The 57,671-nt window shown below is 37.4% G+C and carries 48 protein-coding genes (2 of these 48 only partly in view); 12 read left to right on the top strand and 36 right to left on the bottom strand.

Going from position 1 to position 57,671, the window contains the following annotated elements:
• On the top strand, nucleotides 1-398 hold the 3' end of the coding sequence (locus REI64_RS01030; RefSeq protein ID WP_308848219.1) for a transglutaminase domain-containing protein. 3,334 nt of this gene lie to the left of the window's left edge; 398 of the gene's 3,732 nt are visible here — the last part of the coding sequence; its start codon lies beyond the left edge, outside the window; its stop codon occupies nucleotides 396-398.
• A 631-nt stretch (nucleotides 399-1,029) separates the two neighbouring features.
• Here REI64_RS01030 and rpmA read toward each other — a convergent pair.
• Both rpmA and rplU read right to left on the bottom strand, forming a co-directional pair.
• Nucleotides 1,030-1,461 (bottom strand): 50S ribosomal protein L27, encoded by a 432-nt coding sequence (gene rpmA, locus REI64_RS01025; RefSeq protein ID WP_308848218.1) that lies wholly within the window; start codon nucleotides 1,459-1,461, stop codon nucleotides 1,030-1,032.
• Between the two features lie 59 nt (nucleotides 1,462-1,520).
• A complete protein-coding gene (gene rplU / locus REI64_RS01020; protein ID WP_308848217.1) occupies nucleotides 1,521-1,832 on the bottom strand; it encodes a 50S ribosomal protein L21 in 312 nt (103 codons plus the stop codon).
• Between the two features lie 603 nt (nucleotides 1,833-2,435).
• Between rplU and REI64_RS01015 the strand changes: the two genes are divergently transcribed.
• The 5 genes from REI64_RS01015 to nudK all read left to right on the top strand — a co-directional run bounded on the left by REI64_RS01015 (nucleotide 2,436) and on the right by nudK (nucleotide 8,653).
• Nucleotides 2,436-3,338, top strand: a complete 903-nt coding sequence (locus REI64_RS01015) for a GLPGLI family protein (protein WP_308848216.1) — start codon at nucleotides 2,436-2,438, stop codon at nucleotides 3,336-3,338.
• A gap of 16 nt (nucleotides 3,339-3,354) precedes the next feature.
• The gene (locus REI64_RS01010) at nucleotides 3,355-4,206 is read left to right on the top strand and encodes a GLPGLI family protein (RefSeq protein WP_308848215.1); all 852 of its coding nucleotides are present in this window, start codon (nucleotides 3,355-3,357) and stop codon (nucleotides 4,204-4,206) included.
• A gap of 76 nt (nucleotides 4,207-4,282) precedes the next feature.
• Nucleotides 4,283-5,230: a GLPGLI family protein gene (locus tag REI64_RS01005; protein ID WP_308848214.1), complete on the top strand. Its 948-nt coding sequence runs from the start codon at nucleotides 4,283-4,285 to the stop codon at nucleotides 5,228-5,230.
• 69 nt (nucleotides 5,231-5,299) lie between these two features.
• The gene (locus REI64_RS01000; protein WP_308848213.1) at nucleotides 5,300-7,945 is read left to right on the top strand and encodes a hypothetical protein; all 2,646 of its coding nucleotides are present in this window, start codon (nucleotides 5,300-5,302) and stop codon (nucleotides 7,943-7,945) included.
• A 129-nt stretch (nucleotides 7,946-8,074) separates the two neighbouring features.
• Complete coding sequence (gene nudK, locus REI64_RS00995; RefSeq protein ID WP_308848212.1) at nucleotides 8,075-8,653, top strand: GDP-mannose pyrophosphatase NudK; 579 nt, start codon at nucleotides 8,075-8,077, stop codon at nucleotides 8,651-8,653.
• Between the two features lie 16 nt (nucleotides 8,654-8,669).
• On the opposite strand, the gene REI64_RS00990 is transcribed toward nudK, so the two are convergent.
• From REI64_RS00990 to REI64_RS00895, 20 genes are all read right to left on the bottom strand, one after another.
• A complete protein-coding gene (locus tag REI64_RS00990) occupies nucleotides 8,670-10,055 on the bottom strand; it encodes a M56 family metallopeptidase (protein WP_308848211.1) in 1,386 nt (461 codons plus the stop codon).
• A 119-nt stretch (nucleotides 10,056-10,174) separates the two neighbouring features.
• Nucleotides 10,175-10,540 carry a BlaI/MecI/CopY family transcriptional regulator gene (locus REI64_RS00985; RefSeq protein WP_097131181.1) on the bottom strand — a complete coding sequence of 122 codons (366 nt, stop codon included), beginning with the start codon at nucleotides 10,538-10,540 and terminating at the stop codon, nucleotides 10,175-10,177.
• Nucleotides 10,541-10,784: 244 nt separating this feature from the next.
• Entirely contained in the window at nucleotides 10,785-12,155 is a 1,371-nt protein-coding gene (locus tag REI64_RS00980) for a polysaccharide lyase 6 family protein (RefSeq protein WP_308848210.1), read from the bottom strand.
• A gap of 12 nt (nucleotides 12,156-12,167) precedes the next feature.
• Nucleotides 12,168-14,492, bottom strand: a complete 2,325-nt coding sequence (locus REI64_RS00975; protein WP_308848209.1) for a chondroitinase-B domain-containing protein — start codon at nucleotides 14,490-14,492, stop codon at nucleotides 12,168-12,170.
• Nucleotides 14,493-14,712: 220 nt separating this feature from the next.
• Nucleotides 14,713-15,987: a hypothetical protein gene (locus REI64_RS00970; protein WP_308848208.1), complete on the bottom strand. Its 1,275-nt coding sequence runs from the start codon at nucleotides 15,985-15,987 to the stop codon at nucleotides 14,713-14,715.
• Between the two features lie 27 nt (nucleotides 15,988-16,014).
• A complete protein-coding gene (locus REI64_RS00965; protein WP_308848207.1) occupies nucleotides 16,015-17,601 on the bottom strand; it encodes a RagB/SusD family nutrient uptake outer membrane protein in 1,587 nt (528 codons plus the stop codon).
• Between the two features lie 14 nt (nucleotides 17,602-17,615).
• A complete protein-coding gene (locus REI64_RS00960; RefSeq protein WP_308848206.1) occupies nucleotides 17,616-20,825 on the bottom strand; it encodes a TonB-dependent receptor in 3,210 nt (1,069 codons plus the stop codon).
• A 199-nt stretch (nucleotides 20,826-21,024) separates the two neighbouring features.
• A complete protein-coding gene (locus tag REI64_RS00955; protein ID WP_308848205.1) occupies nucleotides 21,025-21,777 on the bottom strand; it encodes an SDR family oxidoreductase in 753 nt (250 codons plus the stop codon).
• 206 nt (nucleotides 21,778-21,983) lie between these two features.
• On the bottom strand, nucleotides 21,984-23,264 hold the full coding sequence (locus tag REI64_RS00950; RefSeq protein ID WP_308848204.1) for an MFS transporter: 1,281 nt from the start codon (nucleotides 23,262-23,264) through the stop codon (nucleotides 21,984-21,986).
• On the bottom strand, nucleotides 23,261-24,283 hold the full coding sequence (locus REI64_RS00945) for a chondroitinase-B domain-containing protein (protein ID WP_308848203.1): 1,023 nt from the start codon (nucleotides 24,281-24,283) through the stop codon (nucleotides 23,261-23,263). The genes REI64_RS00950 and REI64_RS00945 overlap by 4 nt, the downstream gene beginning before the upstream one ends.
• 106 nt (nucleotides 24,284-24,389) lie before the next feature.
• Nucleotides 24,390-25,259, bottom strand: a complete 870-nt coding sequence (locus tag REI64_RS00940) for an alpha/beta hydrolase (RefSeq protein WP_308848202.1) — start codon at nucleotides 25,257-25,259, stop codon at nucleotides 24,390-24,392.
• Between the two features lie 274 nt (nucleotides 25,260-25,533).
• Nucleotides 25,534-25,869, bottom strand: coding sequence for a cupin domain-containing protein (locus REI64_RS00935; protein WP_308848201.1), 336 nt, complete (start codon nucleotides 25,867-25,869; stop codon nucleotides 25,534-25,536).
• 70 nt (nucleotides 25,870-25,939) lie between these two features.
• A complete protein-coding gene (locus REI64_RS00930) occupies nucleotides 25,940-28,072 on the bottom strand; it encodes a heparinase II/III family protein (RefSeq protein WP_308848200.1) in 2,133 nt (710 codons plus the stop codon).
• 54 nt (nucleotides 28,073-28,126) lie between these two features.
• The gene (locus tag REI64_RS00925) at nucleotides 28,127-28,870 is read right to left on the bottom strand and encodes a FadR/GntR family transcriptional regulator (RefSeq protein WP_308848199.1); all 744 of its coding nucleotides are present in this window, start codon (nucleotides 28,868-28,870) and stop codon (nucleotides 28,127-28,129) included.
• Between the two features lie 173 nt (nucleotides 28,871-29,043).
• The gene (locus REI64_RS00920; protein WP_308848198.1) at nucleotides 29,044-31,764 is read right to left on the bottom strand and encodes a T9SS type A sorting domain-containing protein; all 2,721 of its coding nucleotides are present in this window, start codon (nucleotides 31,762-31,764) and stop codon (nucleotides 29,044-29,046) included.
• Between the two features lie 62 nt (nucleotides 31,765-31,826).
• Nucleotides 31,827-32,654 carry a hypothetical protein gene (locus REI64_RS00915; RefSeq protein WP_308848197.1) on the bottom strand — a complete coding sequence of 276 codons (828 nt, stop codon included), beginning with the start codon at nucleotides 32,652-32,654 and terminating at the stop codon, nucleotides 31,827-31,829.
• 16 nt (nucleotides 32,655-32,670) lie between these two features.
• Nucleotides 32,671-33,549: a heparin lyase I family protein gene (locus REI64_RS00910; RefSeq protein WP_308848196.1), complete on the bottom strand. Its 879-nt coding sequence runs from the start codon at nucleotides 33,547-33,549 to the stop codon at nucleotides 32,671-32,673.
• Nucleotides 33,550-33,967: 418 nt separating this feature from the next.
• Nucleotides 33,968-34,471, bottom strand: coding sequence for a hypothetical protein (locus REI64_RS00905; protein ID WP_308848195.1), 504 nt, complete (start codon nucleotides 34,469-34,471; stop codon nucleotides 33,968-33,970).
• Nucleotides 34,471-34,974: a hypothetical protein gene (locus REI64_RS00900; protein WP_308848194.1), complete on the bottom strand. Its 504-nt coding sequence runs from the start codon at nucleotides 34,972-34,974 to the stop codon at nucleotides 34,471-34,473. The genes REI64_RS00905 and REI64_RS00900 overlap by 1 nt, the downstream gene beginning before the upstream one ends.
• 6 nt (nucleotides 34,975-34,980) lie before the next feature.
• Nucleotides 34,981-36,402: a cation:dicarboxylate symporter family transporter gene (locus tag REI64_RS00895; protein WP_308848193.1), complete on the bottom strand. Its 1,422-nt coding sequence runs from the start codon at nucleotides 36,400-36,402 to the stop codon at nucleotides 34,981-34,983.
• A gap of 223 nt (nucleotides 36,403-36,625) precedes the next feature.
• On the opposite strand from REI64_RS00895, the gene REI64_RS00890 reads away from it, so the two are divergent.
• Genes REI64_RS00890 through REI64_RS00880 form a run of 3 tightly spaced genes read left to right on the top strand, consistent with a single transcriptional unit; the run spans nucleotide 36,626 to nucleotide 38,280 of the window.
• Nucleotides 36,626-37,123, top strand: coding sequence for an RNA polymerase sigma factor (locus tag REI64_RS00890; protein ID WP_308848192.1), 498 nt, complete (start codon nucleotides 36,626-36,628; stop codon nucleotides 37,121-37,123).
• Nucleotides 37,110-37,709 carry a hypothetical protein gene (locus REI64_RS00885; RefSeq protein WP_308848191.1) on the top strand — a complete coding sequence of 200 codons (600 nt, stop codon included), beginning with the start codon at nucleotides 37,110-37,112 and terminating at the stop codon, nucleotides 37,707-37,709. Before REI64_RS00890 ends, REI64_RS00885 begins: the two co-directional genes overlap by 14 nt.
• A 34-nt stretch (nucleotides 37,710-37,743) precedes the next feature.
• The gene (locus REI64_RS00880; RefSeq protein WP_308848190.1) at nucleotides 37,744-38,280 is read left to right on the top strand and encodes a DUF922 domain-containing protein; all 537 of its coding nucleotides are present in this window, start codon (nucleotides 37,744-37,746) and stop codon (nucleotides 38,278-38,280) included.
• A 42-nt stretch (nucleotides 38,281-38,322) separates the two neighbouring features.
• Here REI64_RS00880 and REI64_RS00875 read toward each other — a convergent pair whose 3' ends face one another.
• From REI64_RS00875 to REI64_RS00850, 6 genes are all read right to left on the bottom strand, one after another.
• Nucleotides 38,323-38,934, bottom strand: coding sequence for a hypothetical protein (locus REI64_RS00875; RefSeq protein ID WP_308848189.1), 612 nt, complete (start codon nucleotides 38,932-38,934; stop codon nucleotides 38,323-38,325).
• A 210-nt stretch (nucleotides 38,935-39,144) separates the two neighbouring features.
• Nucleotides 39,145-41,061 (bottom strand): family 20 glycosylhydrolase, encoded by a 1,917-nt coding sequence (locus tag REI64_RS00870; RefSeq protein WP_308848188.1) that lies wholly within the window; start codon nucleotides 41,059-41,061, stop codon nucleotides 39,145-39,147.
• Between the two features lie 168 nt (nucleotides 41,062-41,229).
• Nucleotides 41,230-42,186 (bottom strand): thioredoxin-disulfide reductase, encoded by a 957-nt coding sequence (trxB, locus tag REI64_RS00865; protein WP_308848187.1) that lies wholly within the window; start codon nucleotides 42,184-42,186, stop codon nucleotides 41,230-41,232.
• Nucleotides 42,187-42,390: 204 nt separating this feature from the next.
• Complete coding sequence (locus tag REI64_RS00860; RefSeq protein ID WP_375141985.1) at nucleotides 42,391-43,584, bottom strand: dipeptidase; 1,194 nt, start codon at nucleotides 43,582-43,584, stop codon at nucleotides 42,391-42,393.
• Between the two features lies 1 nt (nucleotide 43,585).
• Nucleotides 43,586-44,197, bottom strand: a complete 612-nt coding sequence (locus REI64_RS00855; protein ID WP_308848186.1) for a hypothetical protein — start codon at nucleotides 44,195-44,197, stop codon at nucleotides 43,586-43,588.
• Between the two features lie 4 nt (nucleotides 44,198-44,201).
• The gene (locus REI64_RS00850; RefSeq protein WP_308848185.1) at nucleotides 44,202-45,830 is read right to left on the bottom strand and encodes an acyl-CoA carboxylase subunit beta; all 1,629 of its coding nucleotides are present in this window, start codon (nucleotides 45,828-45,830) and stop codon (nucleotides 44,202-44,204) included.
• Between the two features lie 135 nt (nucleotides 45,831-45,965).
• Here REI64_RS00850 and REI64_RS00845 point away from each other — a divergent pair, with 135 nt between their 5' ends.
• Nucleotides 45,966-46,673, top strand: coding sequence for a hypothetical protein (locus REI64_RS00845; protein WP_308848184.1), 708 nt, complete (start codon nucleotides 45,966-45,968; stop codon nucleotides 46,671-46,673).
• Between the two features lie 278 nt (nucleotides 46,674-46,951).
• Here REI64_RS00845 and REI64_RS00840 read toward each other — a convergent pair whose 3' ends face one another.
• From REI64_RS00840 to dprA, 7 genes are all read right to left on the bottom strand, one after another.
• A complete protein-coding gene (locus REI64_RS00840; protein ID WP_308848183.1) occupies nucleotides 46,952-47,392 on the bottom strand; it encodes a hypothetical protein in 441 nt (146 codons plus the stop codon).
• Nucleotides 47,393-47,406: 14 nt separating this feature from the next.
• Nucleotides 47,407-49,305 (bottom strand): DUF3289 family protein, encoded by a 1,899-nt coding sequence (locus tag REI64_RS00835; protein WP_308848182.1) that lies wholly within the window; start codon nucleotides 49,303-49,305, stop codon nucleotides 47,407-47,409.
• A 139-nt stretch (nucleotides 49,306-49,444) separates the two neighbouring features.
• Nucleotides 49,445-49,810 (bottom strand): CBS domain-containing protein, encoded by a 366-nt coding sequence (locus tag REI64_RS00830; protein ID WP_308848181.1) that lies wholly within the window; start codon nucleotides 49,808-49,810, stop codon nucleotides 49,445-49,447.
• Between the two features lie 153 nt (nucleotides 49,811-49,963).
• Nucleotides 49,964-50,530: a hypothetical protein gene (locus tag REI64_RS00825; protein ID WP_308848180.1), complete on the bottom strand. Its 567-nt coding sequence runs from the start codon at nucleotides 50,528-50,530 to the stop codon at nucleotides 49,964-49,966.
• A gap of 5 nt (nucleotides 50,531-50,535) precedes the next feature.
• Complete coding sequence (locus REI64_RS00820; protein WP_308848179.1) at nucleotides 50,536-52,344, bottom strand: hypothetical protein; 1,809 nt, start codon at nucleotides 52,342-52,344, stop codon at nucleotides 50,536-50,538.
• 137 nt (nucleotides 52,345-52,481) lie between these two features.
• Nucleotides 52,482-53,843 (bottom strand): pyridoxal-phosphate dependent enzyme, encoded by a 1,362-nt coding sequence (locus REI64_RS00815; RefSeq protein ID WP_308848178.1) that lies wholly within the window; start codon nucleotides 53,841-53,843, stop codon nucleotides 52,482-52,484.
• Between the two features lie 241 nt (nucleotides 53,844-54,084).
• Entirely contained in the window at nucleotides 54,085-55,179 is a 1,095-nt protein-coding gene (gene dprA, locus REI64_RS00810) for a DNA-processing protein DprA (protein ID WP_308848177.1), read from the bottom strand.
• Between the two features lie 107 nt (nucleotides 55,180-55,286).
• On the opposite strand from dprA, the gene REI64_RS00805 reads away from it, so the two are divergent.
• Together REI64_RS00805 and REI64_RS00800 are read left to right on the top strand one after the other, a co-directional pair.
• Nucleotides 55,287-55,655 (top strand): BlaI/MecI/CopY family transcriptional regulator, encoded by a 369-nt coding sequence (locus REI64_RS00805; protein ID WP_308848176.1) that lies wholly within the window; start codon nucleotides 55,287-55,289, stop codon nucleotides 55,653-55,655.
• Nucleotides 55,655-57,349 (top strand): M56 family metallopeptidase, encoded by a 1,695-nt coding sequence (locus REI64_RS00800; RefSeq protein ID WP_308848175.1) that lies wholly within the window; start codon nucleotides 55,655-55,657, stop codon nucleotides 57,347-57,349. The genes REI64_RS00805 and REI64_RS00800 overlap by 1 nt, the downstream gene beginning before the upstream one ends.
• A gap of 9 nt (nucleotides 57,350-57,358) precedes the next feature.
• Here REI64_RS00800 and rsmG read toward each other — a convergent pair whose 3' ends face one another.
• Nucleotides 57,359-57,671, bottom strand: the final stretch of a protein-coding gene (rsmG, locus tag REI64_RS00795; protein WP_308848174.1) for a 16S rRNA (guanine(527)-N(7))-methyltransferase RsmG. Its footprint extends 317 nt past the window's final position; 313 of the gene's 630 nt are visible here — the last part of the coding sequence; the start codon falls outside the window, past its right edge — the gene reads right to left on this strand; its stop codon occupies nucleotides 57,359-57,361.

Raw genomic sequence — 57,671 nt, 5'->3', positions numbered from 1 at the left:
CTACTTATAATATCTTAAAAGTATGTAAACCAGTGGCAGGTATGAATATCTTTGCTCTCCCTTGGACAACAGCGGTTGCGCCATCGTCTTTAACGGTAACCGAGCCTAGACATTTTGGTATAGATCTTACCCAATTATTTTGGTCTGACTCTAATGATGAGCAAATTGAACTTACTTTACCAGAAGGCAAAAAATTAATGGAAACTGTTAAGCCACTTACTATCGACAATGAGTTTTTCAGCTATAGATTAAACAGTCAGCCAAAAGGAAACACAATTATTATTAAACGTGAAATGACCTTTAAAAAAGACTTTGTAGCAAAAGAAAAAGTAAGCGAGTTTAATGCTCTTTACAAACAGGTTATAGAGGCTGACAATCAACAATTGGCCTATAAATAATAGAAATCCCCATAAGAAAATGGTTGGAAGGACCTTCCACCCGTTTTCTTTTCTAAGCTTCAACTGCTCTTCTTAACAAATCGTTATTTAGACGCTCTATCTAAAGCTTAAGGACATTATAACTTGTTTTTATTTACAGCAAATGCAAGTCCGTACACTAAAGAAGAACTTTGAGCCAAATAATTAATTAAGCACCAAATTTATTTATAAACCTGAGTTCGATTATTATTTGTGTGTTTTCCACTATTAAATAGGCGTTTTAGCTTATGGTTGTCGTCACCCTGACCACGAAGTAGCTGCAAAGCAAATTTATTTCAGGGTCGGTTATACACAAAACTGATGCTGAAATAAATTCAGCATGAGGTTACGCCTAGGCATAGCGAAGGCAAAGCAATATTTTCATTGAAATAATAATCGAACTCAGGTTATTAAATCTCTCGCTAAGATAAATAGCTCAATCTTTTAGCTTGTAACCTGTTATTTCGACCGCAGCAAAGCGAGTGGAAAACTGAAAGAAAGTGTAGCTAAATTTTTGAAGAGCAAAAAAACCTACCAGTATTTTCAATCATTAGATCACAAAAAAAGCCCTGAGAAATTCTCAGGGCTTTTGAATGTAATGGAATTACAAATATTATTCTGCAGAATCAGCAGCAGGTGCTTCTTCAACTTTAGCAGCCTTTTTAGCTGGTGCTTTTTCTGCTTTCTCAGCAGTTTCTGCTTTTGGAGCTGCAGCTTTCTTAGGAGCAGCAGTTTTTTTAGCTTCAGCTTTAGGAGCAGCTTCTTTCTTAGCAGGAGCAGCATCTTCTACTACAGCTGGTAATACAGAAACGTATGATTTATTATCTCTTTTCTTTTTGAAAGTAACAATACCTGGTACCAAAGCAAATAAAGTATGGTCTTTACCAATGCCAACACCTTTATCTGGGTGGTGTTTTGTACCACGCTGACGAACGATGATGTTACCAGCGATAGCCTCTTGACCACCAAAAATTTTAATACCTAGACGTTTACTATGCGACTCGCGACCGTTTTTTGAACTACCGGCTCCCTTCTTATGTGCCATGTTTTTATCTTTTAAACAATTAGCAAAAAGCTAATCATTGAATTTGCAAATAATTTTAACTACAGAGTGATACTCTCAATCTGGATTTTCGTGAATGACTGGCGGTGACCATTTTTCTTTTTGTAACCTTTTCTACGTTTCTTTTTGAAAACGATTACTTTATCACCTTTTAAATGAGACACGATTTTAGCCGCAACCTTAGCTCCTTTAACCGCAGGCGCACCTACAGAAATTTTACCACCATTGTCAACCAACAATACATTGTCAAATTCAATACTAGCGCCTTCATCTCCTTGTAAACGGTGTACAAAAAGGTGCTGGTCTTTTGCAACTTTAAATTGTTGCCCTGCTATATTTACTATTGCGTACATTGTTAAATAATTATTTTATTTCTATTTATTTTTATTCGAGGTGCAAATATAGAACTTTTAATTCTCAAACACAATAGCGTGCAGAAAATATTTCATTACGTATTTTGGTTAATTGTTGAAATCGGTTAATTGGTTAACTGTTCATTGGTTCATTGGTCATTGATTCATTAGGTTGGCGGCTAATTTTTGATAATTGATGATTTGTGATTTTTCAAGAAATCAGTACCTCCCCTGCGTAGCTAAGTGTAGCCCCGCTGTACGCTGTAATCTTTTTTGTGTTCTCCAACCGTCATTTCGAACGCAGAGAGAAATCTGTTTGATAGCTGCTTTTAACTTAGAGATTTCTCTCTGCGTTCGAAATGACGCAACAAAAAAGTATTCCGTTCCCATCGGGTTTAAATGCAGATGCTGTGCACAGGTTTTTGTTACCTAAACCCGATTGAGCGGATTAGCCCGTAGCGATTTAGCGTAAGCGCAACGTAGCGAAGGCTATGAGCGAAAGCGGGACTAGCCCAACCCATGCTGCAGTAATTCGCTTTCGAAAAAATAATAAACGTTTGCATTATTACGAAATATTCGTAGATTTACGAAAAACATAAAATAATGAAAAAGAACATTTTAGCTTTAATTGGTATTTGTTTATGTACAATATCTTTTGCGCAACAGCCAGAATTGGCCGTAGCCAAAGCAAGGTATAATTTCTCTCATGTGATAGACACCAACAAAAAAGACAAGCCTTGGGTAGAAGAAATGGTACTCATTATTGGCAAAAACGCCACACTTTACACGAGTAATGTTAGACTTAACCAATTAATTAATTTTAAAAAACACGTTGCCGAGCAAATAAAGAACAATGGTGGCACACTGAATGGCGCTACGATAACATCTAACAGAAAACAACAAACTATAGAAACGGAGTACTACACCTTTAACAAAGAAAATAAGTTGATTACTGCCGAAAAATTAATGCACGACTATACGGTAGAAGAAGAAATACCCAAAATTGATTGGAAGATTGAACGCGATACCATGAGTTTCTCTGGACTAAAATGTCAAAAAGCAACCGCTACATTTAAAGGAAGAAATTGGATTGCCTGGTTTGCTCCAGAACTGCCATTTGCTAATGGACCGTGGAAATTAAATGGTTTACCGGGATTAATTATTGATGCCTACGATGAAAAAAAAGAAGTACAATTTCAGTTTGCCGGCTTTGAGGCTGTAACGGTAAAAGCGGTTGATCAAACAAATAGTACCGAAGATGAAAAGACACTAGCGACAGAGATGATGGGTAACGAAATAAGAATACCTGCTAAAGCATTAAAGGTAAGTAAAGAGGAATTAAACCGACTTAAGAAGGCCAAGAACGAAGATCCTTATGGTTTCGCCAAAGCGCAGCTTACAGGTACACCGATGGAAGGTCTTTTAAATATTGCAAAGCAATTTCCGGCTTTAAAAACTCCAACGCCTGTTGCAATGATTTTTAACAATCCAATAGAATTAAAATAACTCTTAATCATTTACCATGAAAATCTTTATTAACACAATATGCCTGTGCTTACTAACAACTGGCTTATTTGCTCAAAGGGCTGATACTGTTATTGCCAGAGCGTACTACGCCTACACTAACCAAGCAGACACTACTATTAGAAAACCTGTTAAAACACAACAGATGGCGCTTTTTATGGGTAAAAACGTATCTTTCTACACCAGTATAGACAGAATAAAACATCACATATCTGTAGAAAGAGCTCTACTTAATAATAATAATTCTAATGGAAAGCCAACTGTTTTTAAGATTGACCAAAAGGCCACAGATTGGATGCATAATTTCAGCTATTTCAACTTTGGTAATGAAAATAAATTTCATACCAAGGCAAGTATTACTCAATTTAATTATCTGTACGAAGAAGAAAAGCCGCTAATTAATTGGAAAATAGCGAAAGACAAACTAACAATTAATGGACTAAAATGCGAAAAAGCTATTGCGCTAATCGACGGAAATTTATGGACAGCTTGGTTTGCTAGCAGTATACCTTTTCCTTTTGGTCCAGAAAAATTAAATGGTTTACCGGGGCTTATCCTAGAAGCTTCTACAGAGAACAAGCAGATCAGTATTAAGTTTGTTGGTTTAGAAAATGCTAAATATGGTGATTTTTACCGCGAGAATGATGCTAAAAAAGATAATACGAACACCTTAGGAACCATTAGTCCGATTGACTACTTTATGGGATTTGATGCTGCTAATGCTTATTTCGATAATATTATAAAATTGCCTTCGAACGCTATAAAAACTACAAAAGAGAAATTTAAAAGATTGGAAGAAGCTTATAAACAAGATCCAAAAGGATTTATGAAAGCACAATATAGACAATAAAAGAAAGTTAAATTTTGTTAAATCATATTCCTATCTACGAATATTTCGTAGCTTTACGAAAACTTAATTATAACACATGAAGATTTTAAAACTTACATTAATTGCGGCTGCCATAAGTAATTCGGCTTTCGCTCAAAATGCTGATAAGGCTTTAGCTAGGGTGAGATATACACTTTCACACATGCGAGATACTACTCAAAGAAATGATTTCTACACCGAGAACATGCTTTTGGTGATTGGTAAAAACGCTTCGGTGTTTACGAGTTACGATAAAATCAACAGAGATATGGAAATCCGCAAATCTCTTGAAGAGCAGATTAGAAATCAAGCTGGCGGACCTACTGCCATCAATATTAATAGAACTTCATCTAAGCCAGTAACTCAAGTAGATTACTTCTATTTTGCTAACGAGAACAAATTTTTCACCAAAGAACGTGTGATTAGTAATTATTTAATCGAAGAAAAGGCACCTTCAATTAATTGGAAAATCAGCAAAGACACCGCTAGTTTCTCAGGTGTAAAATGCCAAAAAGCAACTACTTACTTTAAAGGTAGAAACTGGATTGCCTGGTTTGCACCAGATTTAGCTTTCCAAAGCGGTCCGTGGAAATTGAATGGTTTACCGGGCTTAATTATAGAAGCTCATGATGAAAAAAACGAAGTGAAATTCCAATTTGCTGGTATTGATAAAGTAACAGAAGAAGACAAACCTAAAGAAGCCGACCAAACTGTTACGCTACCAAATGGAACAACAGGTACATTTAAGTTAAGAGGAATGGACGGTGACACTTACTTAGGCGGTGAAATTAAACTACCTACCGATGCAATTAAAACATCGCAGAAAGAGATTGACAAACTGAAAGAAGCTAGAGATAAAGACCCGATTGGGTTTGCAAATGCGCAAATGGCAGGAAGAAACATGGGTGCAAATGTAAAAACTAGCACCAGCTTTGTAGCTGGCCCTGGGGGTGCGAAAAAGTTTGTGTTGAACAATCCTATTGAACTTCCAGAGAAGAAAAAATAAAACCAAACCAAACAAACTATTTTCGGCTTGTCAGCAAACCTGGCAGGCCTTCATCTAACACACATTCTGATGAAAAAGGTATTATTTATGCTCATCGTAATGAGCGTTAGTACTGTTGCTGCTTTTTCCCAAAAGCAAATTAAGGGCAAGGTTAAAGACATAAAAGCTAAGCCGCTTCCTTCTGTCATGGTTAGTTTAAAAGACAAAGAAGGAAGCACGCTTGGTTTCTCTAGAACAAACGAAAAAGGAGATTTTGTAATTAATACTGACGAAACCTCGAACGACTTGATACTAGATTTCAGCATTTTAGGTTTTGAAAAAAAAAGCATCAAACTAGCAGATTTTAACAATAGCGGCGAAATTGTTTTAGCCGAAAGTGAAATTAGTCTGAAAACAGTGGAAGTTAAAAATCGCCCTAGATTAAGCTCAAACGGAGATACGTTGAACTACAAAACTTCAGACTTTGCCGATAAACAAGACCGCAACATTGGCGATGTTTTAAGAAAAATGCCTGGAATTGAAGTTGCAGAGAACGGAAAAATTAGCTACAATGGCAAGAACATTTCTAACATGTATATTGATGGAGATAATTTACTGGAAGACAAATACGGTATTGGCACAAAAGCTATCCCCCATGGTGCGGTAGACAAAGTGCAGGTAATAGAGAAAGACCAGCCGATTAAAATGCTGCAAAAAAACAACACCAGTGATGATGTAGCTTTAAACCTAGTGATTAAAGACGAAGCAAAGCTAAAGGTGATGGGCGAAGTTAAAGCTGGTTTGGGAACTCCAGAACGTTTTGACGGTAATGTAAATGCCATGCTCTTTAATAAAAAAGTGAAGTTTCTGAACAACCTAAAAGGCAATAACATTGGTATAGACCCTGGACTAGACCTCATGGCTTTTAATCCTATCGCAAATGACAACTCTAAACCGGGCAATTTACTTTCTGCTGGTGCAGCTGGCGTACCAAATTTACCGCAAAGCCGCTCGTTGTTTAACAAAGCTGGTCAAGCTAATTTGAACAACCTTTTCAAGTTTAACAATGACTTACAGTTAAGGGCTAATGTTTCTTATCTGTACGATGAGCGCAGGCAAATCTATTTTAAATCATCAGAAACCCGCTTAGCTGGCCAAACAATTAACTACCAAGAAAATCAGGATAATTTCTTAAATCCACAAAAATTACGAGGTCAGTTTACCTTAAACGGCAATACAGATGGTTACTATTTTAATAATGTTTTTGTTGCTGAGTATAATCCTACTCGTACCAATTCTAATGTATTTATCAATGGCATAGGTGCTTTCCAATCGCTAAGGCAAGATATGTTCACCTTATCGAACGATTTAGGCTATCGCAAAAAACTGAAATCGGGGAATATGCTTCATCTGTCTTCGTCGCTTAGCAGAACAACACAGCCAGAGTATTTAGATATTAAACCCGGTTTAAATGAGGAAATCCTAAACAATGGTACGCCTTATGCCAGTTTAAACCAATATTTAGATTTGCCAACGCTTTATACCAACAACTTTGCTTCGATGGCATTCCCTTCAGGTAAATTTGTGCAGACATATAGGGCAGGCTTTTTGGTACAGCACCAAAATCTAAGCTCAGATTTAACGAAAATGCAAACTAATGGCAACAGTGAGCTTGCAGCACCAGGCACACTGAACGATTTGAATTGGTTAAGATCTAGGGTTTATCTAGAAAACATTTACGAATACACTACCGATAAAATTACTGCCGCCGTTAGAGTTCCTGTGAGTTATAACAACATTAGTTATGATGATGCAAACCACAGCGTAGATAAAAACTTGGAGCGTTTCTTTATCAATCCATCGGTTAATTTCAAATACCAAACCAGTCCAGAAAATTATGTAAGTGCAGCTTATATCTTTAGAAACAACCTTGGCACCATAGACGATGTTTATAGCGGAACGGTTTTACGCAACTATCGTTCTCTCTTTGCTAACAATGCTCCTATTTCAGAAAGTTCTTCGCACGCTTTCTCTGGTAATTTTAATTTCCGCAAGGCGATAGAAATGATTTTCGGTAACGTAGGAATTACTTATAGTATTACTGATTTAAATACGATTTCTGCTTATACTTTAACCAATAATACACAACAACGTATTGTGCTTCCATTAGAAAATCAAATGAAAAGTTTGGGTGTAAACTCGGGTTTGAGCAAGTACTTATTTGCACTGAGAAGCACAGTAAACGCAGGATTTAGCTATTCACATAGTCAATTCCAACAGTTGCAGAATAATCAATTATTACCTTTTGAAGCAGATACTTACATCTACAAAGCGGGTATTGAAGCCAAACTGACCAAGTTCATGAACTTCTCTTACACGGGCACGTTTACAGATAACAGAAATAAAGCTACTAACACTGGTATTGGTACTAATTTCCAGCAATTAAGGCAACAATCTGGACTAACGGCAACGGTTTTGAAATCGGTGTTTTTGAACCTTTCTGCAGAGCACATCTTTACCAAGCAGTCTAGTCAAGCAGATTTGAAGTACTTGTTTGCAGATTTTAATATCCGATATAAAGTACTAAAGCTTAAAACAGATCTAGAATTTGGTATTACCAACTTAGCGAATGTGAAGAGATTTGAAGCCATTAACGTTTCTGCAAACGCATTAACGGTAGGCAGGTACGAAATTCCGGGAAGGGTTGCGATGTTTAGAGTAACGTTTAATTACTAAGCATCCAAAAAAAGGAAAGATTTTATGAAGCGGATTTACCTCATCGGTACTTCCGCTTTTTTATGCACTATATTTCAACTTGCTTCGTTACAAATTCATCAAAATTGCGTCTATCTATAAATCTTAATAATGATCAACGATATCCATATTTTAAACACCGAAATTCTAAGTGACAACTGGTATACACTTCGAAAAATAACTTACGAGTTTACCAGACCAGATGGAAGCAAACAAGTTCAAAATCGTGAGGCATACGACAGAGGAAACGGTGCCACTATCCTACTCTATAATCAAGAGCAGCAAACTATCATCCTAACCGAACAATTTCGTTTACCAACTTATCTCAACGGAAACCCTTCGGGAATGTTAATAGAAACCTGCGCAGGCCTATTAGACAAAGACAATCCAGAAGACTGCATTAAAAGAGAAACAGAAGAAGAAACGGGTTATAAAGTAACCGATATACACAAAGTTTTCGAAGCTTATATGTCACCAGGTTCTGTAACCGAAATTCTTTACTTTTTTGTTGCTGCTTATGAAAAATCTATGAAAGTAAACGAAGGCGGCGGCTTAGCTCAGGAAGAGGAACACATTAAAGTTTTAGAGCTAGCTTTTGAAGATGCATTAAATATGATTGACAACGGTGAGATTAAAGATGCAAAGACAATTATGCTCATACAGCATTTAAGATTAAAAAACATACTATAAGCAAAAAGAGCCGAACTTAAAGTTCAGCTCTTTTCTTAAGCTCTACGTGTATCTGAGATTTTTTTCCTTCGCCTTTTATTACTTGTACGTGCTGAATTTCATTTGGATTGATGTTGCTTAATTCCTTCGAAGGATAAGCTTTTCCGTTGACAATCATTTTTACGTCATCGAGAGAAACGCTATCGGCAGTTTTCTTAAAACCTCTAACTATAATCATCTTCTCCCCATTTGGAATTGGCAAATCAACTTCTTCAACTTTGCCTATAGATTTAAATTTAATAGACACTTTAGGACTTTCGCCCATTGCACCAGCAATTGTACTATCTTTTTTGTAAACGAAAACTTGGCTTATCTTTCCGTTAACAATAGGTTTTTGAGTGCGAGGCAGTCCAAGTTTTTCTGTAACAGCAGCCATCATTTCCTTAATTTCGCTTAAACTGGGTCTACCGCTTGCATTGGTATCTCTATCGAAAAAAAGTGTGCTTACAATATGGTTTATCCTATAAAGCGTGTCTTTTTTAACTGGCTCTTCTTTTATCTTATTCTTAACTATTTTTTCTTTTTTACGAGCAGTCACTACCACTTTCTCTTCTGGTTTCACTTCCTCATCAACAGTTAAATGAGGAATAATTTTGGCTAATTGTGGTAAATGCGCTTTTACTTCTTTTTTAGAAATGGTAAAGGCCAACGTAGTTAATAACAATACAGGTAAGGCCAAGGCGTATCTGCTCAACGTTAACTTCGACGAGCGCTTTACGTTCATCATTTTGATACGCTTCTTTAAATCTGAAAGATTAAAGTTATTAACAATAGGCACCGAAGTATTTAATTGTCCAACGCCTAACAAACTGTACTGATAGGCTTTTCTATCCATCCCCTTTTTAAGTATCTTTTGGTCGGTAATAAACTCTAGGTTTTCTTTCACCGCCTTTTTCATTAACCAAACTCCAGGGTTAAACCAGTAGAAAACCACGCTCAACTCGGCCAAAATAATATCTACAGAGTGCCATTGTTTTACATGCACCGTTTCGTGCGCTAAAATGGTATCCAGTTCCTTTTCGTTATGTAAGCTCGGGTTAACATAAATAGTTTGCCAAAAAGAGAATGGACTAACACTCTCGTTCAAAGTTCTAACGTTGTAATTAGCAACCGTACTCGGGCTAGATTTGCGGTGAATTCTATAAAGTGAGATAAATTGAATAGCCAACCTCACAGTCATCACCAAAACGCCCAGATAAAACAAAGCGCTTAAATAAGGCCAATTATTGATAAAAAACCCTGTAGGCACCAACTCAGAAGCTTTTTGGTTAAGCTGTGGCAAGTAGGCAACTACTTCCTGCTTATCGAAAAATTCTGTTAAATCAATGAACGGATAAGCTGTAGAAAAAACAATTCCAAACACCAAAAAACAGCGATTTAGAACGTAAAAAGTTAATCTGCGTAATATCAGATAATAAGTGGCAGCAAATAGCAGCAGCACTAAGTTTATCTTTAACAGAATAATAAAAAGATGTGGCATATCTATTTATCTTCAGGTTTTTCAATCAAGTCAATTATCTCTTTTAACTCTGCCGCACTAATCTTCTTATCTTTCGCAAAAAACGCTACTAACTCTTTGTACGAACTTTGGAAATAATCGTTCACAAAACCGTTCATAAAGCGTTTTTTATAGTCTGCTTCTTTCACTTTAGCACTGTAACGAATAGCATTTGCGTAGCGTTCGCCTTTCAAAAAACCTTTGCGTTCTAGGTTTTTAACCGTAGATGCTACGGTAGTATAAGGTGCTTTAGGCTCGGGCATGGCGTCCATAAATTCCTTAATAAAACCTGGCCCAACCTGCCAAATGGCTAGCATTGCTTCTTCTTCTTGCTGTGTTAACTTCTCCATCAATTAATTACGAAATAATCGTAAATATACGAAAGTAATTAATTAAAATGCAAGCGTTTAGTCGTTAAATTTTGTTAAGAAGATCAATCGATTTAAATCGGTATAAATTATGATTTGAAGCGTTCAGATACCGTCATTTCGACGAAGAATGAGGAGAAATCTAGCAATTTATACCATACGTCTCGCTAGATTTCTCTTCGTCGTGCCTCCTCATCGAAATGACGAGAACAGACCCATATAGCATTTACTTAAGAATAAAACTCCTGTTATCCTTCTTCCAATCTGGACCGATTGAAGTAGTTAGCCAAAAGGGTTTCTTCAACGCTGTTTTCTTTTGCCAAATACCATCAGATATTTGTAAATCATTACCCATTTTAACAAAACCTGAAGTTAAAGTACCACCTTCTAATTGGTTATTTTCAATTTTCAAGTTCTTTGGTTCATCCTGCGTTACCACCAATGTTGTTGGATTAATGATGTAGTTATTCGCAATTTTTACGCCATCGGGGGCTACTGCCCTACTATTATCTTTACCTGAGCCAAGCACAAAAGCCTCTCTTGCATCTACAATAATATTATTTTGTATATCAGCATTTTTAACTTGAAAATAATCGCTCAATGCTGGATTTTCATAAGCGTTCATCACCGAAATTGCAGAACGCAATGTTCTTCCTGCTATTTTGTAAAGATAGTTTCCATGCACCTTTTGGTTCTCACCAATAATCCTCACTCCTCCAGTATTTGTTAAATTATTCCCAATGAAATAGTTATTGCTTACCTCCGAATTGTTGCCATGTCTAAAAGTCACTGTGCCTACACATTCATAGAAAAGGTTGTTCAAGATTTTGTTAAAGCCAGATTTAATAGAAATAATTTCTACTTCGCCATTGCACTTATCGAAAATATTGTTTTCCACTTCGGTAAACGAATCGTTCATAGAGTAAGTACTTGTTCCAATACGAATTGTTTCTCCTCCGTTTGCACCTAAATCTGGTCGTGGGCCAAAATAGTTATGGTCTATTTTGTGGTAATTTGGTTTGTCATCTAGCCAAACCACCAGCGTAGTACCCTGATGCGTTTTTCCTGAAATGGAACAATGATCTACTCGGTTATTCCTACCGTGCAACGAAACCCATTTGTAATCCAAAGTCTTGTCGCTTGGGTTATAATTTTCTATGCTAGTATTGGTTAAACGACTATTTGAAGTTGTTTTAGTGAAAATCACTACATCATCTTTTAAAGAAAAACCATCCTTAAAGGATAAGCCGTCTACCACCAACCACTCGCCATCAATTTTTAAGTTAGAATTTCCAGAAAGCACCACATTGCCTTTTGTTTCGGCAACTAAGGTTATTGGATTTTCTGCAGTACCCTTACCTTTAAAGTTTAACTGCTGGCTTTTCCACTCGCCAGCTTTCATCACCACTTTATCCCCTGGCTGCAAGTTCAAAGCATTGAGTTCGGCAGCAGAGCTGATGGTGTAAACCTTAGCTTGCGGTTTAGCTTGCTGTTCTTTTTCTTCAATAACTTCAGCCACGTTTGAAGCAGCACAAGAACTAAAAGCAATGCAGTTAACCAAGAAAAAGCCTAATAGGAAGCCGTTATATTTTTTCATCTTCGATTAAATTTATTTAATATCTGCACCAACGGTATTTCCATTCGAGCCTATTTTTAGTAGTTCACTTCCAAATTGCAGTTTAAAATCAAAAGATTTCATATTCTTAAATGCTGGTTTGATATTGAAAATATGCTTTCCAACAAGTTTTCCGTAGTAGGTATCCACTTTTCCAGATTGATAAAAATTACAGTAGTCTACCAAAACATTGTCCCAATTGAACTCTCTAAACTCAATAGACCTTCCCCCCTGTCCGCTATTAACGAAATTACTATTTAAAACCCTGGCATATTGAGCCCCCAACAATCGAATTGCAGCACCTTGTTGTCTGTTATCTACTTCGTTTACGGTACAGTTTTCTATAGTTACGAATGGACCTAAGGTGCTTTCATCATTTCCACCACGATATACATTTATGGCACTACCCAAAATATTCGTAAAAACACAGTTCTTAATCACCGTGTGTTCTGCTCCGTAAATACCTTTGTCGTCCCGTTCTTCGGCTAAGTTAATGCCAGTTCCAGAAATGTTTCTGAATAAAGAGTTGGTAATTACCAAGCTATCCGCCAAGGTAGATTTACTTCCTTTGAACCCGGCAAAAGAACCTTCATTATAATCGTAAAATTCACAGGCGTCAATAAATGCTTTGTAGGGCTTGTTCATTGGCAATTCCGTTGAACGAATACCGCAGCGCACCTCGCCACCACTACCGTAAGCACCTTTAAATGCAATTCCACTAACTTTTACTGTAGCTCCTTTGTCTATGGTGATGAAAGCGGGTAAGGTTTTACTGCTTCCATTCACAAAAATTGGTTTGCTTTTTAAGTTAGCCGCTGCTTTGATGGTAATCGACTTACCTACCACGAGTTCTTCTTCAAAACTGTAAAAACCCGTATCGATCAACTCTAAGACATCTCCATCAATTAATTTATCAATTGTCTGTTGGATATTTGTACTTTCTTTAGCAGTAATTTTTACCACCTTAGGTTGCGAATTAACCAACTTTACTTCTTGCTTGTACCAAGAAGCACCTACATCCTTCTTCTGTACAAATTTCATTTTCTTTAATGGAGCGCCATATTCTGCCAAGTAAGGAAGCGAAATACCATTGATTGTTACGTTTGATGGCTTTTTAATTACAAAACCGTCTTGTATGGGAAGATTAGACTGCAAAGCATTGTCTTTGATCGTAACTCCACCGTCCTTATTTTCATCAACGTAAAGTGCGTTTGCCGGCTGCACCAGTAAGTTTTTTGAAAATATGACGCTTTGGGGCGACAAGGTACGTTCCGAATCTTTTCCAGTACCAAATAATGATGGTTCGCAGTTGATGAAGGTATTACGTTCAATCTTGGCATCAACCACTTGATAATAACGATTAATCAAAGAATTTGGAACTCCGTTCATTACCGCCAATGGAGAACGGAAAGCAGTTCCTTTCAAATCTTTAAATACATTATCGAATACTTGGTGACCGGGATTAATGACCCTTACACCACCAGTAAATGGTTTATTGTTACCTAAAAACAGATTTCCTTGTACCACATTCTTAGAACCATGTCTTAATACCAAACTACCTTCGCACTCCAAGAAAGTATTGAAACTAATATTGTTCTCTCCAGATTTGATGGAAACGATTTCGACCTCACCATTGCATCTTTCGAAAAGATTATGCACAATCTGAGTTTTCGATGCCGTTAAAGAATATCTTGAAACACCAATTCTTATAGTTTCGCCACCATTTGAGCCAAAACGCTGACGACCATTGAAATGGTTTGAATCAATTCGGTGATAGTTTTGTTGACTGCGTTCGTCGTTAAGCTCGGCTATAATTACCGGACCTGCATTTAATTTATTGGTAAACGTTGAATGGTCTACCCTATTATTTTTACCCCAAAGTGCCACCCACGAGTCGCCTTTAAAACGTTCTGGTTGACTAAACTCTTCTAATGCAAACTGTGTAATGCGGCAATTATTAGCCAGGTTGTTGTTATCGACCCTAAAGTTAATGACATGATCTTTAGGGCTGTATCCGTTTTTGAAATGGAAACCTTTAATATAAATATATTCTCCACCAATTTTTAAGTTCGATTTTCCCGAAATCTCTACTTTATCACCACTTTCTGGCTTTACCCAAATGGGTTTTTCTTTGGTGCCTTTACCCGAAACAACCAACTGCACATCTGCCCAAACTTGATTTTTGAGTAAAATTACATCGCCTGGTTTTGCTTTGGCAGCAGCCGATTTTAATTCTTGTGGCGTACTTACCAAAATATCAGCTGCATTTGCAAACGAAACTATTAAGAAAAGAGCTAAAAAAGTGATACGGAATTTCATCAAATATGGTTAATCGTTTAAACTGGTTATTTGGTTAATTGCTCCTGCAAATTTTCACAGGCTTGGTTTTTGATTATTAGATATTGATTATTGGATATTGATCATTATCCACATCTCCCATAAATGCTGCCATCTCGATCGGAGGAAGAAATAAACAAGTACAATCTTCTTTTTATCCCGACCGAAATGACAAATCATTCACATATAAACCAAAAAGCTTTTATTTCTGAATATAGATATCGAATTTAATGGTTGAAAGACCTGCGGTAGAAGCTACTACTACTTCCTTGGCTCTAATTAAACAATTTCTGAAAGTGCCATTTGCCCTAGGAATTCTTACCCATATCAAATAGCTTGTTGTTGTGTTAAAGATGGCAGTTGTTGCAGTAGCAGAACCGTCAAACCTAGCAGTACTTCCAGACGGTACCGGAATATTATTAAACAACCCGCTATCATCAAGGTTTGAGATGCTATTAGCATTGTAGCTGGCATACACATTATCTATAGCAGCATTACCAGGCACCAAAACCCTAAACCTTGTTGCTTTAAAATTGCTCGGATTTTCTATACTCCAGCTGGTTCCATTACATCTAAAATTTGCGGCTACGTTAGTTGTATTTGTTGGACTGTAGAATGTAGGTCCATTACTTGTACCGTAGAAAAGAAAGTCCATCAATGCTTCATTTGCATTCAAATTGCAGCTACCAGATAAGGTTCCTGTTTCGGCAATAAAAGTGTTGTTATTTACTGTTACACTAGTAGAGCCCTGGGCACCCATAACCAAATCAGTTAATAAGGTATAAGGTAACACTGGCACACTAATGACTTTCTCGGCGGTAAGATCAAAATTATCAACCACCACTACTTTAACATTAGCCGTATTAGCTCTGTAAACGTAGTTATAGTTAACGGTAAACTCGGTTGAGCTGCTCGGATTGTTAATTGTTTCTACCAAAGTATATGAAGACTGCGAGTCATCATAGATTTCAACTCTTTTTACACCATTTTCAGATATAGCTTTTCCATTTATCTGGATATTCCCATTTGCATCTGGTAAAAGACTACCTGCAAAATCTTCAAGTTTTGGCAAAGGAGGAACAAAGCCACTCACCTTTACAAAACTCTCGAAACTGGAATTATCAATATGTTTAATAGCTAATTTAACTCCTTTGATATGAATATTAGCTGTGCTGAACGCATCTTTTGGGATAGTTAAATTAACATTATTTTTTTGCTGTTCATCTACTAGTTCAATGTGTATCAAAGAATCTGTTGCATTGGCTCTAGAAAGGTAACAGTAAATTAATTTCACGCCTATTGGAGAAGCAATTTTTGCATTCACCAATTCATCTGGTGTTATATTTTTGGTAGCAATATTATACACAAAGTCTTTAGTAGTTACCTCATCAGCAATATTTTCTTGCGCTGTTTGCTTTTTGCAAGCAACTAGTAAGAGCACGCCTACCAGCATACTGCCTATTAAATTTTTACTCAATAATCTCATTTTCAATCTTTCTTATGATTAGTAACCTGGGTTTTGCTCAATCTTAAGCTCATCATTAGTATCTATTTCACGTTGCGGAATTGGAAGTAATAAACGATTTTGATTAACATACCCCTGTAGCTCTGCAAGGGAAATTACCGGGCGGTAATTGCGGTAGTGAACATCGTATTCGGCAGCGAAATAAGTTCTTATTGCGTTAACAGCGTCGCCAGATCTGAGCATATCAAAATAACGTTGGTTCTCGTAAGCTAATTCGATTCTACGCTCGTTAAATAGTGCCGATTTAAATGCAGCTGCATCCAAAATAGCACCGTTTCCCGTTGCAGGATATTTAAAAAATGCAGCTTCAAAAGCACCCGTTCCTGTATAATCTGCTGCTCCAGCCCTTTGTCTAATAGAGTTGATAAGACCTACAGCAACTCCATCTGCACCATCAAATCCCATTGCTTCGGCTTTCATCAACAAAACATCTGCAAATCGTATTACTGGAAAATCATTTTCGGCATCATATCTAGTTATTACCTGAGATAGGTATTTTTTCATATAAGGTCTGGTAGCGGTGTACTGTGCAATGTTAACGTTTCGGCGCTGATCTGCAGGGCCAGTTGCAGGCACACGATACGCCGCCTTTACGCTTTCTGTTGGAAAATTAAATCCATTACCATCATTATTAACCACAGAACTACCGCTACTAGAAGGTGCGAATAAATTTGCAAATGGTGAGCCTAACCCAAAACCTCCCGCTTTATAACGCACAGCAAAAATTATTTCCCTATTCATCTCGTTGTTGATAGAAAATACATCAGCATAAGAAGGGAGCAAACCATAGCCACTGTTATTAATTACATCATCAAGCAATAAAAGTGCATTTGCACTTTGGTTATTGGTTAGGTAAACCTTTGCCAATAAAGATTTAGCAGCCCACGTGTTGGCATGCCCTAAATTACTCTGATTAATTTGTGCGAAACTGGTATTAGGTAATATATCTTTCGCTTTAGTTAAATCGGCTATAATTAGGCGATAACAATCATTAACAGAACTTCTGTTAATCTGTTTAGCAATTTTAGGATCGAGCGGCTCGGTTATCAAAAACACCCCACCAAATAACCTCACCAAGTTAAAATAATGATAAGCTCTTAAAAACAAAGCTTCGCCCATAATTTGGTTACGTTGCTGCTCGGTCATCTTTGCGGTTGGTTCCTCTAAACTAAGCTCGCCATTTACGTATTTTACGCCTAAGCTTCTCAGCACGTAATTAATTGCACGTATATTTCTATAGGTGGCAAGCCAATAATCGTAAACTTTATCATGTGCCGAGTTTACAGTAAACATATCTAGTTCATTTAGCTCGATATTTTGTATTGCCGTACTACCTGCAGAACCTTGTTTAGAGTTATCTCCTCTAAGCTCTGTAAACATCCATTCGATATATAATGGTTGATGTATGCCATTGTAACAACCCGTTAATGCGGTGTTGGTTTCGCTATAATCCCTATAGAAAGCATTGGTTCCGATATTAGAAATCGGATCTATATCTATTACCTTTTTACAAGATGTAATAAAAACCAAACTTGTAAGAATTGCGATAAGGTGCGTATTTTTCATGATCTCTATCTATTTTAGAAATTGATATCTATACCTAAAGTAAAGGTTCTTATTAATGGGAACGACCCTCTCTGATAGCCATCTATCAAAGGCGAGGCATAAGCAGATGATGTCATTCTAGCTTCTGGATTAATTCCACGGTAGTTTTTACCCATAAAATAAAATAGGTTGTTAGCAGAGCTGTAAAATCTCAAACTATTTACGCCCATTTTTTTTGCAGCTTTTGAAGCCATTGTATACCCTAGTATCACTGTTCTTACAGAAATATAAGAAGCATCTTCTACCACGTAGTCTGTTAGCATCCAGTTTTCGCCATTAGAATAATATGGTGTTTTGCCATCGCCAGGATACATTTCACTTAACCAACGGTTTTCAGAATTAAAATCTTTGTTATACCTTCTATGCTCCAGATAGTTTGGATCTCCGTTAACCAACTTGCCACCTTGCGAGCCTTGTACCAACACATTTAAATCAAATCCTTTGTATTTGAAGGTGTTGTTTACACCCCAAAGAAAATCTGGGAACGGCGATCCTATAACCGTACGATCATTAGCATCAATAACATTATCGCCATTGATATCTACAAATTTCAAACCTCCAGCCTGAAAATATCTGGAAAGTGTAGATGTTTGCCCATTTGCCCTAGCCTGTGCAATTTGCGCATCAGATACCCATACACCATCTGTTTTGTAACCGAAAAATTGTATAGCAGGCTGCCCTACAATAGCAGCATAAATTTCATTTCGTTCGCCAAAGTTGTACTGGAAGGGCTCGCCTCCTAATGCCAACAATTTGTTTCTATTGGCTGAAAACGTTAAAGTTGAAGACCAGTTAAAATTCTTTGTTTTTAAATTAACAGAATTAAATTCTACTTCAATACCTCGGTTACGAACTTTACCGGCATTGTTAATGAATTCGTTAGAACCAGTAAAAGATTGTGCCGCCTGGTTATACAATAACTTATCTGTAATAGAATGGTAATACTCTACTGTTAAGCTAAACTTGTTCTGTAAAAAGCCAATGTCTAAGCCAGTATTAGATTCGAACGTTCTTTCCCAAGTAATATTTGGATTAGCAAGCAAACTGCCATTGGGCGACAAGCCTAGATTAACCGTACCGCTACCTGGCCCAAAAACATAATTAGCAGGATATAATAAATCTTGAAAAGCAAAACTGGAGATCCTATTGTTACCTGTTGCACCATAACTAGATCTAATTTTTAGATTGTTGATCCAATTTACTTTAGACATGAATTTTTCGTTGCTCACTAACCAACCTGCAGAAACAGAAGGAAATATACCCCATCTATTACCTTCAGCAAAATACGAGCTTCCGTCGGTTCTAAAACTTGTTGCCAACAAATATTTATTTTTATAATCGTAGGTTATCCTACCTAAATAAGATATCAAACCAATTCTATCTTTAAGTGTACGAGTTAAATTCTGATCTATTTGTGCCGCCTGATTTAGAGTTTCAAAATTATCTGTCGGAAAATCTCTTGCAACGATAGTTGAATTATCTACCCACGTTTGCTGAACAGTATAACCAGCCAAACCTGTAAAATTATGATTACCTTTTTTATGGGTATAATTCAAAGTATTTTCCCAAAGTAAATCTTTATAATCTCTTCCTGCTACTGTAGCTTCATTTACTGCACCATCTTGCCTAGCATTGCGTTTAATAAAATTATTATCCTCTTGTCGGGTATAATATCCGCCAATAGATGTTTTAAATGTAAGTTTTGGAGTAAACTGGTAAGAGAAATCGCCACCACCAAGCAGGCGATACACATTTCGAGTAATATCAATTCTAGAAGCAATAGAAAGTGGCGTATTATTTTGTGTACTAAAAGGACTTACTGGGTTTGAGCCTCTGTAAAAACTACCATCTGGTAAGGTTCCCGAATAAGTAAGCTGGTTAAAATGCCTAGCTTCGGCGTAATCTCCTGGCAAGATGTTAGCCCATTGAGGATTTTGCCTAACAAATGCTGCCGTAAATTCGGTATGATAAGCGGGAAGAAATGAAGGGAACCTAAAATAATCTGTAAAATTTGCCGCCGGACGAACAGTGCTAATATATGATGGATTAAAATTGATGCTGAACTTAGCCTTTTTGCTCAAAGTTCCATCTATTTTTGCCTTTACGTTTAATCTATCGTTTTGGCTATAATTCATTACGCCCTGATCTTTTTGCATATTACCAGAGATGTAGTATTTTAAATCTTTGTTACCACCAGATATGCCTAACTGTACGTTATAAATAGAAGCAGTATTTCGTAAGGCTAAGTTTTGCCAATCTGTTGCTTGTCCAGAAATCTGGTTTTCAATAATATACGATGCAATTTCTGTATCCATAATTAGGTTTTTCCTATTTGCTGGCACAGACGGATCATTTTCTCTTAGGGCTGCTTCTCTATACAATTTATCTGCATACTCGGAAAAAGTATAAATTGGATAAAGTTGATAGGCATCGTGTATACCATAATATGTTTTTACCGAATATCTTGGTCTATCTGGCGTACCACTTTTTGTAGTGATCAAGATTACTCCGTTAGCTGCCCTTGACCCGTAAATAGCAGCCGATGCGGCATCTTTCAGCACTTCTACAGACTCTACATCTTGAGGATTTACGAAGGATAGACCATCTGGCACAGGATATCCATCTACTACCACCAAAGGAGATGAATTAGCACTGATTGAGCTGAACCCACGAACCCTTACTACGGGATCTGCACCTGCCTCGCTCGAAACATTTTGTACGCTAAGTCCAGCTATCTTTCCAATTAGCGCATTGTCTAATCTTGAGGTAGGAATTTCGTCTAAATTGGTATTAACCAACTTACTTACCGCACCCGTAACGGCAGATTTCTTTTGAGTGCCATAGCCCACTACCACAACTTGCTCCATCAGACTAATGTCTTCTTCCAGAACAATATCTAATTTTTTAGCATCTGTAACAATTTGAAGTCTGGTTTTGAAGCCGGTATAGCTAAACATCAAAAATTTACCCTTTTCAGCGGTAATTGTAAATTCTCCCTTTTCATTGGTCATTACACCATTTTTGGTATCTCGAACTGCTACGGAAACATTTTGAAGAGGTTCTCCATCAACTGCCCTAACCACACCTTCAATCTTTGTTTTAGTTTGTGCGTTAGCATTAAAACATGCTAAGAAAAAACAGGGAATTAACAGCAGCAGAAAACCGCGATTGTAAATTCTATTCATACAGTAATTTGGTTATAATTTGGTTATTGGTTAAGAATATTTCAATTCTTAAATTGGTTTACCAAAAATTGGTTTACCAAATATAAGATTAATTCTTAGAGAACAAAATTATTTTTTAGTGCTCCAAGATATTTTTCTTACTGGTTGAAAAACAGCTGAATTATTTTTTAACTCAGCTGCTTAATAGGTGGATATTGCATTAAGAAAATGCTAAGCCACCATTAATGTCAATGTTATTCCCTGTAAGGAAGCTCGACTCATCAGAAGCTAAGTAAGCTACAACATCAGCAACTTCTTTAGCATCACCTTCTCTTTTCAATGCAGTTGCATTTGCTACGTTAGTTCTTACTTCAGATTTTGTGAAAGTATCGTGAAAAGTAGTAGAAATCATACCCGGTGCTAAAGCATTTACGCGGATACCTTTTGGTCCAAATTCTTTAGCTAACGATCTTGTGTAAGTCATTACGGCACCTTTAGAAGTTGCATAGGCGCTTGCACCTGGGCCACCACCATCTCTAGCAGCTAATGACGAGAAGTTAACGATTGATGAACCTGCTGGCATAAACGGAGAAACCGCTTTAACCGCCAAGAAAACAGATTTCAAGTTTACGTTCATTACAAAATCCCAAAAATCTTCGTCCATTTCTGCTGTTGTTTTACGAGCAACCAAGCCACCAACAACGTTAACTAGCACGTTAATTTCATCGCCGAAAGCTTTTCTAGCTTCAGCTACCAAAGTTTCTACTTCGGCTGCTTTAGTCATGTCAGCTTGCACAACAATACCTTCGCCGCCCGCCTCTTGTATTAACTTCAGGGTTTCATCTGCTTGTTCTTTGCTGTCGAAATAGTTGATCACAACTTTAGCTCCTTCTTTCGCCAATTGTAAGGAAACCGCCCTACCTATGTCTCTAGCACCTCCAGAAACTATCGCAACTTTGTTTTTTAAACGCATAATCTATTGTATTTAATTTTTTATTTATAAGTCTTTTAAAAAAATTTCTCCTATGACGGCTACATCAGTTTAAGTGTTGGCGAGGACGCCAACACTAGAGATTTCTTATGTTGGTGTCCTCGCCAACGTGGAAATAATTATTAACTAAATAGCATCTATGTAAAACCTCTCTATGCCTAGCATTTGGTGTTCTCACCAAACTCATATTATTTTTTTGATGATATATATTTGATGCACAACCATGATACCGGCACCAATACTGCTGCCAGCACAAAGAATGATACATAACTTGTTTGTGTAATTACTGGAACTGCCCAAGTGGTTAATAAAGTACCCGCAACTGCTGCTGTACCACCCATTCCGGCTACAGTACCCACATTTTTTCCGTTGAAGTAATCGCTTGGTAAAGTTTGGATATTGCCAATTAGGTATTGAAACCCGAATAACGTACACCCAATTAAAACCATAGCAAACATTGGTGTGTCTTTTAGGCTATCTAATTGATAAACGATAACGACCAAGGCTGTCAACATAATTACACTACCTACGGCAATGGCATTTTTACGAGCTTTTGCCGCAGCAACACCCTTTCTTATTTGAACCGAAGCATGATAACCGCCAACTAAACTTCCAATAGCGGCAAATAAATAAGGTACCCAAGTAAATGCACCAATTTGCTTAATATCGAACATGAATTGCTCTTTCAAGAAAGTAGGTAACCATGTCACGAATAACCACCAAACCGGATCTATAAAGAACCTGCCGGTAATGATACCCCAAGTATTTCTAAATTTCAGCAGTTCTCTCCAAGTCAGCACCGGAGCTTCTTCCTTTACTTCCTCTACTGCAACACTCTCTTGTTTGCCCAAAATATGGTTACGTTCTTCTTCTGTAATCCAAGGGTGTTTATCTGGCGTAGCTTTGTTAATGTACAACCACGGAATAATCCAAATGAAACCTAAAACCGCAATCAGCACGAAGGTCATCTTCCAACCAAAAATTAAGTAAAGTGCGGCAATAATGGGTGCTGAAACTACCGAACCTAAGGATGCTCCTGCCCCGAAAATACCTTGCGCAATCCCTCTTTCTTTAGCAGGAAACCATTCTGCATTGCTTTTGGTTGCGCCAGGCCAATTTCCAGCTTCGCTGAAACCCAACATGAACCTAAAAATGTTGAACGACAATAATGACTTTGCAAAGGCATGCAGAGCGATAGAAATACTCCAACCAATGATCGATATGGTCATCCCCAAACGAGTACCAATGGCGTCCATTAATTTGCCCGTAAAAGTTTGTCCTAAAGCATAGGCTATCATAAAGAAAGTGGTAATTAAAGCCAATGCACTTTTATTATCCGCCTCGGCAATACCAAATTCGGTATAGATATAAGGCCAAAGAATGTTGATAGCACTTCTATCTATATAATTGATTACAGTTGCCAATCCAATAAGGGCGATGATCCACCATCTTAAGCCTTTTACCTTCATAATTTAATTTTTTTCAGTTCGATATTTGTAATGCCTTTTGCAGCATTTACCACTTTATTATCAGCATAAACCTCATTGCCTACCGCTTCTCCCTTACTACTTTTCAGTTTTACGTTTATCCCGTAGCCATCAGCATTTATGTTGCTGATATTATTTTTAAACTTGTTGTAAGAACCCCAGCCTTCGTAGGCACAGTTAACTTGGTAACCGTCTTTTAAAACTGATGGTTGTGTATTGTTTCCTATGTTGTTTTCGATGAGGTAGTGATTTCCTTTGATGTCCATCCAGCTATCTGCGCTGTTCTCTCCAGTAATTCCTTGCGCTTCGAAAGTGTTTCCTATAATAATTCCGCCAGTTGTACCTTCTTTAATATCGATACACTCAGCTGTAACATAAGGTCCTAGCTTATTATTTAGTACTTGATTAGAATCGCACTGATCTGGTTTCCCGTTAGTATATCTTCCCCAGTTATTGTTGGCAGAACCAATATAAATGGCTTCACCATAACCCGGCCTCTTCTTACCTGTATGCGTTACTTCTGAGTTTTTAACGATGTTATGTTTACTAAAAGTTCTGAAATGAATTCCTTCTTCGCCTAACTGAGTGACAAAGACACCATCAATTACATTGTAATTCGCTCCATCTGCCACTATACCTTTCAATCCGTTTTGCATGGTAAAACCTTTAAGCTTCCAATAACTAGCTTTTAAAGACAACACATATCCGGTTTCTGTACTGCCAGCATCTAGTATTGCATTTCTGGTTCCTATAAGTACAATAGGTTCATTTTTAGTACCACTAGCATCTGTTTCAATTACAAACTTGCCTTCGTAAATACCGTCTTTCAAAATGATCGAATCTCCAGGTTTAGCCGTAGCCAAGGCTCTCTTCAACTGAGCGGCATTTGCAACAATAATTGGTTTCGATGATTTCAAAAAAGGCTGTATTGCATATCCCATCCCAAAAGTTGAGATAACAATAGCAGCCATAACCAAATATATATTGAAGATCTTTTTCATTGACGCTTTAATTCTTACTATTCTTAAAAGATTGCTTCGTCATTCTTCCTCGCAATGACGAACAAAAAAGCGTCACTGCGAGCTTTGCGAAGCAGTCTCTCCTTTGTTACTTATGAATACCTAGTTCCTTTAAAAAATCGATGATAGCTTTATTAACTTCCGAGTTTTTTTCTGCCGGAAATTTGCCATGCTCACCACCTTCTACTGTGATGAATTTGTTCTTTACACCAAACTCGTCCAGTTTCTTTTTCAAGTCTACAGATTGTTGGTAAGGAACTATTGGGTCGGCATCTCCATGCACAATAAATACTGGTGGACTGTTCTTCTTCACTTGAAACAAAGGAGAAACCGACTCGATGAACTTTTGGTCTTTAGCTTTATCACCTAACCACCAAGTAGCCGAACGACTTGCCCAGCCACCGATGTGCGTAATTCCATACTTATCGATAATAGCAGCTACTTTTACATCTTTAACACCTGGGCAATTGCCATCAAATTTGGTGTCGTTACCTAACAAACCGCCCATTAGTGCCAAGTGACCACCAGCAGAACCACCCATAATTACAATTCTGTTAGGGTCGATATTTAATGCCTTCGCATTTTTGATGAGATAAATTAAAGCGCAACGAGTATCTTCTACTGCAGCAGGTGCTGGCGCAACTTGTACCAAACGGTAAGCAATGTTTGCCACTGCATAGCCGTTTTTAAAGAAAGTGTTAAAGCCAGTTTGCGACTCTTTATTTCCCTTATTAAAGCCACCACCATGAATGTTGATTACAATTGGAGAAGGTCCTTTTTCTTTCGGTGCTAAGTACAAATCCATTTTGCCTTCCCAATCACCTGCTTTGGTGTAAACCACATTCAATTGCTCAGAATATCCAGTTGGGTAGCTTACTTTCTTAACCTCCGCTGTTTCCTGCGCTTGAGTAAAACTTGCAGCTACTAATAAGAAGCAGCTAATGATTAATTTTTTCATTTTTTTATTTCTGATTATTTCTTTTTCCTCCCTCTACCCCAATGTCATTAAGTTAAGCGTTGGCGGGGACGCCAACACTGGATATTCTTATGTTGGCGTCCCCGCCAACGTTATAAATAATCCTTAACTTAATGACATTGCCCTCTACCCCCCGAATAGTCCTATCGTGTGGACACATCTCATTCCTCCCCCCTTAAATCCCCCTCGGAGAGGGGGACATTGGGTGCATTAAGCAATTTGCCTTCCCCTCCTTTGGAGGGGTTAGGGGAGACCTTTACTTAATAAAATCTTCTCTGTGAGGAGCGAAAACATCAATTAAAATACCTGGCTCTACACATACGCAACCATGTACAGCGTGAGGTGGCACATAATAACCATCACCTTTTCTAATGATTTTTTTCTCATCACCAATGGTCATTTCAAAAACACCGCTTTCTACGTAAGTAACCTGTACATGGTAGTGCTCGTGCAATGGACCAATAGCTCCGGCTTCGAACTTTGCTTTTACCAACATGATTTTATCATCGTGACCGTAGATTTTACGCTGTACACCGTTACCTAAATCTTCCCAAGTTGTTTCTGTTTCTATTTGAAATAATTCGCTTTGCATATCTTGATATTGTTTAATTGCTTAATTGTTTAAATCGGTTAACTGATACCTGATCACTAACCCCTGTCCGCTATTTAAAAGAAATATAATTCTGTTTATCTGCGTAGTTAATTTGATAAGTGTAAGTTTTGTCCTTCAACTTGAAACTGATTACCGTTTGTTGCTCATCTGATTTCAAGATTTTTAAGTCGCTAATAGATGGTAATGCTGCTGATACCGTTTCGTTAATTGGATCTGTACCGCCATGTGTTTCAGTAATGCTTGCAAAAGTTTGATTTTGACCACTACTGCTCAACATAAATGCTTTTCCATCTACCAAATTCATTTCCGGATCATTAGCGCCAATAGAAACCAATTTCACTTCTAAAGGATTATCTGATACGAAATGAGTGGTATAGAAACGATTTTTGTTTAATAAGCCAACCAACCCAGTTTTATCTTCTAATTTATTGCTGGCATTTAACCAAATATGCTGATAACCATTTTTTGTTCCCAAAGCGGTTAAACCATCAGCTTTTGCAGCTAAAGGAAATGAGGTGTTTACCAACTGACCTTTGTACCAAAAAGGCAAATCGTATTGATGATTTTTTGCAGATTGCGCTTGCACTACATCAATTAACAATGGTTTTTCTAAGCCATCTACTTTTACCAAAGCAGATGTTCTAATCATGGTTACATCAGCGTAAGCTTTAGCCTCTTTGGCGCTAACCACTTTTAAATTTGGCTGGTTAGAGAAGTACAACAAATTCGGACTAGTTTTATCAGCAGGGCCTACTTTGGCATTAAAATGTGAAGTTTGATCTACCACTAAGGCATTATGAGCTACCGTTTGTTTTGCAAAGGTGTTGTTCTCTGGCAAGTAGCCTCCACCGTTTTTAGTATCGATATTTAAAAATCTTGCAGCACCATAATCTGGGAAGATTTCTGTAGTATTATCATAGAACAACAATCCCAATCTATCAAAGTGACCGTGTCCCATGCCTTGCGAAGCAGCTTTCATTAACACTGCTTGCTGATCTGTATTTGCACCGCTACGCAAAATACCTAGACCGCCATCCTCTCCTTTTGCACCATCCTTAATAAACAAAGTTTGATATTTGAAAGGAACAGCTTTACCAGCAGCTAAATCTGCAGCTACCTTTAAACCAGCATCAGAAACGATGACACGGTTTTGCTGCCTAGCAATGTCTAACAAATCAACCTCTGGTTTAATATCAGCATAAGCTAAATTTACCCCGTAAACCAACTCGATAGATTCGTAGGTTTTATCTTTAATGGCATCGTTAATTGGGAAGAAAGTTTTATCGGTATAAGATGTTTGTAGAGAAGTTTGGATTGCTTTCGACAGCAATTGATCACGATAATCGAAAATCTTACGTGATGGTTCATAATTGTTTATCGCCTTAGCAAATAAAACGAATGGCAACAACGCATAACGTTGATAATACGGACCTTCCATGTAATAGCCATCAGGCGAAAATAATTGGTCTATTTGTGCCAAATAACCAGTTTTTCCATCTTTGTTAGAACCTTTGATAGCCGTTTCTACATACTCTCTTTTGTTTAGTACATAGCCAGTAATACCTACCGCAGCCAAGTTCCAAGTGCCATGATTATGGATTTTGTTGAAGACATCGTACCTATCTTCAGTAAAGAACTTTAAGATAGGCACGAACAATTTTTCTTCAATGGTTTTCCTATCTGTTGCAGGTAAACCGTCATAAACCAAATCATAAGCCTGTATGGTATAAATTTGCCATACAAAGTCGTTTAAGCTTTGCCAAAAAATGCGTCCACCATCATCCTCGCTTTTTCTTTTAGGATGCAATGGCCATTTTTCATATTGCGAAGCATAGTTTAACAGTACGTTTTTTACGTAATCTGCATATTTCTTTTCTCCAGATATCTGATAAGCGGTAGCAGCGCTCAGCATATTGCTGTAGTTTTTCTTATGCTGTTCGTGAGTATAACCGCCGCCGCCATCTTTAGGTATTGGTACTACTATGGGTTGTGCCAAAGCTTTATCGGCTGCATTTTTTACAGTTTGATAAGATTGACGCAAAAGTGGATAGGTAGCTACTCCTTTACGCACAGCGGCCACATTTGCTTTGGTAAGCATTAGGCTTGGATGTGTTTGAGCCATTAAAGACACGCTAAAAAAGGCACAAAAGGCTACTAATACCACTTTTTTTAAGTAGTTCATACGCTATAAATTATATTTAATTGATTAAGCTAGGATTGCCCTATATTTCTCGAATTATACTTGTGTTTCGTTGATTATATTTTGTGTAGCAAAGCCCGCTTTACTAATTTGCCATATCTCATCTAGGTGACCCGCCATAGCTTCTTCGGCCTTAGTCACATCTCGCGTTCTAATCGCCTCGTAAATAGCTTTGTGCCCTTCAATTGCCTCTTTTGCTCTATCGTAACCACAAATCTTACTTTCTACAATGTTTTTAATTAAATCTGGTACTATAAACAAAATCATAGTTTCTAATACCGAATTTTTAGTTGCCTTCGCAATTTTGATATGGAATATCATATCATCTTCTGTAGCATCTTGTCCGCTGCGCACCTTTTTTTCGTGATCTTCTAAAGCCCTCTTCAAACTTTCTAAATCCTCTTCGGTTCTACGTTCGGCAGCTAATTTTACCGCATTTAACTCCAAATGATAACGAGCTTCTATTAAGGCATTGAAATCATCTTTGTTAAACTTGATAATGTCTGAAATAATGTTGTCGATAACATTGATGCTTAAGCCAGCCACGTAAGTACCACTTTGAGGATTAGTTTTTAGCAGCCCATAAAACTCTAATTTTAATATCGCTTCGCGGATGTAACTTCTTCCTAATCCAAATCTCTCAGAAAGAACTCTCTCTGCAGGCAATCTATCGCCAGGTTTTAACTGACCAGAAATGATCAATTGTTTTAATTGTCCTATAATTTTGTCAACCGGCGACTCAACTTGTATAGCTGTAATATTTTCTATTAACGATTTCATTCCTTGGTTTTTCTATTTGGTCGACCAATTAATTGGTTTACCAAAAATAATCATTCAATTGAGTATTTAAAATTTATTTCAAATTTAAATGAAATTATCTAGGAATTACCTCTAAATCATATTCGTTCATTTGGCGTTGATGTCACCAAACGAACGAAGTTTTAAGCCTAACTTTAAATTTTAATTACTTTTTTAGTATTGGTTACCCTACCGCCATTTTCTATCGATAAAATGTAAGTTCCTGCTTGAATATTTTGAACATCGATCTCTAAAACTTGATTACCGCTTGCTGTTTTAGTAGCAATTACCTGCCCTTGAATGTTAAATAATTTAATTACATCACCTTTAACCACTCCAGTAACGTTGATGTTTTTTTGACTTACTGGATTTGGATAAACAGCTATTTTATTTACTGCTACGTTTACCACTTTAATTTCACTTTCGTGAGTTGTGCCATCTAAATCTACACCAACTAAACGATAGTAATTTACACCAGCCAAAGGATTTAGATGAGTATAACTGTAGTTAAAAATCCCAGCTTTATTATTAGCGGGTACGGTTTGGATTGCCACGAAATTATCTCCTACTTTATGCTGAAGTAAATAATGCTTCAAATTAACTTCGTCTGTAGTTCTCCAATCTAATTTTACGCTATTTAAGCTCTCCTTCGCAGTAAAACTGATTAAGGTTAGCGGTAGCGTAGTATTTGCTTCGCCAATTATAAACGGAGAAAAATTACTGGTGGTAAGCGTTGCGGTATTGGCAGCTGCATTTCCACTACCGGTAAATGTGCCATAAGCCCCACTGGTGTAAGCTGCCATGCCAATTTGGGCATTTCCGAAAGCAGAAAAATCAGCTCCTTCTAAAGCATTATCCCAGCCTAAAGTTACGTCTACATCACCAGTACCAGAAGTACGATTGATATTCCAAACAGCATCTACCATTCTTAGCTTTTGTGCTGGTGTTAAAGCCGTGCCATTTGGAATGGCATTTGCGGTTGCACCCGAAAAAACATTGATATCGAAGTTTGAAGCTAGAGTTGGGTTTAATGTTACAGGGGTGTAATGGGTTGTAGTACCTACGGGGATTAATGTTGCAGCATTAAGACCGTTAACTTTTAATGTACCTACTGCTCCGGTTGTAGTATTTGCTTGTGTTGCTACATAAGCAGACGAATTGAATATACCATCAAAAGAACCCGTAGTGCCAATTACTACCTCATCACCTTCACGAACTGTTAATTTTACATTATTTAAAGTGAGCTTCCCATTAATGGCAATATCTTTATTTGTTGTTGCGGCAGCGTTGAAAGTTACATCGCCAAATGCACTACCGGTTGTAGGAAATGGAGTAGTTGTATTGGCATTAAAAATACAGTTTGTTCCAGAGCCAAAATTGATATTTCCGTTAGCATTGACAATAATACTGGCGTCCATGCCCCCAATATTTGCAGTTTCGCACGTTGCAGCTCTTCCTGTTAAAGTTAAACTTGAACCGTTACCCGTCGCTGCATTTGACATTGCAAACGTACCAGTATTAGAATTGGTACCAATAATATACGTATTTGGTGGTATTTGATCGCCAGTTACCAATAAGCCAATCACAGCATTAAGATTCGAAAAATCTGTTACTGTTACTGAATTACTACCATTCGTTATCGTCGCTGCAACAGTGCTAGTTATTGCCGCAGTCCTAAATTGAAAACGACCAGTATTGGTAGCAGTACCTACTCCATTAATGGTATAAGTGCCAAAATTAAGCTTACCTATTACCGATGATTGACCACCACCTGCGATATTTAGTGAATGTCCCAAAATTACATTGGCATCAGCCGCAACGGTAATGGCGCCGAGATTGTTGAAGGTGCCATTACCTGAAACAGTTTGAGGGCTTGTTCCCATAAAAAGCAATTGGGCAGTTGTAACTGCACCAGAAATACCGAGCGAACCATCATTCAAAATGTTACCAGTAATAGGTGATACCCCTTGTGATCTCATATTAAAGGTAGCTCCAGACCGTATAGTTAAATTTTCAATTTTGTTAAAATTTTCACCAGAACTACCTATGCCTAAATCTATGGTTGCATTATTTCTAACCTCTACATTCGCCAATATTTTACCACTAAACATATTCACCACATTAGCTGCCTCTAGCACCAAATTGCTGCCAGGCTGAAATACAATGATGTTTGCGGAAGAGTTGTTCCCAAATGGGTTAATTGCACTTTTATGTATTAAAGATGAACCTGCCTGAAAAACAACGGCATTATTCGAAGAGTTACCATCAGTCGTATTTACTGATCCAAAAGGATAGCCTGAAGTGTGTGTATTATTGTACTCTAAACTAGCTCCAGGGCCAAAAACTATGCCACCTACCGTACGGCTTGTTATTTTCGGGCTATTTGCAAAGGTAGACTGTACCATTTTTATAGCCCCTTCAATTTTTGCAGTAGCTACTGATGAGAGTTCAATATATATGTTTCCATTCTCGTTAGCGGTATTTAATTGCAAAGACGAAGTTCCATCTACAATAAGCCCCGCTTGCAAGTTAGTATTATTGGCAATAGTTAACGTTCCATTGTTTGTCGTTGTTCTAACCAATACCACATTAGCTCCATTTATTAGCTTTACCTGTGCGGTTGTTGCGGTATTTAAACTAATGGTTACAGTGCCGGTAGCAGGTGTCCCTCCTCCTATATTAGTACCATCTACTATTAAAATATCTGTTACGGCCGGTGTTGTTCTCGAATCGCCCGTACCATCTTGATTAGTTTTCCAAACGCCTGAAGCATTAATATTGCTTTGAGCAGTGCCACCAACCCAGTAATAGGTAACTTGCGCAAACCCCACTGCACTAAAGCAGCTTAAAATCATTAAAAGTAAAATTCTTTTCATGTGAATCAATATTTGGTTATAGGTTGGGGAAAGCTTTTACAAGCTCTCCCAATTATTTCTGATTATAAATTGCCGTTAATTTCCAGATTATCTATCCAAGCTTTCGCCATGGTATCGTTACCTTTGGGTGTAACACCATAGATGATAAAACCATTTAGGTTTTTACCAGTCTCTAGCCCAGCAGATACAAATTCGACGGGTATGCGTTTACCGTTTATCCATACATGGTAGGTACCTACATTTAAAGTCTGCTCTGCTTCTTTAGTATATTTTTTTGCCTCAGCACCGTTGTTGCTATACACTTCTATGAGGTAGTCGGTGTTTTTTACAAGCGAAGCGCCTTTTACCGTAGACCATTTAGCACCGTTACGGTAGTGGAAATTAATTTCATTAGCGGCTGATAGGCTCCATCTTAAACCTGCAAAAACCTCTGTTGAAGTTTCTCTAATACCGCTATTACCCTGAAATAGATCATCTGAATTTTCGGATGTACCGTTAGCAAATACCCACTGCCCTGCATTGGCTGCATCCATCTTTATATTGAAACTCGTTTTAGTAATACCCTCTGTTGGCAAATTGTAGATAGAAAATTTACTGGTCGTTGTTCCTGCTACTACTTCCAGCCCTGCTCCTTTTAGAAAATCAGCACCACTTTTTACCAAATTAAAAGCTCCAGTACCGTCAGAGGCAGTACGCACTCTTACTTTGGCAGCTTTGATATTGGCTACTTTGGGCAAAAATGAAGTAGAAGATGCTCCCGGATTAGGGCTAAACGAAGCTTCTTTATCTCCAAAATCGTAATTAATTACTGGTGCAGCTTGCTGTGCAAGAGCTGTATTAGCTGAAAAAAGAATAGCGAGAGTGCATGGTACAAAAAATTTCCTGATCATATTTTAATGGTTAAGGTTAGTATTCGGTGATATTAAAATCGTTGAACCAAACGGTTTCGTCACGCAACATATCTGGTTGTAAGGTTCTTCTGTAGATACCCCATTTTGGGCGACAACTGGTAGAATTTTTACGCCACATCTCTATATTGGTGAAGGCTTGCTTTACCAATAGTTTTCCATCGCTAATTCTGTTGATCTGGATCTCGTATTTGCCATCGAAAGAAAAAGTAGCTCTCTCCACTACCTCTACCCAATGTCCTTTGAAATCGCTCAAAGGGATTTGCACAATATACTTCTGCGAAGTAGCATCGGTTTCTCCAGTATGGATTACCTGCATTACATCACCCGCCGCCCTATATCGAGGAGTAAGTGTAATAATTGGCAATTGGTTATCGCCGTCTATAGGTTTTAATTGATGGATGTGTGTAAAATCGCCTGATGGCTTAAAATTGGCATCTAATTTGAATTTCCATTTGTAAAGCACTTTTTCATCTTTACTGGCTTTTAGACTTTCTGGAGATTTATCGTAAGTTTTAATTTCGTTACGCTGTCTGTCCGAATTTTCACATTTGTCATTATCTGGTGTGAGATGGATATGGAATGCGAAAACCTGGCGTTTCAAATCGTTGTCATAAACTTGGGTGATATGCTTGCCAAAAGATGTGTGGCTACAATCTGGAGCTTCAATCACATCGCCAGTACCGCCAAATACATTATTGATTAATTGATAAGTATCTGTTGTACCATTAGCGCTTAATGTGGTGCCTTGGGTGTTAGTTGTCTGACTACCATTGTCAGCAATTACTTCCTTTTCTGCAGGTGCAGTTTTTTGCTTGCTGCAAGCACATCCAAAAAAACAGATGCATACGATATAAAGCAGGTTTTGCCTTTTCATACAATGGATTAAATTTGGTTGACCAATATTTGGTTGACCAAATTTATACAAATAATATTACGAAGCAAATTTTTCTGAGAATTTTAACAACAAAGGTAGTTGGGAATGTTACAGAGGCAGCTGAATTAGCTTTACAGCAGTATTTTAAGTATATATTTAACTAACGTAGATATCGCCAACGTTAACTTAGCGAACGAAAAAGAAGCGTTTTTCTGGGAAATGTGAATTTGAAAAACAGGCGTTGCTTATTAAACCCGGTTGAAGCGGAAATACTTTTTGTTATGGTTGACGGGACTGCATAGATGCTTCGATAAACTCAGCATGACAGTGAGCAGATAGCGATGAAACAAAAAGATTATAGCGAAAAACGGGACTTTCGGAAGATAGTAGCAGGATAACTGCTTTTCAAAAAATTATATTATTTGCTTACAAAGCGGTCTTCGGCTTCGGTTATGATCTGCTGAACTACCTTTTGCAGTGCGCTAGCCTTACCTGCTATGATTGGGTCTTTATCGTAATTGGTGAGGTAAACGATGTTTTTAGTGGTGTCGTCGTAAACAAACTGAAATTCGTAACGTAACACTTTTGGATCTTTTAAATTAGCTTGCGGATTAGCAATTGTATCTGGAACTTGCAGTAAATCTCCCTGGTTAATTTTGCTGTGCAAAAAAATGATGTTATTGGTTCTGAGCTTGAAATTAACCTTCACCAATTGATCGCTTTTATCTAAAAACTGATAGTCGCCAGCTTTAGAATTGTAACTGTTTTGCAAAGTATCGCCCATGCCCCACTTGTAGGTTAAACTTACAAAAGATGCCGCTTTTTCGCCTCCACTGCGCACTTTCATAATGTAGTAACCACCCACAATAACAATAAATGCTACCGCAGCAAGCTTTAAAATCATTTTCTGCTTAGCATTCATTATTTTGCCTCGTTCTCTTTATCGATGAGTGTTAATTCAATTTCCTTTTGCATTTTACTTATGGCAGCTTTCATCCGCTCATTACCGCTAAAACTAGGCAAATAAGTTACTTCCTTAGATTTTTTTTGGTAATTGAATTTGATAACATAGCGCAGCTTACGAGGATCTTTTAGATCGTCTTGGTTGTTGGCTACAATACTTGGCAGGTTCCAAAAACCTTGTACATCGGCTATGCTATCTAAGTATTTGATATCTCTTACACTAAGCTTTATATTGCTGCTGATAAGCGAGTCTTTTTTATCGAGATATTTAAACTCGCCAGTAGCCGAATTATAGCTGTTTTCTAATTTTTCGCCTGTTCCCCAGCTGTACTCTAACGATACAAAATATTTTTCTTGAAATGGTGCATTCCTAATCATTGGTGCATAATAAATGGCACCATAAATAACAAAAGGAACTACTACACTTAATATTAAAAAAATCTTTTTAGCTCTGGAACTCATAATGTATTAATCGGCAATAAATTTCTCTGGAGCCTGCTCATCAAACTCCCCCTCCCACTTGGCAATAACCACTGTTGCTAAACAGTTACCAATTACGTTTACCGAAGTTCTAGCCATATCCATTAGCTCGTCTATACCTAAAATTGCAGCAATGATAAACACTGGTAAACCGAATTGCTCTGCCGTTGCAATAAGTACAATTAACGATGCTCTTGGTACAGCAGCAACTCCTTTAGAGGTAATCATTAAGGTAAATGCAATTGCCAATTGCTGGCCAACACTTAAATCCATGCCGGCAGCTTGCGCTACAAAGATAGAAGCTAATGACAAATACAACGAAGTACCATCTAAATTAAAACTGTAACCTGTTGGTATTACGAAAGAAACAATTTTACGTGGAACGCCAAATCGCTCCATATTGCTCATTGCTTTTGGCAAAGCAGCATCAGAACTTGTGGTTGCAAAGGCGATGGAAACTGGTTCTTTTACGGCCTGGATGAATTTCTTAATTGGTATTTTAAGGAAGATCATGATTGGCACAAATATCAAGAGCACAAAAACGATCAGCGCAATGTATAAAGAGCCTAAGAGCATGAATAAATTTTTCAAGATATCTACGCCCAAGTGACCAACAGTGTAAGCCATAGCTGCACCTACACCTATTGGCGCAAAATACATGATGAGGTTGGTGAATTTGAACATCACTTCTGACAGACTTTCAGCAAATTCTACCATCGGTTTTCGCTTTTTCTCTTCTACCATTGCCAATCCGATACCGAAAATAACAGAAAACACTACAATTTGAAGCACTTTGTTCTCGTACATTGATTTTACGATATTCTCCGGAAAAAGCTCGTAAAAGAAGTGCGTAAATTTGTAGACACCGTGTACATGATCTGGCAAGTGCTCTAAAGCTGCATCGGCAGTTTTTACTGTAGGTAACTCTTCATGAGGCATACTTTTAATATCTACACCAACACCTGCATGGGTGATATTGATAACCGCCAAACCAATGAAAATAGCACAAGAGGTTGCGCAGAAGAAATACAGCATCGACTTCCAAGCCATACGGCCCACTTGCTTTAAATCTGAGTGACCTGCTATACCGTAAACTAAAGTTCCGAAAAGGATTGGACCTACAATGGTTTTAACCAATTTAATGAAGCCTTTGCTCAGCGGTTGTAGCGCAGCGGCGAAATTTGGAAAATCTACCCCAACAAAAATGCCTAAAAGCATAGAAACCAATATCCAAGTGGTGAGGTTTCTTTTAATTATGGCATAAACCACCATTACTACAGCAACTCCCCAACGTGCCGACATCATGATTTGTTCTGGAATATCTACGATATTAAATTCCTTTAATAAAGTAAGCGCTACTGCGATGGTGATAAAAATTAAGGTGATTAAGCCTATCTTAGATTTCTTCATTTAGTTTTTGTTTGTTGCTGCATCTATTTTACAAAGACACATTATTCTATTTGGTTACTTTGGTTTTTGCTTTTATCATGCTACATCAAACTTTTTTCTGATGTAGCTAGACCGACAAAAATAAATAATTGCGCTTAGCACACAAACATTTATTATTTTAGCGACCGTTTATGGTGTAACAATTTAATGTTACCTTATTCTAATAGACATATAAAAACGCTAAATGGACCGAAAAGATCAGCTTTTTAAAGAAATTTTCGATAAAAACTCAAAGAAGATATTTCACTTGTGTTATGGATACACAGGCGATGCAGACTCGGCGAACGATCTTTTGCAGGAGACGTTTTTAAAGGTTTGGCAAAATCTGGATAAATTCCGAAACAAATCGTTGATATCTACCTGGATCTACAGAATTGCAGTAAATACATGTTTAACCTATTTACGTTCTGAAAAAAGACAGGCCAAAGATGAGCTTACCGACAATATCATAGAAAATAAAATTGAGGAATATTCTGAAAAAAATGAGCAGGTTGCTCTTTTGTATAAATCTATCTCGCAACTAGAAGAGAACGACCGTCTAATTATAACTATGGTATTGGACGAATTGCCTTATAATGAAATTGCTGAAATTTCGGGAATTAGTGAGGGTAACTTAAGGGTAAAAATACATCGCATTAAACAGAAACTTACTGAAATATACAATCAACATGCAAGAATTTAATCACATAGAAGCATTATGGGCTAAGCATACGGTTGATGTAAAAATATCTGCTGATGATATGCTCAAGCAGGCGAAAAAGGATGTGGGTGCCATCCGCACCAAGTCGCTACTGAACATTCTTGGCATGTCTCTTTCAATTATTGCCGTTGCAGCGGTTTGGCTATTGTATGATTTCACTTCCATAGCAACCCACATAGGTATTAGCATTATTATTTTGGCTGTTACAGTATACACAGTGATATTATACTTTAACCATAGGGTGATTTCCAAAAACGATTTCACCGAGAATCCTAACATATTTCTGCAAAACCTTAAGATTTATCAATTACAAAGGCACCAACTTTACAACAGATTATATTGGTTCTACGCCATTGCATTATCGTTGGGAATGGGGCTTTACTTTTTCGAGATATTACCAAATTTTGAACTTTGGCTACAGGCTTTGATCTTGTTCTTGAGCTTTGGCTGGGTAATTTTCTGTTCTACCCTTTTAAGGAAGGCTGTTATTAAGAGAGACAAGGAAAGAATTGCATTGCTGATAGAAAAATTTGAAAGAATTAGTAATCAATTTAAAGACATAGAATAATTTGGCATAACTTTCGTTCTTGTATGGTTAAATGATGCCCTTAAAGAACATAGCCTTAGTTTTTATTTGTGTAACTGCGCTCGCTTTTACACCACATGAACGTATCGCTCCCGAGCGATTAGATTGGGATACCCACTTTAGAGCTACTCCAGATCCGAACTCTAACTACGCTGCCGTTACCAGTACTATTTGGCAGTATGGCTACCGTTCAACTATTAGAGGCAATAACTTACAAATTGATTTTAATTTTTTGGGCGGTGTAGATGCGAATAGATCGTGGGTGAAGCGAGATAAAATTAGAAATAGAAATGTAAGCAAGACCTTGCTAAACCATGAACAAGGGCATGTTTACATCAACTTTCTTTTATTGAAAAATGGGGAGCAGATCTTGAAAAACCAAGGCTATACCATACAGAACTATAAGCGTTTGGTAGATAAGACAGCTAAAGACGTATCTAAATTTTATAACGATATGCAAGAACGTTATGACAAAGAAACCAAACACGGCTCTGATTTAGAAGTGCAACAAAAATGGGATGCGTTTTTTGAACAAGAGTTAGCGAAGTTTTAATTCGATCCTCCATCTCCTCCAAAAATGAGCTAAACAAAAACTTTATTCTTCGCGAGGTTTTACTTCCGAAGAAGAAAAGCTGTTGCCAGACAAACGATATTTCAATGTTTTCACTAAAGTAGTGGTTTTGCCACTATCAGTTTGAACAATTGGCACTGACCTGAATAACTCTCCGTGTTTTACGAAAAACTTATCATCTCCTTGATAACCTTTTTGGCTGCTAACACCCGGAAAACTAATTTTATTGAAGTCGTTATTGAATTCGTATACATTAACGTCGGCCACGTTTTTGCGCACTAAAGTTTGCACATAAATTTCTGGATTGCCATCGTTATCTAAATCCATGTTCCAAGCATCGGTAATAATCCCCTGTCTTTCAACAGAAATAGACTTATAATTTTGTTTCGTGGAGTCAGACATCAGAATTAAAAAACCGCCAACGCTATCTACACCCTTACCCCAACTCACTACTTCAAAATAGTAACCAGGTTTTATCTCAATGCTTTTATAGAATGGAAAAGGGTTTGGAGCTTTTGTTGTTTCTACCACTTTTTGTTCTACAGCGGCAGGTTTATCGTTATTAGTACAAGCGACCATCATCATAGACACCGCTACAATTGCGAATGCAGATTTTAATAAATCTTTCAAAACCATTTGTTGTAAATTTTAGAATGCCAATTTATACGTTTTACTGATTTTTTGCAACATAAAATATTGTTAATAACCACGAAGGCACAAAGAACACTAAGATTAATTTGGTAATATTTCTGGTCGATCGTCATTTCGAGCGTAGTGGAGAAATCTTTAAATTTTAGGTCAAAGATTTCTCCACTCACTGCGTTCGGTCGAAATGACGATTATAAGTTACTTAACTTTTGCTTCTACAGCACCATTATTGAATACTGTTTCGGCAACTATACTTCTTTTTCCACTCGGCGTAATTACAATTGTTTTCAACACCTTTTGTTGTCCTTGTGGGACATTAATTTTTAAAGGAGCGTTATATTCAGCTGCATTTTCTGATGGACGGTACCCATCTAAAGTGTAGTAAATTTTTGCACCTGTTATTGGAGATTTCAACTCAACTACGTGATTTTCGCCATTAACAGCTTTGTCTGGCTGACCAACTGCTGGTGGTACCCAGTAATTGGTGTTAGTTTTGTCCAATTTAGCCAAGTGTAACGACAAACGCTCTTCACTAAAATTTTTGATGTCTTTTCTGTTTAAAGGTGTCCAAGCTATTTCTGCCAGAGCGTACACTCTCGGAAACAACATATACTCTGCTTTAGCAGGTGTTTCGATGTATTCTGTCCATAAGTTTGCTTGTACACCTTTGATATATTTCTTTTGATCTTCGGTTAACACAGCAGGAACTGGATCGTAGTTATAAACTTTGCTGTAATGCGCAAAACCTTTTCCTTTTCTACCAATCGTTAGGGGTTCATCTTCTGCTACAGATTGCTTATGGTCGAAGTACAAACCATTGGTACTAGGCGTCATCAATACATCGTGGTTTTGTTGCGCAGCTTCTATGCCTCCTTTCTCTCCTCTCCAACTCATTACGGTAGCATTTGGCGCTAAACCACCTTCTAAAATCTCATCCCATCCAATAATAGAGCGACCTTTGCCATTCAAGTATTTTTCTATCCTTTGGATGAAATAGCTTTGTAGCTCGTGTTCATCTTTCAAACCTTTTTCTTTAATGAGCTGCTGACAAAATTCAGACTCTTTCCAGTATTTTTTCGGAGCTTCATCACCACCAATATGGATATATTTTGATGGAAAAATAGCAATCACTTCATCCAATACATTCTCTAAAAACTTGAAAGTATTCTCTGAAGGCACAAAGATGTCATCAAAAACGCCCCAAGTTTGCTGCACCTGCTTGCCAGTTCTAGAACCAGACCAAGGCCAATCTTTACCGATGTAGGTGTCCCTATCTGGAAACACGCTTAACTCTGGATAAGCCGCAATTGCAGCCGAAGCGTGACCTGGCAACTCGATTTCAGGAATTACATTGATGTACCTTGCCGCAGCATAAGCTACAATTTCTTTTGCTTCTGCCTGTGTGTAGTAACCTTTATAAACTTCATTATCAGTACCACCACTACCCGGATAATTACCAATAATTGTTCCGTTTCTGCTAGCTCCTACTTCAGTAAGTTTTGGGTATTTTTTGATTTCCAATCTCCAACCTTGGTCTTCGGTTAAGTGCCAATGGAAGTTGTTTAATTTATAGGCTGCCATTACATCGATGTATTTTTTAAGGAATGACATGGGAAAGAAATGACGACCAACATCTAAATGTAAACCACGGTAGCTGAAACGCGGATAATCATTAATTTCTACGTTTGGAATATGAATTTTGCCATCTGTAGATTTATCTGGCGTTAGCTGCATTAACGACTGCAAAGCATAAAACAAGCCTGCATCTTTTCCTATCAACTTAATTTTATTGGCGCTTACTTTAATTTGATAGCCTTCGCTCGGCAGCTGATCTGCTCCAACGCTGGTAATTTCTATAGCTTTTTGTCCAGCAGCAAGTGTTTGCACTACACGTAGATTTAGTCCTTTAGTGGCAGCAAAAGACTTCAACGTCTCTGCAATTTTAGCATTTTTAGGATTGGCACTTAGGATTACCACTGTTTTATCAAAAGCGAAAGTTCCACTTCCTTTTTGAATAGCTACTGGAGCAGGTATGATCCCCAAATTAACATCAGTCTGCGCATTTGAACTTGATAGTATAAATGCTGCAACAGCTGTTAGAAACAACTTTTTCATTCTTTTTGGTTTAATTTATGGTTTGGTATTATGAGCTTTAGGTTTAATGTCACCTAACGGATTACAAGATAAATATTTAAACGTTTAGTCAAAAGAAAATAACTCAAAACATAAAAAAACCTTTCTAAACTAAATTAGAAAGGTTTCAAAATATCAATATTGATAAGCTTATTTAGTATCAGCTTTGGCCGCCAAATATCTTTCTGCATCAAGTGCTGCCATACAGCCAGAACCAGCTGCAGTAACAGCTTGTCTGTAAATACTATCCTGCACATCGCCGCACGCAAATACACCTTCTATATTTGTTTTCGAAGTGCCTGGAACGGTCTGAAGATAACCAGTATCGTCCATATCTAGCCAACCTTTAAAGATATCTGTATTAGGTTTATGACCAATTGCCACAAAAAATCCTTCTACATCTAAAGTCCTAGCTTCTTCTGTTTTATGGTTAAATACGTTTACGCCAGTTACATTTTTACCGTTACCGATAATTTCTGTGGTTTGTGTATCGTAAAGTACTTCGATGTTTTCTGTACTTAGTACTCGGTGAACCATCGCTTTTGAAGCACGGAACTCGTCTCTACGCACCAACATATATACTTTTTTACAAAGCTTTGCCAAGTAAGTTGCTTCTTCTGCAGCGGTATCTCCAGCGCCCACAATAGCCACGGTTTGTCCTTTAAAGAAAAAACCATCGCAAACGGCGCAAGCAGATACACCAAAACCGTTATATTGTTGCTCGCTTGGCAAACCCAACCATTTTGCTTTAGCGCCAGTGGCAATAATTACAGTATCTGCTAAAATAGTTTTGCTTTCATCTACAGTAACTTTGTGAGGCAATGATGAGAAATCTACAGAGCTTACATAACCAAAACGAATTTGAGTACCAAAACGCTCTGCTTGGTTTTTAAAGTCTTCCATCATTTCTGGCCCCATAATTCCGTTAGGATAGCCCGGAAAGTTATCTACATCTGTAGTTTGGGTTAACTGACCGCCCATTTCCATGCCAGTGTACATTACTGGTTTTAAATCGGCCCTAGCTGCATAGATTGCGGCTGTATAACCTGCTGGACCTGATCCTATAATAAGGCACTCTACGTGCTCTAGTTCTTCTTGTTGTGACATTGTGTGTAATTTGTGATGCAAATTTAAGTTTTAAGCGCTAAAGCGCAACACTTGTGGAGAAAGATGAAATTGTGGAGATAATTCAGTAGTTGGGTTAACTGATGAATTGTTTAAATCGGTTAATCGCTTTTACTAGAAAGTAGGCTATTGAAAAAATTGACAAGTAATCAATCACCGGTTAACCGATTTAAACAGTTAACCAATTTAGTTCCCTTTATTCGCTTTCAATATCCTTATAAAATTACCGCCCAAAATCTTTTGGATATCAGCTTCGCTGTAACCTCTTTTTACAAGGGCTTCGGTTATTTTAGGAAAATCAGCTACGCTATCCATCCCTTGAGGGAAAGACTCAGCGCCATCAAAATCGGCACCAATGCCCACATGATCTACACCTATTAATTTAACCACATAGTCGATATGATCTATCACTCTTTCTACTCTTGGTCTATTGGCATCTGCTTCATCTTTGTACATTGAAATCAACGTATCTATCGCTTTAGATCTACCATATTTTTCGCTTAGTGTTTTAAGTTCTGGCTTATGTTTAATCAAAAAATTTTGCTGCTTTGCAGAATAAGTTGGATCTAAAAAGCCACTGTAAAAATTGATGGAGATTACCCCACCATTTTTTCCAACAGCTTTGATTTGCTCGTCTTTTAAGTTTCTCGGCACTGGATTAATACCATAAACACAACTGTGTGATACTAGAACTGGCTTTGTAGAAAGATTAATCGCATCGAAAAAAGTTTGTTCGCCAACGTGAGATAAATCTACCAAAACACCCAATTCGTTTAGCTTTCTCACCACCGATTTTCCAAAGTCGTTTAAACCCGGCATAGCGATTTCGCCTTTGGTTTCCTGCGCTGCAGAACTTGCCCACGGCGTGCTGTTATTCCAAGTTAGCGTAAGATAGATCATGCCTCTTTTGGCCAAAGCTTCCAGCTTACCAAGATCATTCTCTATCATGTGGCCACCTTCTACGCCAATTAGCGCAGCCAATTTTTGTTGCTTAACCGCAGTTTCTAACTGTTGTGCGTTGTTCACCAAAGTGATTTTTTCGGGATATCTCTTAATTAAAGCATATAAAGAGTCGATTTGACGGTTAGCTAAGTCGAAGCCACCTTTTTCATCGCACCAAATAGAAAAAACTTGCGCATCAAGACCGCCTTGCTTGGCTCTAACCAAATCAAAATTACCTGTGCTTTGCAGTTGACCAATATCGATCCCAGATTGAATTTGATTATATAAAATATCGCCGTGGGTATCAATCATTATAGCCTTTTGATGGATTTTAGCCGAATTTTGAGCAAAACTTGCGCTTTCGAAACAAACGACAAAAGTTAATAACAGCAGAGTTTTGATTGTAAATTTTTGGTTTATTGAAAACGATATGTTCATTTTATTCGATCTCTAAAATTTCTGACCTTTTTAGTTTAGTGGTACTGATCAATTTATCATCCTCAAAAACATCCTTTACTTTTTTCTTCAGATCGTACCACGTTCCAGTCTTAAGTCCAAACTTGTACTGTCCTACAAATAAGCGTCTTCCTTTATGGTTAAAGAAAGCGGTTTCTCCATCCAATTTACCATTTTTATAGGTACGATATCCCATTATGGCACCATCAGGAAAATAATCTGTCCACTTACCTTCTTCCAAACCATCTACATATTCTCCTTGTTGCGAAATGTATCTATCTGTTGTTGGATTTTTAAAGTTGGTGAAATTCTGATAGTTATAATCGTAAATACTACTATAAAAAATAAATTTACCTTGAGGCTTAGTCAACTGCTCATCTTTATAAGCTCCAGAAAACATCAGGTTGTCGTCTAGGTCATATCTCTTCAACACCCATAAATCTTCGCCACTTAACTTTCCATAAACACCATACGAAGTCGCTCTATCTTTATCTGTAGTTATGCGGTTACCAGTAAAATAAATAGGTTTTGCTTGTGCAAAAGCATTTATTACAACAAAGCATACCAAGAACATCAATAAATTAAATCTTAACATATCATTAGGTTTGAATAATTCCAACATTAAAAGGTTTTTGAATGGGCGATTGGTTAGCAGCTTCGATACCCATCGAAATTACCTTCCTCGTTTCCAGAGGATCTATCACACCATCAACCCATAAACGCGATGCCGCATAATATGGTGTGGTTTGCGCATTGTATTTATCCGTAACTTGTTTTAGCAATTCATCTCGCTTGTCTTCTGCTAACGTCTCACCCTTACCTTTAAGTGCACTTTCTTGTATTTGTAACAATACTTTTGCTGCTTGTGCACCACCCATTACGGCAATTTTAGCACTTGGCCATGCGTAAATCAACCTCGGATCGTAAGCCTTACCGCACATGGCATAGTTGCCAGCACCGTAAGAGTTGCCAACTACAATGGTAAATTTAGGTACCACCGAATTGGAAACAGCATTTACCATTTTAGCACCATCTTTAATAATGCCGCCTTGCTCTGATCTACTGCCTACCATGAAACCGGTAACATCTTGTAAAAAAACCAAAGGGATTTTCTTTTGGTTGCAGTTCATAATGAACCGACTGGCTTTATCGGCACTGTCTGAATAGATTACACCGCCAAACTGCATCTCCCCCTTTTTCGACTTTACCACTTTACGCTGATTGGCCACAATTCCCACGGCCCAACCATCTATACGAGCCAATCCGCAAATTAAACTCTGACCGTACAATTCCTTATATTCTTCAAACTCAGAATTGTCTACCAAACGCAGAATAATTTCCTTCATATCAAAAGGTTTTTCGCGGTTATCAGGTAAAATTCCGTAAATATCTTCTTCGTTTAGTTTTGGCAAAGCCGATTTAATCCTATCGAAGCCGGCATTTTGCGGCGCACCTAACATACTCATGATGTTTCGAATACTATCTAAACAAGCTTGGTCGTTAGGATGTTTGTAATCGGTAACGCCCGAAATTTCGCAGTGCGTTGTAGCACCGCCCAAAGTTTCATTATCAATGTCTTCGCCTATGGCCGATTTCACTAAATACGAACCCGCTAAAAATACCGAACCAGTTCCGTCAACAATCATTGCTTCATCGCTCATGATAGGCAAATAAGCGCCACCAGCTACGCAAGAACCCATAATGGCAGAGATTTGAACGATTCCTTCTGAAGACATGATGGCATTGTTTCTGAAAATACGTCCGAAGTGTTCTTTATCGGGGAAAATTTCATCTTGCATAGGCAGATAAACACCTGCACTGTCTACCAAATAGATAATCGGTAGACGGTTTTCCATCGCTATTTCTTGTGCCCTAAGGTTCTTTTTTGCTGTCATTGGAAACCAAGCACCAGCTTTTACTGTAGCATCATTTGCCACCACCACGCATTGCCTGCCCGAAACATAGCCAATTTTAACTACTACGCCTGCACTTGGGCAACCACCTTCGGCTTCGTACATTCCTTCGGCAGCAAAAGCACCAACTTCAATTACAGGTTTATCTTTATCTAGCAAATAATCAACTCTTTCTCTTGCTAGCAGTTTACCCTTTTCTTTTTGTTTTGCTGCACTTTTTTCTCCACCGCCCAAATGAACTTTTTTGAGTTTCATTTTCAGCTCGTAAACCTGCTGCTTATTATAATCTTCGTTTTTATTAAATGTCAAATCCATATAGGTTGATTATATTTTGGTTCTTTTCTTTACCACATAGACACATAGAATATAAAAGTTATAAGCTATGTGACTATGTGGTTAAGTATTGAGCGTACTAATATGCTAAAATAGTATTTTAAGCGTTGGTATGGCATGAGATGGCTGATATTTTTTCTGTTACTTTCGGTGGCGAACCCCAGTTTTGCACAAAAATTCAATTTTCCCAGGCTTGTAACACAGGGCGATACACTCAATGACCTCAGCCCAAAAAACTGGAAGATTATTGATACAGCTTTTGGTGATTTGAATAATGACAAGCTACAAGACCTCGCAATCATTTTAGAATACAATACTGCAGTAGATGAAGACAGGGCATACGGGAACTACGAAATAGAGCTTATTCGCGAAACGCAAAAGCCCAGAATTTTAGCCATCTACTTTAAAACTGGCAATAAATATCGTTTAGCTGCCCAAAACAACAATTTCATTTTACGTTCTGAAGAAGGCGGTAAAATGGGTGATCCCTTAAAAGGAATGCGCATTGATAGCAATAAATTGGCACTTTCTTTTGAAGGCGGTAACGATTGGCGCTGGAAATTGAACTACGAATTTGCATACCAGCAAAAACAATGGAATTTGGTAGCAGCCAATAATGTGTACTATCATAAAGACAGTGGCGAAATGGTGGATAAGCAGTATGATTTTGTCGATAGAACCATCAAAACAGTGGTAGGCAGTATATTTAACCGCAATATCATTAACAGTACCGACGAAGATATTCTGGTTTTTAGTCAGCCGCGTACGTTAAACGATTTTAAAAAACCTTGGACCTGGGAGGTTACGAAGGATAATTATTTGTAGAAATTAAAAACTTACGAAGTTTCGAAAACTTCGTAAGTCTCTTTGCAATTCATCCCTTTATCGCATTAATAATATCGTACTGCGTAATAATATCAAATTTACCATCTTCTAGTTCTACTAAGACAGCGCATAAAGACAAAAAAATGAAAATATTTCTTTTTATAATTATTTAAATTTTTAATATCTGCCCCCAACACTACTTTTAATCACAACTTTGGTTACAAATGGCTTACAGGTCCTAGTGTGTTGCAACAACCAACCAAGCACCAAAGCGAACCTTAATCTTCCCTTATCATTTCCTCCCCCCTTGTCATTTCAAGACCATTAAATTTGAATTTCCCTGACCATCTACCTTTACTCCATACATACATGAACATTTGGTCATTAACAAATGTATATCTATCAAAGTCTTTTGGATTATTCTTCAAATTTTCAATATTTGTTTCATTTGAATGGTTGTACATGAGTATTTTATATTCTGCGTACATGGTATCTAAAATTTTATTTTTATAGGCAAAACTATCTATTGTTCTCTCATTCTTAAGATTATCTTTATAATTTTTAACAATGTAGAGGTCTTTTCTATAATAATAAGGTATTCCATTGTCCATTATCGTATCAATCTTTGAGAATTGTTCGAGTTTCTCAAACTCCAATGACTTTTGCTCACAAGCCGTCAAAGCGAATAAAGACAAAAAAATAAAAATATTTCTTTTCATAATTATTTAAATTTTTAATACCTGCCCCCAACACTACTTTTAATTACAACTTTGGTTACAAATGGCTTATAGGCCCTAGTGTGTTGCAACAACCACCAAGCCGCAAAGCCCCTATGCTTTGCTTGATATTTCAAGGCGTCTGCTTTATCCAAACCAAAATGGTCAATTATGGTTACTTCTACATCTGCAGACCATAACACACCACCTTCAGTTTTAAAGTTAAGCAATTTTATTTCGTGTGCTTCGGTGTCGTTAATGGCTATCTGTAACCCTGAAAATTTATTCCAACCGCTATTAAATATTGGTCTAATATCATTAGTTTCTAATTTGATTACATTATCAATATTGCCATTTACTTCAGTTAATTCCCCACTTAAACGTTCTCCAAATCTTCTCAAAAAATTTTGATACTGTACAGATTGTTTTACGTGGGCTGTAAGTGTGGCATTTTCAAAAGTACCTCCAATGTTGTTTTCAAATCTATCAATCATTAAACCTGTTACCGTACGCATTTCTGGACTAAGAATAGAAGTTTTCCACATTAGATCCCTCATGTTACTGAATAACGTCTGTGTGGGCAGGCTTATTTGTGTGGAAAAAATACCTGCCGTATTTCCATTTGTTCCATATTGCAAATCTTCTGGGTTATTACCATGTCTTTTTGGAGCACTACCAATTACTCTATTCTGGTTTTGAGGAGCATTGTCAGGTACATTGCCAATTTCTATTCCATTATTTATTAATGGTTCTTCTGTAATATTAGCAGGAGGATTATTTATTCCAGAAAATTCATTAGCATCAAAAAAGATATGATAATCAAATCCAGTATTAACAGTCAAATACGCCACCGCCCAACTTGCAAAGTTTTTGCTATCTATAGAGTTCCCATTAGCGTTGAGGTAGCTTTGCAATTGTAATACCAACATAGCGTCGTTATTCAGCAAATTCATTTGATGTGCGTCAGCAATTTCCAATTGTATAATTAATTGTTGAGCCGCAGTTAGGGGCTGCCCACTATTTCCATCTCCGCTACATGGAATTAAAAACTCCTCTCCCGTATCAGAAAATGCACTGCAGGGATCATAATTCTCAGGTGGTGTAGGTGTAGTGTTATTAGGCGGGTAACCACTACTACCTCCACCACCATCTCCATTACCGCCACCGCCACCGCCACATTCATACGCTATGCTCATAATCATATCAACATAGGGAGCGCCAGGACCACCATCATTTTGGCAAGGCTCTCCTGGCCAGTGCATATTATCACCTGTACCGGTGCAGGGCCTATCAATAAAAATATATACCGTATAAGATGTGCATATTGAAGACTGCACCTGTCTTGTATCATTCTTATTTTGTGTGTTTACATTGCCATTAAGATCAATAGGCATATGCCTTATCAACCCATTAAATTCAACAGACCTATTTTTCTTCCAATTATCAATCCAATACTTAGTAGGCTTGTAAGTGGTAATAAATGCTTTTGTAACACCATTAATCTGTTGTAAGGTTAAATTGTGAAACATAGCCGACTTAGAACCTTTGTTGCTTAGTCTAAGTATATAACTCACGGTATCGCCGACTGCTAACCTTTTAACGCTATCGGCATCAATAGCAAGCCCAGAAAGAATATTTGTTGAAGAAGTATTAATTTGTCTACTGCCATTCGGAGTGCTGTTCAACACTTCCTCCAGCTTACCCGTACCCTTCAGCTGTATACTAGAGAGGAACTGCCTATAATCGATAGTTTTGACACTAACTCGTCCTACAACTTCAGGACGAGATACCGGAATTTCAGCAGTTAAAATCTCCTTTTTACAAGAGTTGAAAATAAAGATCGCTAAAATGGAAAATAATAGTGTTTTTAACACGCTCGCAAATGATTTTGCTTCATTCATGGAGAACGTTGTCATAATTTAGTTAATTGTTTGATTAAAACTAAATTAGATAATCGATTTGGCATAATCAAACAATAAAACAAAAAGCTTACACATTTCAAAAATAAAATCTTAAATTATGTAAGCCTTCGAAATAATATCACATTTTCTAATTCTACCCTTTTATCGCATTAATAATATCGTACTGCGTAATAATATCAAACTTGCCATCTTCTAGTTCTACTAAAACGGCACCATTATCTTTATTAATTAGGGATGATAACCTATCTATTGAGGTGTTTAAATCTACAAATGGAAAAGTTGCTCCCATAATACTTTCTACCTTTGCAGATTTTACGCTTGAGTTTTCCAATAATGCACTCAAAATATCGCTTTCTTCTAATTTACCAACCAGCATTCCTTTTTGTGTTACTGGAATTTGGGAAATATTCAAGGTACTCATGGTATTAAAAGCTTCAGAAACGGTTTCCCCCTGGTTTAAGTGTTCTGAAAGATCATTTAAACCTTCTTTGTAAACCAAGGTCTCCAGACCGAAATATAGCTCCTGCTTGTTTTTGCTACATTATTTCCTAACTACTACTATTACCAGGTGAAGTCCTCAGTTCATCGTTAGATTTAAGTCGCCTTGCGTAACACTTAAACAAGTTGGGAAAGGATATTCCTTAACCAGCCGTTATTGATAACAGCCTATATAATCTATTAGCCAATTCCCTTTCTCCCTAGTTAGGGTAAAGAGCATTTTGGTATAAGTCTGAGAAATGTTAAACTTTGCGATTGCTTTATTTTCGATAATTAGAACTTCCTCCAATTTCCCTTCATCAATGTGAACTAAAATTTGCTCTGGCTCAAAAGTTTGGAGAATAAAATCTAGATCAAGGCCATCTATTTTTACAATACTTCCAACACTAACAGGTGGACTTGTTTTTAAAATTTTATCTATCTCATAAAAGTATCCTCGCAAGTTATTTAAATATGTTTCTGAAAAAAAATTACTTGATCTCAAAAAGTCTAGATATCTTTCAACTCCTACTTTATTTACTACTCGCTTTTTTAATTTTTTAGATACAGCCAATTCCTTTATAAGAGTATAATGTTTAGGACTAGAATCATGAAGATGATTAACTTTATGCCATTTTAAAAGACTAATAATACTTTGATTAATCGAATCTCGTGGCGTCTGTTGTGCATTTATATTTAAAGAAATTCCAACGAAAATAATGATATAAAATATTTTTTTCATAAAAATCATTTTTTAATGCTCTTTCTTATTTGCGTAACGACAAAATCATGATGCCCTGTTAAATTAGCATATTGACTTTTAGTTTTTCCAGAAATCTTTCCTGTAGTTGAGTCGAAATACAATTTATTCTCTTTACTTGCTCCCAGCCAAGCATAATTAGTAGAACTATCATAGAACTGAAAATATTTACCTTTGTTGTCAGTTCCCATACCAACAATTACTATAAAATGATCTGTTGTATTATCGGCGTTTGATGATCCAGCCCTAACATCGACTCCCACAAGTACAGGAATACTATTAGATAGGGCGTTCATTATATAACTGATTCCCTCTCGTGCCTTTATCAAGTTTACTGAAGTTCCTTGGTAAGCTTGAAATATTTGAGGGGAATTTACATAATAACCTCCAACAGTGTAACCTTTTTTAGCTAATTGCTCCTTTGCTAAAACAAAACAGTTTTCAATCACTGGTGGATTAGTGCCTGGAATATATCTATTGGGTACAAATTTTTCATAGTTAATTATGGGAGAAATAGTAGGCCAAGGTTGGTTATCTTGATATTGTTGGTAAACAGTTTGGTCTAGGTCAACCAACATTTCATTATCAGGGTCTGTCCAACTACCATTTGGATCTGCCACAAGTTCTGTACCCGTTGGAAAGAATTCTGTTAAAAATTGATTAATATTTATTGATGGACTAACCGTCAAATACGCCACTGCCCAACCTACAAAATCCTTACTCTCCAAAGATTTACCATTTGCATTATGATAATTTTGTAATTGTGTTACCAAATCAGGGTTTGCAGCAAGAAAACTCATTTGGGTAGCATTTGTAACATCCAAATCTTCAACCAATTGCTCCAGTGCAGTTAAAGGCAATCCAGTACCATTATCTTCACACGGAATAGCATATTCTTCACCAGTATCAGAAAATGCGGTACATGGTCTATAATCGCGAGGCGGTATAGGTGTAGTATTACCGTTATTATTGCCATTGTTATTATTTCCGCCATTGTTGTTGCCTCCACCCGTTCCATCGCCAGGAGTGCCCGGAGTGCCGGAACCGCCGGTATAAGAGCAATCTGTTTGTAAACTTGCTACCAGCTCACTATAAGGAGCTCCAGGCTTACCATCCAACTGACAAGTTTCATCAGGCCAATGCTGGTCGGAACCCTCACCAATACATGGATAATCAACCCTATAGTAAACGGTGTAGGTTTCGCACTCCCAACCTGTTTGAATAGCCCTATTACCTACCGTACCGCTCCCATTCCCTTCAAAAGAAACACGGGAGAAACCTATTTTCCCCGTAAATGGCACAAACATGCCTTTTCTTTTTTGGTCTATCCAGTTCTTGCTGGGTTTATAGGTGGTGACAAATGCCTGTACATTTTCCCCATGTTGCGCTATGGTAAGGTTGTAAAAAGTAGCAGAGCGCTCGGCACCATGTTTTATACTAAGTACATAGCTTAAGGTATCGCCTACCTTAAGTACATCAACACTATCGGCAGAGATGGAAAATCCAGAAAGAATACCAAAAGAAGTGCTGTTAATTTGTCTGTTCCCATCGGGAGCCTTTGTAAGTAATTGCCCAAGTGTGCCTGTACTGGCAACATCAACTTTAGAAAGAAAGCTTTGGTAGCTCATCTTCTTTAGGCTAACCTTACCCGAAGCAGCCCTTATTTCAGCACCACCGCTGTCTTGTAATAATTCTTTCTTACAGGAGTTGAAGAGGAAAACGATAAAAATTAAAAAGGTAAATTTTGTTAAGCCGACAAGTAGTTTTGTGGCGTTCACGGAGAACGTTGTTTTCATAAGATTTTGACTTGGTTTATTTTTTTCAAATTAAATAAACGATTTGGCATAATCAAAAAATAAAGCAAAAAGCTTACACAAGCTAAGAATAAAATCATAAACTATGTAAGCCTTCAATAATATTACGTTCGGTAATTCTACCCTTTTATCGCATTAATAATATCATACTGCGTGATAATATCAAATTTACCATCTTCCAGCTCCACTAAAACTGCGCTATTATCTTTATTAATTAAGGATGATAACCTATCAATAGATGTATTCAAATCTACAAACGGGAAAGTTGCCCCCATAATGCTCTCTACCTTTGCCGATTTTACACTTGAGTTTTCTAGCAAAGCACTTAAAATATCGCTTTCTTCTAATTTACCTACCAACATTCCTTTTTGGGTAACTGGAATTTGAGAAATGTTCAAGGTACTCATGGTATTAAATGCTTCAGAAACAGTTTTTTCACAATCGATGGTTACAATTTCTGCATTTTCTTTCTTGCCGATGATGGTGCGGGCCGTTAACTTTTCATCTTTTAAGAAACCACGTTCACGTAACCAATCTTCATTGTACATTTTACCCATGTAACGGCTACCGTGGTCGTGGAAAATAATTACCACCACGTCTTCTGGCTTCAGTTTGTCTTTTAGCTGCAATAAGCCAGCAACTGCCGAACCTGCAGAGTTACCCACAAAAATTCCTTCTTGGCGACAGATTTCTCTGGTCATTAACGCTGCATCTTTATCGGTTACTTTCTCAAATAAATCAATGACATCGAAATTCACGTTTGCTGGCAAGAAATCCTCTCCAATACCTTCGGTGATGTATGGATAAATCTCATTTTTATCGAAAATCCCCGTTTCTTTATACTTTTTGAAAACAGAACCGTAAGTATCAATTCCCCAAACTTTGATGTTAGGGTTTTTCTCTTTCAAATATTTACCTGTGCCAGAAATAGTACCGCCTGTACCTACACCAACAAGCAAATGGGTAATTTTTCCTTCTGTTTGTTCCCAAATTTCGGGACCAGTTTGCTCGTAGTGTGCTTGAGAGTTCGCTAAATTATCGTATTGGTTGGGTTTCCAAGAATTTGGCACTTCACGCTCTAAACGAGAAGAAACAGAATAATAAGAACGTGGGTCTTCTGGTTCTACGTTGGTTGGACAAACAATTACTTCGGCACCAAAAGCACGCAAAGCATCTACTTTTTCTTTAGATTGTTTATCGGTTGTGGTAAAAATACATTTGTAACCTTTAATAATAGCAGCCATTGCCAATCCCATACCTGTGTTGCCAGAAGTACCTTCAATGATAGTACCACCTGGTTTAAGTTTTCCACTTTTCTCCGCCTCTTCTATCATTTTAATAGCCATACGGTCTTTAATAGAGTTACCTGGGTTGGTAGTTTCTATTTTCGCCAATACCGTTGCCGGAATATCTTTTACAATGTTGTTCAATTTTACCAATGGCGTATTACCGATGGTTTCTAATATATTGTTATACCACATGTTACAAAAATAGCGAACAGCAACAAGTATTTCGTGATTAATATTTATTTAAAATTAAATTTCACAAAAGAAGCAGAAACGGAATTTAGTTTTATAATCTACAAAAATGATATACTAAATATGCTATAAATTTGGCATAACGTATTTATTAGCCACAGTACTTGTCCCGAATACGGGATGCACAGATATCTTAAAAAATTCTTAATTATTTATAGATATAAAATCTGTGCATCTGTGGCAGCTAAGCCAACTTGTATAACTTGCCCGGCAAAGCCACAATAATTCCTTTCATTTCTAAAGTTAGTAGGATAATAGCCAATTTGCTTTGAGCAATATTTGTAGTTACAAAAAGTTCATCTATGGCTAATGGAGAAGCCAAAAGTGCTTCGCAAACTGTTCTTTCATCCTTCGTTAAATCTAAAGGCAGCTGCACTTGTACCGATTGTTTTTTCATCGAGGTTTCATCATCCCAGCCTAAGTAATAAATCAAATCTTGTGGATGATTAATCAAACCCGCCCTATTTGTTTTGATGAGGAAATTGCAGCCTTCGGAAAATTCATCATTCACTCTTCCTGGAAAAGCATATACATCTCTGTTGTAGGAATTTGCAATTTCGGCAGTAATGAGTGCACCGCCTTTGATGGATGCCTCCACTACAATTGTCGCATCGGCCATGCCAGCAATAATACGGTTGCGCTTGGGGAAATTCTCACGGTCGGGATTGGAACCTGGCAGAAACTCCGTTAGCAAGCCGCCGTTTTTTAGCATCTTAGCTGCCAATTCTCTATGTGCCGCTGGATAAATTCTATCCAAACCGTGACCTAAAACTCCGATAGTAGGCACTTCGGCCAATACGCATTCTTTATGAGCAGCCGCATCTATGCCGTGCGCCAGTCCGCTCACAATAAGTACATTATAAGGTTTTAGCACTTCGGTAAGTTGCTTGCAGAGCATTTTACCATAGGCTGTTGCGTTTCTAGTACCAACAATGCTGATTACCCGCTGCTGGTTAAGGTTTATCGTTCCTTTGTAGTAAAGCAGCAATGGGGCATCGTAACAGTTTTTTAAGCGTTTCGGATAATTATCATCGTCATGACAGAGTACTTGTATTTGGTGCTTTTCGATAAACTCCAGTTCTTGTGCTGCCAGCTCCACAGCATTAGTGTTTAAAATAGCTTCGGCAGTTTTCTTTCCTATTCCATCAAGTTGTAACAATTCTTTGAGGTTGGCGCTAAATACACGTTCGGCACTACCGAAATGGTAGAGTAATTTTTTGGCAATTAAGGTTCCTACCCCATTAATTAGGGTTAAGGCAATTTGATGTTTTAGGCTCATAGGTAAATTAAAAATCTGATAAACAGATATTTAAAATTAAAACTATAAAAATAGTTTGAAAACTAGATTTATAGTTTTAATTTTATGTAACAACAATATAATTCATTATGAGAGAATTAACAAAAGCAGAAGAGCAAGTAATGCTGATACTTTGGGAACTGAAAGAGGCGATTGTAAAAGAGGTAATTGATAAGATGGAACCACCTAAACCAGCTTATAATACGGTTTCTACTGTGATTAGGGTATTAGAAGGCAAAGGGTTTTTAGACCACAAAGCTATTGGCAATACGCACATTTACTTCCCAATTATTAGCGAAGAGCAATACAAGCATTTTGCTTTTGACAAGGTGATGAACAATTATTTCGAAAATAGCTACGAAAGCTTGGTATCGTTTCTTGTGAATGAAAAGAAAATGGACATGGCTCAGTTAGATGAAATTATTGCGATTGCAGAACAACTTAAAAATAAAAACTGATGAATTGGCTATATTATCTTTTAGAAGCAAACCTCTACCTGGCTACCTTCTACGTGATGTACAAGTTGTTGTTGCAACGCAGTACTTTCTATAATAGTAATCGATATTTTTTGTTATCGAGTATAGTGGCTGCTTTTGCAATTCCGGTAATACAGTTGGGGTTTTTGAAGCCAACTATACTGCTGGAAACTGAAGCGATACCTTATGAAATCCCTTTGGAGCCTTTTGAAATTGCTACCGTTGCAAAAGCTCCGGTTTTAAGCACACAAGATTACATTTTTTACGGTTATTTGGTATTGGCTTTATTTATAGGTTTAAAATTCATCGTCTCTATCTCAAAAATTATCAAAATTTACCTTCGTAGCAACAAAAGAAAGCTAAATAATTACACCCTAGTTGAGTTAACTTCCGAACACACCGCTTTTTCGTTCTTCAATATTTTATTTATTCATCCAGAAATGGCGAAGAATAATGCGGTGTTGAAACACGAAATCATCCATATTAAGCAGAAACACAGCTGGGACATTGTATTGTTGGAACTCTTAAAAATCTGTTGCTGGTTTAATCCGGTGGTCTATTTGATGAAAACAGATTTAACGCTGCTGCACGAATACATAGCAGATGAGAAAACTACCGTTGCAAATATCTCTAAACATGAATATGCGATGTTTTTAATCGAAAACTCGATGGCTGCTTATTCATCCTCACTTGTCAATCAATTATTCAATCAATCAATATTAAAAAGTAGAATTAACATGTTAAACAAAGAAAAAACAGCAAATTGGGCCAGGCTCAAATATTTGCTGGCTGTACCACTTGGAGTTGGTTTGCTCTGTGCATCGACGTTAGGCTTTAGTAAGAGTTATGGTTATTTTGAAATCGGAGAACAAAAACTGGTACAGCAAAAAAGCCGAAAAGTTCTCGACGAGACAGACTTGGCTAAAAAGGGTTTTTACTCGCCGAGTTACATATTTGACGAGAATGACAACTACAAATCTCTAGAAAAACGACTAATAGTTATAAATGGCGTAGCAGTAAAAGACAATAACAAGTTTTATGGCGCTAATAATGCAGAGAATATTTTATTTCTAAATCCTGAAAAAGGTTTTGGGAAATACGGTGCTAAAGCCAAACATGGTGCAGTAGAAGTCTATGGAAAAAAGTTAGTGATGACAGCGCCTTATGTGATAGCTGATACAGCGAAATTTCCTGCGCCAAAAATGCAGGCTAGTGGAACACCACCACTATCGCCTAAACCTCCAAGAATTGAGGAGCCGCCTAAAGGCAAAAAACTTAAAAAATTTCCACCGCCAATTGTAAAACCTGACGAAAAAGCAACTAAAGCTAATAAGGCGAAACTAAAGAAAGAAATCGAACTAGCTGAAATATCTTTAAAGAGTAAAGAAAAGCTACAAGAAATTGAAGTTGTACCGACTAAGCAATATGAAGGTGTAGAAATAAAAGACGGGGCGGCTACATCGAAAGCAGAAGAGTTAAAAATAGTACCTGCAAAAAAACCTCGAAATATTAGGCTAACTCCAACGGCAACACAAAACAAAACAGGAGCTTTAAAGAAAGGTAAGCAAAGAATTACTCCCGCTAAAGATGCATTCCAAAAAACAAACAACGTTTTTAACAAAGCTTGGACACTTTACAAACCTAAGGCAGAAGAAAACAAAGACGATAATTGTTAAACTAACTACTTACTGCGGCACGTAAACCACATATTTAGTTTCAAAGAATTCTTCCTCAAAATAAGCTGAAAGCGGATACAATTCTGCTTTCAGTTTACTTTCCTTAATTTCCTCGGCTAAATCGCCACCTTTCAAATAAAGAATACCGTTTCTAATAGCATTGATATTTTCTTTGGCGAATTTACCACGCACCCAAGGGTAAAACTCGCCTAAACGAGTTACCGCTCTCGAAACCACAAAATTGTATTTATCGGTAATTTGCTCTGCCCTACTGTGCGATGCCTTTACATTTTTCAAACCCAACGCAGCAGCAACTTCAGTA

The sequence above is a fragment of the Pedobacter sp. genome (assembly GCF_031119335.1).
Taxonomy (GTDB): Bacteria; Bacteroidota; Bacteroidia; order Sphingobacteriales; family Sphingobacteriaceae; genus Pedobacter.
The sequence above is the reverse complement of the archived record's forward strand: the minus strand, read 5'-3'. Positions and strand labels throughout refer to the sequence as shown.

Coding starts and splice junctions, on each gene's coding strand:
- dprA (WP_308848177.1), bottom strand. CDS start 55,179: ATGAGCCTAAAACATCAAATTGCCTTAACCCTAATTAATGGGGTAGGA.
- REI64_RS00820 (WP_308848179.1), bottom strand. CDS start 52,344: ATGAAAACAACGTTCTCCGTGAACGCCACAAAACTACTTGTCGGCTTA.
- REI64_RS00965 (WP_308848207.1), bottom strand. CDS start 17,601: ATGAAAAATACGCACCTTATCGCAATTCTTACAAGTTTGGTTTTTATT.
- REI64_RS00855 (WP_308848186.1), bottom strand. CDS start 44,197: ATGTTAAGATTTAATTTATTGATGTTCTTGGTATGCTTTGTTGTAATA.
- REI64_RS00980 (WP_308848210.1), bottom strand. CDS start 12,155: ATGAAAAAATATAACGGCTTCCTATTAGGCTTTTTCTTGGTTAACTGC.
- REI64_RS01000 (WP_308848213.1), top strand. CDS start 5,300: ATGAAAAAGGTATTATTTATGCTCATCGTAATGAGCGTTAGTACTGTT.
- REI64_RS00835 (WP_308848182.1), bottom strand. CDS start 49,305: ATGACAACGTTCTCCATGAATGAAGCAAAATCATTTGCGAGCGTGTTA.
- REI64_RS00880 (WP_308848190.1), top strand. CDS start 37,744: ATGCCCTTAAAGAACATAGCCTTAGTTTTTATTTGTGTAACTGCGCTC.
- REI64_RS00930 (WP_308848200.1), bottom strand. CDS start 28,072: ATGAACTACTTAAAAAAAGTGGTATTAGTAGCCTTTTGTGCCTTTTTT.
- REI64_RS00975 (WP_308848209.1), bottom strand. CDS start 14,492: ATGAAATTCCGTATCACTTTTTTAGCTCTTTTCTTAATAGTTTCGTTT.
- REI64_RS00945 (WP_308848203.1), bottom strand. CDS start 24,283: ATGAAAAAGATCTTCAATATATATTTGGTTATGGCTGCTATTGTTATC.
- trxB (WP_308848187.1), bottom strand. CDS start 42,186: ATGTCACAACAAGAAGAACTAGAGCACGTAGAGTGCCTTATTATAGGA.
- REI64_RS00950 (WP_308848204.1), bottom strand. CDS start 23,264: ATGAAGGTAAAAGGCTTAAGATGGTGGATCATCGCCCTTATTGGATTG.
- REI64_RS00960 (WP_308848206.1), bottom strand. CDS start 20,825: ATGAATAGAATTTACAATCGCGGTTTTCTGCTGCTGTTAATTCCCTGT.
- REI64_RS00900 (WP_308848194.1), bottom strand. CDS start 34,974: ATGAGTTCCAGAGCTAAAAAGATTTTTTTAATATTAAGTGTAGTAGTT.
- REI64_RS00910 (WP_308848196.1), bottom strand. CDS start 33,549: ATGAAAAGGCAAAACCTGCTTTATATCGTATGCATCTGTTTTTTTGGA.
- rpmA (WP_308848218.1), bottom strand. CDS start 1,461: ATGGCACATAAGAAGGGAGCCGGTAGTTCAAAAAACGGTCGCGAGTCG.
- REI64_RS00940 (WP_308848202.1), bottom strand. CDS start 25,259: ATGAAAAAATTAATCATTAGCTGCTTCTTATTAGTAGCTGCAAGTTTT.
- REI64_RS01005 (WP_308848214.1), top strand. CDS start 4,283: ATGAAGATTTTAAAACTTACATTAATTGCGGCTGCCATAAGTAATTCG.
- REI64_RS00905 (WP_308848195.1), bottom strand. CDS start 34,471: ATGAATGCTAAGCAGAAAATGATTTTAAAGCTTGCTGCGGTAGCATTT.
- REI64_RS00825 (WP_308848180.1), bottom strand. CDS start 50,530: ATGAAAAAAATATTTTATATCATTATTTTCGTTGGAATTTCTTTAAAT.
- REI64_RS00840 (WP_308848183.1), bottom strand. CDS start 47,392: ATGAAAAGAAATATTTTTATTTTTTTGTCTTTATTCGCTTTGACGGCT.
- REI64_RS00920 (WP_308848198.1), bottom strand. CDS start 31,764: ATGAAAAGAATTTTACTTTTAATGATTTTAAGCTGCTTTAGTGCAGTG.
- REI64_RS00935 (WP_308848201.1), bottom strand. CDS start 25,869: ATGCAAAGCGAATTATTTCAAATAGAAACAGAAACAACTTGGGAAGAT.
- REI64_RS00895 (WP_308848193.1), bottom strand. CDS start 36,402: ATGAAGAAATCTAAGATAGGCTTAATCACCTTAATTTTTATCACCATC.
- REI64_RS00955 (WP_308848205.1), bottom strand. CDS start 21,777: ATGCGTTTAAAAAACAAAGTTGCGATAGTTTCTGGAGGTGCTAGAGAC.
- nudK (WP_308848212.1), top strand. CDS start 8,075: ATGATCAACGATATCCATATTTTAAACACCGAAATTCTAAGTGACAAC.
- rplU (WP_308848217.1), bottom strand. CDS start 1,832: ATGTACGCAATAGTAAATATAGCAGGGCAACAATTTAAAGTTGCAAAA.
- REI64_RS00805 (WP_308848176.1), top strand. CDS start 55,287: ATGAGAGAATTAACAAAAGCAGAAGAGCAAGTAATGCTGATACTTTGG.
- REI64_RS00875 (WP_308848189.1), bottom strand. CDS start 38,934: ATGGTTTTGAAAGATTTATTAAAATCTGCATTCGCAATTGTAGCGGTG.
- REI64_RS00870 (WP_308848188.1), bottom strand. CDS start 41,061: ATGAAAAAGTTGTTTCTAACAGCTGTTGCAGCATTTATACTATCAAGT.
- REI64_RS00985 (WP_097131181.1), bottom strand. CDS start 10,540: ATGGAGAAGTTAACACAGCAAGAAGAAGAAGCAATGCTAGCCATTTGG.
- REI64_RS00915 (WP_308848197.1), bottom strand. CDS start 32,654: ATGATCAGGAAATTTTTTGTACCATGCACTCTCGCTATTCTTTTTTCA.
- REI64_RS00850 (WP_308848185.1), bottom strand. CDS start 45,830: ATGGATTTGACATTTAATAAAAACGAAGATTATAATAAGCAGCAGGTT.
- REI64_RS00860 (WP_375141985.1), bottom strand. CDS start 43,584: ATGAACATATCGTTTTCAATAAACCAAAAATTTACAATCAAAACTCTG.
- REI64_RS00815 (WP_308848178.1), bottom strand. CDS start 53,843: ATGTGGTATAACAATATATTAGAAACCATCGGTAATACGCCATTGGTA.
- REI64_RS00800 (WP_308848175.1), top strand. CDS start 55,655: ATGAATTGGCTATATTATCTTTTAGAAGCAAACCTCTACCTGGCTACC.
- REI64_RS01015 (WP_308848216.1), top strand. CDS start 2,436: ATGAAAAAGAACATTTTAGCTTTAATTGGTATTTGTTTATGTACAATA.
- REI64_RS00885 (WP_308848191.1), top strand. CDS start 37,110: ATGCAAGAATTTAATCACATAGAAGCATTATGGGCTAAGCATACGGTT.
- REI64_RS00890 (WP_308848192.1), top strand. CDS start 36,626: ATGGACCGAAAAGATCAGCTTTTTAAAGAAATTTTCGATAAAAACTCA.
- REI64_RS00925 (WP_308848199.1), bottom strand. CDS start 28,870: ATGAAATCGTTAATAGAAAATATTACAGCTATACAAGTTGAGTCGCCG.
- REI64_RS00845 (WP_308848184.1), top strand. CDS start 45,966: ATGAGATGGCTGATATTTTTTCTGTTACTTTCGGTGGCGAACCCCAGT.
- REI64_RS01010 (WP_308848215.1), top strand. CDS start 3,355: ATGAAAATCTTTATTAACACAATATGCCTGTGCTTACTAACAACTGGC.